Consider the following 57,671-nt stretch of genomic DNA (forward strand, 5'->3'; position numbering starts at 1 on the left):
AAATTAAGAATTACAATAGAACAATTAATAGTGTCCAAGAATACTATAATTTCAACCGTGATTTATTAAATCCAGATAAGTTAAATGAATTGTTCTTATCAGGAACAGATATTCTAACAAGAGTAGCAGATAGTGTGCCAACTACATATGGAGACGGAGCAATTGTTAAGAATTCTATATTAGGTGATGGTTGTGAAATTAATGGGATTGTAGAAAGTAGTATACTCTTTAGAGATGTTGTAGTTGAGGAAGGAGCAGTAATTAAAAACTCAATAGTACTGCCGAATTGTGTGATTAAAAAATCAGCATACTTAGATTGTGTAATTCTAGATAAATATGCAGTAGTTTCAGAGAAAGTTGAATTAAAAGGAACAGAAAACTGCCAAGTTATTGTAGAAAAAGGTAAAGTAGTAGAATAATAAAAAAAAAGGGTTAGATTAAAATGTAGGAGAGATTTGTAAAACTTTCGATTTTCAAAAGAAAAAAGAGTATAATATACAGATAGACTCCCTCTAAAACTAACCCTTTTAGTATGGAAGTAAATTACGAATAAGGAGAAATATAATGAAAATTTTATTCGTGGCAGCTGAAGCGGCACCATTTGTAAAAGTTGGTGGGCTAGGTGATGTTATAGGCTCATTGCCAAAAGCTCTTCAAGATGAAAATGTAGAAGCAAGGGTTGTACTGCCGTTGTATTCTTCAATAGACAGAGATAAGTACGATTTAAAATATAGACAACATATTTTTATTAATTTAGGCTGGAGAACAGTTTACTGTGGAATATTTGAGACTGTGGTAAACGGGGTAACTTATTACTTCATCGATAATGAACAATATTTCAATAGAGACAGTGTCTACGGTCAAGATGATGATGGAGAGAGATTCGCTTTCTTCTCCAAAGCAGCTTTAGAGATATTACCGCATATTGATTATAGACCAGATGTGGTTAATGCTAATGACTGGCATGCTGCATTATCGATTATTTATTTAGATGATCTTAAAGCTAGAGGAGAAGGATTCTATCAAGATATTAAAAGTGTAATTTCAATTCATAATATTGAATTCCAAGGTAAATTCAATCCTTATGAAATGGGTAACTTATTTGGGTTAGATAATAAGTATTTTGATGCCCTAATCTACAAAGGAGATTTAAATCTATTAAAAGGTGCTATTCAATTAGCTGATAGAATAAATACTGTAAGTGAAACATACGCTCATGAAATATTAGACCCATACTTCTCGTATGGCTTAGATGATATTTTAAGAGTAGAACAAGGGAAACTTCACGGTATAATTAATGGATTAGATACTGATAAATTTAATTCAAAAACTGATAAATTAATTTTCAAAAACTTCGATATTAAAACATTAAAAAATAAAGTAGAGAACAAATTAAAATTCCAAGAAGAATTAGCTTTAGAAGTGAATGAAAATATTCCTATGATTGGAATGGTCACAAGATTAACTCACCAAAAAGGTATAGACTTAGTTTTGCATGTAGCGGATGAGATTTTAAAAACTGGAGCACAGTTGGTTATTTTAGGAACAGGAGATCGTCATTATGAGGATGCACTACGTTCATTAGAATACCGTCGTCATGATAAAGTCAGAAGTTTAATTATGTTTTCATCAGAAGTATCTTCCAAAGTATATAGTTCATGCGATATGTTCTTAATGCCGTCTAAAACTGAACCATGTGGTTTATCTCAATTAATTTCAATGAGATATGCTACAGTGCCGATTGTTCATAGAGTAGGTGGTTTAAGAGATACGGTAGAACCATTTGATGGTAAGTCTGGAACAGGATTTACATTTGAAAGCTTTGATGCTTATGATATGCTGGATGCTGTTTATAGAGCTACATATTGCTACTATCAAGAACGTCATATTTGGAATAAAATTATGAAAAATGCAATAAAAGAAGATGTAAGTTGGAAAAAATCAGCTTTACAATATATAGATATGTATAATGAAATAGTCTAGTTAACTAGTTTGTAGGAGAGAATAATGAAAAATCAAGAATTTGAACAAAGAATAGAGAAGTATTTAAAAAGACAATTTGGGATTACTATAGCAGCAGCGAGTAAACGACAAGTTTACGAAGCATTAATGAGTACGGTAAGAGAAAAATTATCTGAGAAAAAATTTGCTTACGAACAAGAATTGAAAAAAACAAAGCAAAAACGTGCTTATTACATGTCGATGGAGTTTTTAGTAGGTAGAACTTTAAGAAATAACCTATTTAATCTAGGATTAGAGAAAGAAACTAAAGAGTATTTAGAAAAAAATAATTTTAATCTTGATGAAATCTATGATATAGAACCAGATCCAGGTTTAGGTAATGGAGGGCTTGGAAGATTAGCTTCGTGCTATTTAGATGCTTTAACTAGTAGTGATTACCCAGTAACAGGTTTTTCTATTCTTTATGAATATGGAATCTTCAAACAAGTTATCAATAATGGTTGGCAACAAGAATTTCCAGATTACTGGTTAGACTTAGGAAAATACGGTCTTGTTTATAGAAATGATGAAGAAATTGAAGTGAGATTCTACGGTCATGTAGAAGAAAAAATGACTGAAAATGGATTTAAAGTTGAGCACAAAGATTATACTTCAATCCAAGCGGAACCATATGATTTATTAATCTCTGGATATAAAACTAAAACTGTAAATACATTACGTCTTTGGGAAGCTAAAGCTAAAACAGGTTTTAATATGAAATTATTCGAGCGTGGAGAATATTCTAAGTCTTCAGAAGCAGAAGCAATTGCCTCATCAATTTCTAAATTATTATATCCAGCAGATAGCACAAATGAAGGTAAGGAATTACGTATAAAACAGCAGTATTTCTTTATTAGTGCATCTCTACAACAACTAGTAAAAAATCATTACAATGAATTTGGAACATTAGAAAACTTAAGTGAGCATGTTGCGTTACACATTAACGATACACACCCAGCGATGGGAGTTCCCGAATTAATGAGATTATTACTTGATGAATATGGATATTCTTGGGACAAAGCTTGGGAAATTACCACTAAGACTTTTGCCTACACAAACCATACAATCATGGCAGAAGCTTTAGAAAAATGGTCTGTTGATTTATTCAAACCATTATTACCACGTATTTACTCAATTATCGAAGAAATTAACAAACGATTCTGCCAGTGGGTAATCGATCAAGGTAAAGATTATTCATTAGCAGAGACTGCAATTATATATGATAATCAAATCAGAATGGCTAACTTATCAATAGTGGGAAGTCATAACGTTAATGGTGTATCAAAATTACACAGTGATATTCTAGTTGAATCAACATTTAGATCATTTAACGAATTATATCCAACAAAATTCGGTAATGTTACGAATGGTATAGCTCACCGTAGATGGTTAGGACAAGCAAACCCTGAGTTAGCAACTTATCTTAAAGATTTAATTGGTGATGATTTTGTTAAAGATTTATCTAAAATCAGTAAGTTAAATGACTATAAAAACGATAAGAAAGTTGTTGCAAAACTACAAGAAATTAAAAAAGTAAAAAAAGAACAACTTGCTACATATATTCAAAATACTACAGGTATAACTGTAAATCCAGACTCTGTCTTTGATGTTCAAGTTAAGAGACTACATGAATATAAACGTCAATTACTTAATGCTTTACACATTGTATACTTATACCGTGAAATTAAGTACAATGATTTACGTCCAGTGCCAAGAACATTTATCTTCGCTGCAAAAGCTTCATCTGGATATCAAATGGCTAAAAATATCATCAAATTTATCCACTCAATCTCTCAAATGATTGAATGTGATGAATTAGTTCGTCAATACATTAAAGTTGTATTTTTACCGGATTACAAAGTTACTCTTGCTGAAAAAATTATTCCTGCAGCTGATATTAGTGAACAAATTTCACAAGCTGGTAAGGAAGCAAGTGGAACAGGTAATATGAAACTAATGCTAAACGGTGCATTAACATTAGGAACACTTGATGGAGCAAATGTGGAAATTCATGAAGCGGTAGGAGATGACAATATTTTTATCTTCGGTTTAGAAACACCAGAAGTAGATGAGTTAAATGCACAAGGGTACAAACCATGGGAATACTACAATAGTTCAGTGAAGATTAAAGAAACACTAGATTTCATTAGAACAATGACTGTTGGTGGGATGAACTTCAACTTTATCGTAGATTATTTATTAACACAAGATAATTACATGTGTCTAGCAGACTTTGAAAGCTATGTTGCAGCTCAAGAAAAAGTAGCTCAAGCATATCAAGATAAAGAAAAATGGGGCCAAATGAGCTTAGTTAATACAGCTAACGCTGGAATCTTCTCTGCAGACAGATCAGTAGAAGAATATGCAAAAGACATTTGGAATATAAAAAAAGTAAAATAGAATAAAATTCATAAGGGCAACTTAGAAAGACTAGTTTCATAAGTTGCCCTTTTATGTTTAAAAAATGAATTTAAAAGTACTAATATAGATTACATCTTAAAACACTTCTAAGCATTAATATAAAAGCATTTTATTAAGTAAGTAGATTTCTATACGATATCAAATTTTAAGACTTTTCGGAGAGAGTTCGGAGAGTTTTCGGAGACAAAAACACATAAAATAAGTGCCAGTAGTTCTATAAATAAATGAGATAACAGGTAGTATTTTGCTATCTGTTTTTTTATTTTAAATTAAAGTAGCTTACAAGAATTTTGAATATTTCTAGTATATTGTTTTACTTGCTATGTATTGCTATGATATAATGATTGAAAAGGTTGGAGCGTGAGGAACACGCCCCTTTAATTTACAATATAAAGTTACTTTAGTTTAGTGTTGGTCGCACTAAACTTTTTTTATTTTGTGATTACATATTATTTTAAATTTACAACAGTATGTGATATAATGATTTTAAGAAAGATGGACGGTACAGGACGCCTATCTTTGCAGATATATGCTTATTTTTTACGCTTTGGGTCGCCCCCCTTAGCGTTTTTCTTTTTTTTAACTACATTTTTACTTTTATTTTATAAAAATATATTGTATAATATCTATATAGGTGGAGCATGGTTGCCATGCCCCAAGTAACTAAATTACTTTTTTAAACGTTTAGCATGCCCGTGCTTAACGTTTTTCTTTTTTTATTAAATTTATAGTAAGTATTTTTAGCTACATTTTTCTATATTTTTTTATGATGAATTTCAAGGAAAAATAACTATTGATTTTTTAATTTTAATGGTTTATAATTGCTGTAGAAATAAGTTTAGCAAAAATTAGAAGACTTCTCAAAATTAAATGAGAGCTTCTTTTTTTTGTCTTGATTTTTCCAATAATGGTTAACGAGTTCGTGCCATTGTGAATGAATGAGGGCAGGTTGGTCTTTAAGATTTTTTATTTTTTGAGATTTTTTATAGGGGGGGGCGGTCTTCTCAATTAAGGGAAGAATACCATGTACCTTATGTAGTAATATATCTTTATGCTATCTTAAAGTCTTATCTTGGCTCATGCCTTTGTATCTTTCTATCTTTCCATCTTCAAAGCTAATAACAATTAAATTAATTATATTTATTCTTTTGTTTAAATCATTTAATCTTTTATTTATTCTTTTCATAATCATATTACATTCATTGATAACATATTAATCTAATCTACTTCATACTATCTTTATATCTTAGTTCATTGTTACTACTTACTTGATATATCTATCACTTACAACAAACCTATTCAATCATGATACTTGTATTAGCTATATAGCCTTATGGTATAAGGTGATTAGGTAACTGGAATAAGCCCAACAGTATAGTACATATCAATCTACATTAGTTAGCTATCTATGAATATATAGTGATATGATATAACCGAATGAATATATATTAGTGTTGCTTATCCTCTAGTATCTGATACGATTAATCAACCTAACTTAGATATCTATACATAATCTTAATTACTTGTATATGATATTAGTATATATACTTAGCTATCTCTAGCAATAATGTAGTGTACACAATTACCACCATATAATATTACTTCCCTTGAATATCTGTACTTTTATAATTCTTAGTTAGATATTCTTTAAAGATAGATACCTTTTACTAAAACTACATAGAATAAGCAAGCTTTTGTATACTCCAGTATAATCAATGTACCTTGTATGATTACTAGTTTTATATGGAGAGTAGAGAGCATAAAAAAGATAAATGGGGGTTAAACATGTTATTTGTTTGTGATGAATACACCAACTTTAAAAATAAGGTTAGTGCAAAATGCACCAACCTATATTAGTTTAACTAAAATAAAAACAGTAGATTTATTCTACTGCTTTTTTTATCTTACTATATCTCTAAGTTACTTACTGCTTTATTTTCTTCTCTACGTCTAATAAAATCAGTATCAACACTAATTAATTGTAATTGTTGATTGTCATTTAATTTAGCTTGTAACTCTTGATATGTACTGGGTTTAGGTATACTCATTTTTTCATCTTCTAATACTAATAAATAACCCTCTAGAGCTTCTTTGCTCATGTGTAATGCTTGTTCTAAATTATCACCAAAAGTAATACAACCTTTTAAATCGGGAAATGTTATATCTATATAATCTTTTTCTTGTGTAAATACTGAATAATATCTATATTTCATGAAATAAACCTCCTTACAATAGATATTATAACATATCCTTTAAAATATATTATTTCATCTTAAATTATTTCTATTTTGCTTTTCAGTTCCTAAAATGATTTTCACCAAAAAATAGGTTTTTTCCTCTAACTTCGGAGAGTTTTCGGAGAGTATTTTTAAAAAGTCAAGTGTATCAAGGCTCTAGAGTACTTAGAAATTAAATTACGTATATAATCATAAATTATATTGACAAAGTATATATAAACACGCCGTTCTCATAGATAAAAAGTTATTATTATGGTAAAATTAAAAAGAAAGCCTGTGCTATTTTTGATATTAGTAAAAATATAGAAAATCACAGACTTAGTAAACAAAAAAGAGGTAATTATGGCAAAAGAGAGAGCTGATGTCCTTTGTGTAAGTCAAGGATTATTCGAATCACGTGAAAAAGCAAAACGAGCTATTATGGCTGGGATTGTTTATAACGATAATATTAGAATCGACAAAGCGGGAGAAAAAGTTGAATCAACTGCTGAACTTAGAATTAAAGGTAAACAGATGCCTTACGTAAGTCGTGGGGGACTTAAATTAGAAAAAGCAATAAATGAACTGAACTTCGATGTTAAGGATAAGGTGATGATTGATATTGGTTCTTCAACTGGTGGATTTACGGATTGTGCTTTGCAAAATGGAGCAAAATTCGTCTATGCATTAGATGTTGGGACAAATCAACTAGTTTGGAAATTACGTAATGATGAACGTGTAAAAGTAATGGAACAAACTAACTTTAGACATTCAGTAAAAGAAGACTTTGATGTATATGAAATAGATATAGCATCAATCGATGTTTCATTTATTTCATTATCATTAATACTACCGAATCTTGCAGAAATTATAAAAGATGGTGGAGAAGTTTGTGCTCTTGTAAAACCACAATTCGAAGCTGGAAAAGATAAGGTAGGAAAAGGTGGAATCGTTCGAGATAAAAAAGTTCAACTTGAAGTAGTTGAAAAAGTATTACTTTTAGCCAATAGTGTTGGTTTTAGTATGACAAACCTATCTTACTCTCCGATAACAGGAGGTGAAGGGAATATCGAATTCCTAATGACATTAAAATACAATGCAACTAAAGAAGTAGAAAATAAAAATATAAATATCGAGCATATCGTAAACAATGCTCATAATCACTTTAAATAGAGGAGGAGCCAATGTTAATTCAGTTAAATATTAAGCAATTTGGAATAATAGAAAAAGCTACAATAGAACTAAAAAATGGTTTAACTGTCTTAAGTGGAGAAACTGGTGCAGGGAAATCGATGATTCTAGCGGCAATTTCGCAATTGTCAGGTCAAAGGACCTCAACTTCTTATATTCGATATGGTGAAGATAAGGCTAGCGTAGAAGGGGTATTTGATTTTCCTAAAAGCAAAGAAGTTAAGGAAATTTTTAATGAATTAGACTTGGATTTAGAAGATGAGGTAATAGTAGTTCGTCGCGATATTTATAGTAGTGGAAAGAGTGTTTGTCGAATAAATGGAACTATAGTTAACCTATCAACATTAAAAAAAGTAGCTGCTCATTTATTAGATATTCATGAGCAACACGATAATCAAGTTCTATTAGTAGAGAAAAATCATCTTAATTTAGTAGATTCATTTAATCGTGAAAAAATACAACCTGTGTATTTAAAATACAAAGAAAAGTATAAAGAATATCAAATTATTAAAGAAAAAATTGATAACTTAAAACAACAGGAAAGTGATGTGCTTCAAAAAGTAGATTTCTTGAAATTCCAATATAAAGAATTAAGTCAGATGAAACTAAAAAAAGATGAAGACTTAGATCTTGAAAAAGATATTGACTATCTGGAGAACTTTGAGAAGGTAAATAACCTTGCTCATAGCATAACAGAAGGAATCGATGGAGAGTACGGGGTTATTTCTAAACTAGCAGAAATCAGATCCAATCTAGGAGAGTTAACTAGATATAACTCAAACTTTGAAGAAAAGTATGAAGAAATTACAAATTTATACTATATCTTAGATGATTTGAAATATGAAGTATCTAGTTATACTGATGTTATCGAATATGATGAAGAAAAATTAGATAGATTAATCTATAGATTAGATAAGATAAAAACTTTAGAGAAAAAATATTCAAAACCATTAAATGAACTAATAGTTTTCACAGAAACTATTAAAGAAGAATTAGATGAGTTAGAAAATTACGAAGAAAACTTCGAAAATTATCTCGAAGAAAGCAAGAAGATAGAAGAAGAATTGACAGTTTTAGCTGAAGAGTTAAGTTCTTTAAGAAAAGATACAGCTTTAAAATTAGAAAAACTTATCCAAGATGAGTTGAAATTCTTATATATGGAAAAAAGTACAATCAAAGTTGATTTTAAAGAAAAAGAATTTTCATCATCAGGGAAAGACGATGTTAAGATTTTGATTAGCGCTAACTTAGGAGAACCATTAAAATCATTATCTAAAGTTGCCTCAGGTGGAGAACTTTCTAGGGTGATGTTAGCACTAAAAATAATATTTTCAAGAAGTATAGAAGCTACTTCAATTATCTTTGATGAAATCGATACTGGAGTAAGTGGAAGAGTATCGCAACGAATGGCTGAAAAGATGTATCAATTAGGAGTAGGTTCACAAGTACTGTGTATTTCACACCTACCGCAAACAACAGCTTTGGCGGATACTAACTTACTAATCAGTAAAGAAATCATTGATAAGAGAACATTAACAGTTATTAGAGAGTTGACTGAAGAACAAAAGATTGCAGAGGTAGCAAGGATGGTATCTGGAGATACGATGACAAAACTTTCAGAAGAACACTCTATTGAAATGTTGAGATTAGCAGAAAAAACTAAAGCAGAGATAAAAGAAAAACTAAATAAATAGTTTATATTATTACCGTAGAGGTATAGGAGGAACATGACTAAAGAAGGAAAAATTTTAAAAGCACTTAGTGGATTTTATTATGTGGATTGTTCTGGCGAGGTGATTACTTGTCGTGCACGAGGAAATTTCAGAAATGAGAACATCACGCCGTTAGTAGGAGATGATGTGAAAATTCAATTAAGTGATAATAACACAGGATATGTTGTAGAAATATTAGAAAGAAAAAATGAATTACTACGACCTAAGGTAGCAAATATAGATTACAGTATTATTGTAGTATCGGTAAAAGATCCTGAGTTTTCTAGTAAGTTATTGAATAAAACGATTTGTTTAAATGAAAATAGTAATGTAGATATCATTATTATTTTTACAAAGCTGGATTTATTAAGTGATGAAGAGCTTAATAAAATGAAAGAAATAATGAACTATTACTATGAAATAGGATATCAAGTATTGACAAACTCCGATGAGGATATTGAAAAATTAAAACAAGTTATTTCAGGGAAGTATGTAGCTATTTCAGGCCAATCTGGAGCAGGAAAATCTACGTTTATTAATAAGCTTGCAGAACATTTAGATATTGAAACTGGGGAAATTTCTAAACATCTTGGACGAGGACGTCATACTACGAGACATACGGAATTTTATCAAATCGATGATTTCTATATCGCAGATACTCCAGGATTCTCTTCACTTGATATTACATTTATCGAAAAAGAAGATTTACAATATTTATTTAGAGAATTTAACGATTATGATTGTAAATTTAAACCGTGTAATCACATGGAAGAGATTCAATGTGGAGTTAAAGAAGCGGTAGAAAGTAAAGAAATACTTGAAAGTCGATATGACGACTACAAAGTATTATTTACGGAAAAACAAAATCAAAAGAGAAAATATATAAAGGAGAGATAAGATGAAAAAAATATTACCTTCAATTTTATCAGCAGATTTTGCTAATTTAGAAAAAGATATTAAAGAATTAGAAAGTATTGGTATTGATATGTTTCACATCGATGTAATGGATGGAAACTTTGTACCAAATATATCATTTGGATTCCCAATAATTGAATCAATCCGTCCTAAAACAGATAAAGTTTTTGATTGTCATCTTATGATTGCAAATCCAGAAAACTACGTTGAACAATTTTGTAAAGTAGGTTGTGATATGGTATCATTCCACATCGAAGCTACTAATCATGCAGATAGAGTTATTCAAGTAATTAAAAACAATGGTAAAAAAGCTGGTATTGTACTAAATCCGCAAACCCCAATCGAGAGTATTAAATACCTATTACCAAAATTAGATTATGTTTTAATTATGACTGTAAATCCAGGATTTGGTGGACAAAAATTCATTCCTGAGATGCTAGAAAAGATCGAAGAACTAGCAAAACTTAGAGAAGAAAAAAATTATAACTTCTTAATAGAAGTAGATGGTGGAATAAATACAGAAACATCAAAAGCTTGTAGAGATAAAGGTGCAGACTTATTAGTTTGTGGTTCATTCTTATTTGGAGCAAGCGACAAAGAAAAAACATTAGGTGAGTTGTTAAAATAATGAATATGAAAAAAATAAACATAATGTTAGGTGGAGTATTTCCAAAGGAAATCCCTTCATCTAACTTATGGTGTGGAGTAGATAAAGGCGCATTGTACTTACTTAATAATGGAGTTAATCCGATATTAAGTTGCGGAGATTTTGATTCAATTACTCTTGAGCAAAGAAGAGAGGTTGAAGAAAAATCAAAGTACTTTAAAGTGAAAAGTAGTGAAGATTTAACAGATGCAGAATTTGCGTTAGAAAATATATTGGAATTATTTGAAGAGATTGAAGTAATAGATATTTATGGTGCTACTGGAAGAAGACTTGACCACTTTTTTGGTAATATACTTTTACTAAATAATAAGAAATATCATCATATAAAAATTAGAATAATAGATGATAATAATATTATTACAGTAGCTAAAAAAGGTCTGAATATCTTTGAGAATATAGAAGGATACAAGTATTTCTCAATAGTACCTATTTATGAAGATACTTTAATGACAATAAAAAATTCTAAATATGAAGTTAATGATCTAATGCTGACATTAAATCGTCCGAATGCTACTAGTAACGAATTTAAAAGTAAAGAGGACATAAGATTAGAAGTTAATAATATTGTTCTAGTAATGTACTCAAAAGATTAAGGAGAAACAATGGTAGAAATATTACAATTTATGTTGATAGCTGTTCTTGCAGGTTTCTTAGGCTCTTTAGTAGGGTTAGGTGGTGGAATCATTATCACACCTGCATTAACAATATTATTTGGATTTGATATTAAATACGCTATTGGAGCAAGTATTGTTGCGGTTATCGCAACAAGTAGTGGATCAGCGATAGCATTCGTAAAAGATCATGTTAGTAATATGCGAGTAGGTATGCTTTTAGAAGTATTTACTACAGCAGGAGGTGTAGTAGGAGCACTTATGGCTGGAGTATTTTCATCTAAATTATTATATATCTTCTTCTCATTAATACTATTGAATTCTTTTTATGGTATGTTGAAAAAAACAGGACTAATAACAAAAGTTAAAAAAGAAGAAATAGTAGAGAATGATAAATATGCAGAAAAATATAAGCTTAATTCATCATATTACGATAAAGCGATAGACAAAACAATTGACTATAATGTTACAAATGTGCCACAAGGTTCGTTAGTAATGTTTGGAGCTGGATTTGCTAGTGGATTACTTGGAATTGGTAGTGGAGCATTTAAAGTAGTTGCCTTAGACACTTATATGAAACTTCCGATAAAAGTAAGTACTGCAACAAGTAACTTTATGATGGGAGTTACAGCAACAGCTAGTGCATTAATATATTTCTTTAACGGAACTATTAATCCAGCAGTAGCAGCACCAATAGCAATAGGAACGCTGATTGGATCAAGAACTGGAGCGAAAGTAATGCAAAGATTAGATGCAAAATATATTCGTTATATTTTCCTTCCAATTTTATTATTTACGATTGTCAATATGTTACTAAAAGGTCTGGGGGTACTTTAATATGAATGAAAAAAGAGATATAAATATAGTAATTGCAAATATTATAAAAACAGGAGTTTTTGTAAGCTCATTCTTTATTATAACAGGTATAATACTTAGCTTCATTCAAGGGGCAGATGGAGTATTAACGGTAGAGAGATATACTTTTAAAGAAATGCTAAGAGGTTTAGTATCATTTAATTATTATTCATATTTAATGTTTGGTATTTTTCTTTTAATATTGACACCTGTTCTACGTATATTAGGATTACTGTATGTCTATATTGAAGAAAAAGATTACAAATTTGTAAGGATTTGTATTTTAGTACTTGTGATTTTAATTGTTAGTCTATTGTTGGGAGTAACACACAGTTAAAATAAAAAAAAAATTAAAAAATAAAATGTTCTACTACGTGATAAAATACAATTTATCGCAAATTGTGAACAAATTGTGAACGAAAAATGGTAAAATGTAGGAAAAGTACTACTTTTTATCATTTTTGTTTTGCCATAATAAAAACTATGTTATACAATAATAATATAATATTTACAATTAAATATAAACTAACACATATAAGGAGGTATATCTATGTTGGATCCACTATTACTTGCAAGGATACAATTCGCAGCAACAACAGTGTTCCACTTCTTCTTTGTACCTATTACTATAGGTATGGTGTTCTTAATCGCAATTTTTGAAAGTATTTATGTTAAAACTGGCGATGAGCATTACAAAAGAATTACGAAGTTCTTTGGGCACTTATTCCTAATTAACTTTGCTGTTGGGGTTGTTACAGGTATTCTTCAAGAGTTCCAATTTGGTATGAACTGGTCTGAATATTCTTCATTCGTAGGGGATGTTTTTGGACCATCACTTGCGGTAGAAGCATTACTTGCATTCTATCTTGAGTCTACATTTATCGGTATTTGGATTTTCTCTTGGGAGAAAATCAACAAAAAATTACACGCAATGTGTATTTGGTTAGTAAGTATAGGAACACTTATGTCAGCGTTCTGGATTTTATCAGCTAACTCATTCATGCAACACCCAGTAGGTGTTAAATATGTTGAGAACAGCGTAATTGGTAAAAAAGCAGAAATGATTGACTTCTTTGCAATCATTAAAAACCCATATTTATGGAACCAATTCCCTCACGTAGTAACAATGGCGTTAACAGTTGGGGCATTCACAATTGCAGGTATTGCATCTTGGAAAATGGTTCGTAATCAATCAGTTCCAATGTTCAGAAAAGCATTTAGAGTTTCTATCATAGCTGCTTTAATCGGTTCATTAGGATTATTTTGGACAGGACACTCTCAAATGCAATATTTAGTAAGAGAATACCCTATGAAAGTTGCAGCTGCTGAAGCTCTATATGAAGATACTGGAAATTCAGCACCATTCTCAGTTTTAGCAACAATCGATCAAAAACAACAAAAAGCAGAACATTACCTTGAAGTTCCTGGTATGTTAAGTTTCTTAGCATACGACAAGTTTGAAGGAAGCCTAAAAGGTATGAAATCTCTTCAAAAAGAAATGGATGAAAAATACTATCCAGTAGTTGGAAAACACATCGATTATACACCGCATGTACCAACAATTTATTACTCATTCAGAGTTATGTCTGGTTCTGTAGGTATCTTAATCTTAATGGCATTACTTGGAACAATATATTCATTCAAGGGAACAGAAACTAAGAAACGTTGGTTCTTACAACTTATGCCATGGACTTTATTAGTAGCTGAAGTTGCTACTGCTTGTGGTTGGATTATGGCTGAGATGGGACGTCAACCGTTCTTAATCTTCGGAGTAATGGCTACTGAGTCAGGAGTTTCACCAAACTCTGGAGCATCAGTATTATTCTCACTATTAGTATTCTGTGTATTATATACTATCTTAGGTATTGCACAATTTATCGCATTTAGATATACAATGAATAAAAAAGAAACAACTGTGAAGGAGGTAGCATAGTATGGATTGGTCAGTAGCTTTACCAAATATTTGGTTCTTACTTATTACAATACTATTTACAGGATTCTTCGTATTAGAAGGATATGACTTCGGAGTTGGAGTACTAGCTCAAGTATTAGGTAAAAACGATGAAGAAAAACGTGTTTACTTCAATACAATCGGTCCTTTCTGGGATGCAAACGAAGTTTGGCTATTAACTGGTGGTGGAGCGATGTTCGCAGCTTTCCCTATCTGGTATGGTAAATTATTCAGTGGGTACTATATCGCATTTGTATTAATGTTAGTAGCGTTAATCTTACGAGGCGTATCATTTGAATTTAGAGGTAAATTAGGTAATAATAGAACTTGGATTAAATCATTCGATATAGCAATGTTTGTAGGTAGCTTACTTCCACCAGTATTATGGGGAGTTGCAGTAGCTAACTTCATGACAGGAGCAAACCTTGACGCTAAGAAAAACTTAGTTGATGGTTTCTTAGGATTATTATCTCCATTTACTATCCTTGGAGGAATAATGATGTTACTTCTAATGTTAGTTCACGGTGCTCAATTCTTAGCTCTTAAAACTACAGGAGAATTAAGAAATGCAGCTCGTGCAACATCTGCATTATTATTCCCATTTGCTGCAGTAGTAACATTAGTATTTGCTATTTGGGCATTATTTAAAACAGATATCTTTACAACAAACTACTATGTTGGTTTAGTATTAGCATTAGTAGCGGTAGCATTATTCGTGTTATCATTTGTTTTAAACTTTAAAGGTCGTGACTTAGGTGCGTTCTTAAGTACATCAGGAACATTAGCGTTCCTAACTCTAAGTGTCTTCGCAGGTATGTTCCCACGTGCTATAATAAACAGTAATGATGTTAGTCAATCACTATTTATTTATGATGCTGCGAGTGGAGTATACACTCTAAGACTTATGACAATAGTTGCATTATTCCTATTGCCATTCGTTTTAGGATACCAAGTTTGGTCATATTCTATTTTTAGAAAACGACTAACTAAAGAAGATGAATTGGAGTATTAGTCAATGAAAAAAAAGGAAGCAAAATTAAAACTTCCTGTTAAAAAAAGTCTTACATTGACACTATTAATATTATCAATATTCGAAGCAGCTTGTATAATTATACAAGCTGCTTTTTTAGCAAAAGCCATAGTGGGACTTTTTGATAAAAATTTTGATAACGTAGTAAGAGATAGTGTTCTTTTTTTAATAGGTTTTATTTTTAGAATAGTGTTCTTACACTTACAACAATATTTTACAGAAAATCATGCAATCAAGTTTGAAACAGAACTCAGAAGAAAATTACTTCAGAGTTACTTTGATTTAGGACCTGATTTCACATCAAGAGAAGGATCAGGGAAGTTAGTAACCCTAGCTATTGATGGAATAGGAAAAGTAAAACAGTATTTTGAATTAAACGTATCAAAACAAATCCGTGGAGCTATTATCCCAACCTTAGTAGTTATATTTATATTTTATACAGATTATGTCTCTGCCTTAATGATAATATCTGTAATTCCTGTTATAGTTATTTTTATGATACTACTTGGAATTAACGCTAGAGATATGGCGAATAGACAGTATAAAAAATATAGGGCATTATCTAACAACTTTATTGATACGATTCGAGGGGTGGAGACTCTTAAATTCTTAGGGGTAAGTAAAAACTACTTACCTATAATGGAAAAGAAAAATAAAGAATATCGTCAAAGTACTATGAAAACACTAAGTGTAGCATTTTTAAACAGCTTTGCACTAGATTTCTTAACAACAATCGCAATTGCACTTTTAGCAGTGAGATTAGGGATTCTATTATTAGATGGTGATACGGTATTATTACCATCGCTAACTGTATTGTTAATAGCACCAGAGTTTTTCCTTCCAATGAAACAAGCTGCGACAGACTATCATGCAACACTAGATGGTCAAATGGCTTATGAAGATATTAATCGAATGATAGTGGATAATGAGAAAAATAAATCTCAGAAATCATCTATCGAGAATGTAGAAAGTATAAAACTACAAAATGTAGGATTAATAAAAGATGATAAGAAAATTCTTGATAATATCACTTTATCGGTAAACAAAGGTGAAAAGATTTGTCTTGTAGGACAAAGTGGAAGTGGAAAAACTTCATTAATCTCATTGCTATCTGGTTTTAATGAACAGAGTGAAGGTGAGATATTAATTAATGATGAAGTTACAAATTTAAAAAATGTTCACTGGTCGAATAACATCTCATATATATCACAATTCCCTTATATTTTCCCGGATACAATTCGCAATAACATATTATTCTATTCTAACGAAAATATAAGTGATAATCACTTAAAAGAAATTAGTAAGTTAGTAGGTTTAGATAAATTTATCTCTACATTACCACAAGGTTATGACACTAATATTGGAGAAGGTGGTCAAGAATTAAGTGGAGGTCAAGCACAACGTATTGCTATTGCCAGAGCCTTAATTAGTAATAGAGAAGTAATCATTTTAGATGAACCAACAAGTCACCTGGATATAGAAACAGAGTTTGAAATTAAAGAAAAACTACTAGAATTATTTAAAGGTAGAACTGTAATTATAGCTACACATAGACTACACTGGTTGAATAATGTAGATTATGTATTAAATCTAGAACAAGGAAAGGTTAGTGATTTTGAGAAAGTTGCCGAATTTAAAAATTCACCACGTTTCGAAGAATTGAAAGCTAATCTAGTAGGAGGTAGCTATAGTGAACAATAATTCAATAATAAGAAAAGAACTTAAAAAGAATAAAGGTGTGATGAGCGGTGTAGTCTTTTTAGGATTAATGTCTGTTATTAGTGGAGCTGCGTTAATGTATGTTTCAGGATTCTTAATAAGTAAGGCATCATTACAAATAGGAAATATCCTAATGTTACAAGTACCTACAGTATTAACGAGAACCTTCTCTTTAGCGCAATCTACATTTGCTTATATTCAAAGGCTAGTTAGCCACAATTTAGTTTTAGGAATAATAGAAAAAATGCGTAGTAGGGTATATAAAATATTAGAACCTAAAGCATTAAAATTGAAAAAAGAATATAAATCTGGAGATTTACTAGGTATTATTTCTGAAGATATCGAAAATATGCAAAATATCTATCTAAAAACAATATTCCCAAGTATTATCTCACTAGTATTATATGTAATTTTCATTACAGTAATGTTTGGATATGATATGAATTATGCACTATTAGCAACACTATTTGGAATATTTATAATTTTTGTAGTACCATTCGCATCACTTACAATTACAAGAAAAAATTTCCAAATTATGAAAGAAGCTAAATATAACCTATATCGTGATTTTACTAGTGCTATTTTTGGATTAAGTGATTGGATTTCTTCTAATAAAGTAAATGAATTCATGGATGACTACCAAGTTAAAGAACAAAAACTTTTAAAACGTGAAAGAAAAATTAAAACATTCGTTCACTTAAGAGAAAACTTTGTTAACCTACTTGCAGGTGCCACAGCTTTCTTAATGATTTATAGTTGTTGGAATATGACAGTTAACAATGTAATCGAAAATGTCTATATTGCATCATTCTGTATGATGGTGTTATCGGTTCTTAGTGTGGCTGTAATGACGAGTGAAGCAGTAGCTCACATTCCAGGATATGAAGTTTCAATAAATAGAGTAAAAGAATTTTATGCTCAAGAAGATAATGAAAAAGTCGAAGTAACTGATGCAAAAAATTCTGAAGGAAATATTATTGATGTCAAAAACTTAACTTTTGAATATGAGAAAGGTAAAACTATTTTAAATAATTTATCACTTTCAATCAAGAAAGGTGAGAAAGTAGCAATATTAGGAAGAAGTGGTGTAGGGAAATCTACATTGGTGAAATTATTAACAGGTACATATACAGATTACCAAGGTGAGATTATTGTTCTTGATAAAAAACCAACAGAAACAATGTTAGGTACAGAGATTTCACTTTTAAACCAAAAACCATATCTATTTGATATGACGATTAGAGAAAATCTTAAACTTTCACTTTTAGATTCGGGAATAGAAGAAGATAAAATTGAAGATAAAATTAATGAAAGTTTAGAAAAATCTCAGTTGTCTAAACTATTACAAAGTCTTCCTGATGGAATAGATACAAATGTATTTGAAACAGGAAGTAGGTTCTCTGGAGGAGAGCGTCAACGTATAGCATTCGCTAGAAGTATTATTCAAAATAATGAATTGTTACTACTAGATGAACCAACTGTAGGGTTAGATCCAAAAACTGAACATGAATTATTAACTACAATTTTTGAATCTAGTAAAGATAAAACAATCGTATGGATTACCCATCATTTAAACTCTATCGAATATATGGATAGAATAATATTCATTAAAGATGGAGAAATAGAGATGGATGGAACACATAGTGAGCTATACGCAACAAATGATAAGTATAGAAAACTATATGATATGGATAATATAGCGTAATAGTATTTGCAAAACTTTACAAATATAGAGCAGTTACAGGAATAAGAAAAACGACTAACACAGGTAAAGAGAAACGAGTTAGACCTATAAATTTTGATTGAAAAATGCTATAATATAACTTGTTTAAAAGTATAAAGTATTTGGAGGTTTAGAATATGGAAGTAATTGCACTATTGAGAGGAGTAACACCGACAGGAAAAAATAGAATACCTAAAATGTCATTTTTGGTAGAGATACTTGAAAAAGTAGGACTAAAAAAAGTAAAGACTTATATTCAAAGTGGCAATGTTATTTTGGAAACAGAGTTGTCAAAAGGGAAAACAGCAAAGTTAATTCATGACACAATAGCTAAAGAAATAGGAGCAGATTTAAGTGTCATTATAAAAGAAAAAAATCAATTACAGATAGCTATTGAGGAAAATCCGTTTAATGAAAATTATGATTTTTCAAGAATACATTTAGTATTCACTAACGATAGTATGGGAGAAGATGAACTAAAAAAACTGGAAAATAAAGACTTTGGAGATGAAAAGTTTATTATTGGTTCTGAATGTTTATATTTGTATCTTCCAAGAGGTGCAAGTCCCAAAAGATTGAATACTAATTATCTTGAAAAACAGCTTTCAATAACTATGACAATGAGGAAATTAAATGTTGTTGAACATTTAGTCGAATTATGTAAGAAATAGGAATAAACACCAGCTTATTGAAGTAACAATTAAACATAACTAATACAAGAACAGTAAATCAAAAAAGGTTTACTGTTTTTTCTGGGTCTATAATAAATACGGTTGATAATAAATATTAGCCGTATTTATTATAGACCCAGAACCTTTGTGAGGGTGACTCGACAAAACTGATTTCTCAGAAATCACGATTTTTGAGTCACTCCATTTTTTCTTAATATTTAGTAAAAGTTTAAAATATGTATATAAACAAATAAGGATGTATGTTAGAATAATATGTAATAGTAATTATATCGACGTAGGAAGGATAAGGCAGTGTCAAGATTTTTGTGTAAACATAATCTGAGGTTTTAAATAAAGTTAACTATTTATAATTTTATTAGTTCTTATGGCTTTTATTTCTTAGAGTTTAATAAGATTTTTCGAGAGATTTTGTCAAGAATTCAAAGAAGGCTTGCCCTTGTTCTTGACAAAATCATAGAAAAATCTAAACTCTAGAAGGGAATAAAAGCTAGTATATATATATTTCTTCTATCATATTCTCTAATTCTTCTTTCGCCATACTAAAGCCATAGTGCGATATACCTACATATTTTACGTTATATTCACATGCTGATACACAAACATATCTGTTTAGAGATTGTTCATTAGGGAATTGTTCTTTTTTCTTAATTCCTTTTTTTAGATGTTTATTATAATTTTCTATTATATTTGTTGTATAAATACTTCTTCTTATTGATTTAGATATGCAACATAATGAGCTTATGGAAAAAGCAAATGTAAGTAGGAGTACATTTTATAAATTAAAGAATGGTGAGAATGTAACTACCGATATTTTGCTCAGAATTTGTGATGCATTGGATTGCGACATATCAGAAATTATGGAGTGTATTAAAAATGATTGAAATAATAAATGGAGAATGCATAGAAGAATTGAGGAAGTTAGACTCATCTACGGTTGATTTAATTATTACAGATCCTCCATATAATATTGCGAATTTCATGAACGGGAGAGATACAAATTTACAAAAAATGCGTTCTAATTTTTTTGGTGCTGCTGGTTGGGATGATTTAGATTTTAATGATTGGAAAGACCATATGAGATTGTTTTTAAAGAATCAAGTAGGATACTTAAGAATGGTGCTTCCATGATAGTTTTTATGTCAATATTAAGGGTTGAAACTCTTGTTGAAATAGCAAATAAATTTGGTTTTTATTATAAAACCACTGGAATTTGGCACAAAACAAATCCAATGCCTAGAAATATGAATTTACATTTTGTTAATTCAAATGAGTGCTGGATATATTTTACTTATAAAACAAAAACAAGAACATTCAATAATAAAGGTAAATTGGTTCTAGACTATATTGAAACATCTGTCACGACTGCTAGGGAAAAGAAATTAGGTAAACATCCAACACAAAAGCCAATTATATTATTCGAACATTTTATAAGATTGCTTTCAAATGAGGGCGATTTAGTAGTAGATCCATTTCTAGGAAGCGGTTCTTCTGCAATTGCAAGCTATAGATTAAATAGAAATTTTATCGGTGTTGAATTAGAAGAAAAATATGCTAAATTAGCGAATATGAGGGTAGAAGATGAAAAGACAAGTTATTGATTTGTTTTCTGGAGTTGGTGGACTATCTAAAGGATTTTTCGACTCAGGATTTGAAATTGTTTTAGCAAATGAAGTTGACTATTCTATAGCTAATTCTTATAAAAAAAATTATCCTAAAGTGAAAATGATTAATGAAGATATTTCAAAATTAGATATTGATGATGTTTTTAATGAGTATAAAAATATAGACGTAATTGTTGGGGGACCACCTTGTCAAGGATTTTCTCAAAAAGGGAAAAGAAAAATAATGGATGATCCACGTAATTATTTATTTAAATATTTTTTTGAGGTAGTTAGTGTTGTTAGACCGAAGTATTTTGTGCTAGAAAATGTACCCAACATATTAACTGCAAATAACGGACATTTTAAAGACGAAATTTATAGCTTATGTTCCAGTAATGGTTACACGCTATGATGATACCCTAGTAAGGAAGATTATCCAGAATGTTAGTGTTTATGATGACCACTTTGTAATATGCTTTAAATCTGGAATTGAAATGGAAGTATGATTTAATACTAATATAAACCGTCAATTAAGAGTTAGGTTCTCTTGATTGGCGGTTTTTTCATTGACTTTTACATGATTTATACATGTGATATTATCAAAAATGTTGTTTATAAGGTTATTGATAAGGAGTTGACCACATGAGTGATGTAATAAGCTGTTAGATGAAGCTATTAAAGAAACCGAAAACTTGTACGAAGGAGAAGTCTTTATTTTTAAGGAATTGTTTAAAGGATATGTATGGAACAGGATACCGAGAAAGGACTGTACTAATGTCTTAGTAGATGTTTTTGAGATATTTTAAATAATATAAAAACACTTGAATAAATGTTCATATAACTATTGACACAAGAGAAAAATAATAATATAATAAACATACAACGTATGAATGATTGTTCAAGTAATCAGATGAAATGATTTAAAAAGAGGTGATAATATGACTAAAAAATTTAATTCAATTGAAAGATGTGACTGCAATGTAATTCATGAGGATATTGTAAATCAAGTTAGAGATAAAATGCCTCAAGAAGAAAGCCTTTATGATCTAGCAGAATTATTTAAAGTATTTGGAGACTCAACACGAATCAGGATATTATGGGCTTTACATGAAGTTGAAATGTGTGTTTGTGATATCGCTGTATTACTTAACATGACACAATCAGCAATTTCCCATCAGCTGAGAGTCTTAAAACAAGCTAATTTAGTGAAAAACAGAAAAGAAGGCAAAGTAGTATATTATTCATTAGTTGATGATCATGTAAGAGAAATATTTGACCAAGGTCTAATTCATATCAACGAGAAGTAGTAATGCGGTAGAATAGAATATTTTTTGAAGATATTTGGGCATATATTTAAGTCTTCATTTCAAATGAGCAATGCTTCAAGAAAATTTGAAAAAGACTTGTAGTATTCAAAATAAAATTACAAATAATATTTAGGAGGATTTAATAATGAAAAAGAAATTTATACTTGAAGGTTTAGATTGTGCAAATTGCGCGGCAAAAATGGAAAAGGTTATTAATGAGCTTGATGGAGTGAAAGAAGCTACTGTTAACTTTATGACCACAAAACTCGTTATTGATGGTGAGGATGAAAAAATGCCAACAATAATAGCAGAGGCCGAAAAAATAGTTAAAAAAATCGAACCCGATACAACTATGAAAAAGGCTTAAAGGAGGCTATTTAGTATGACAAAACGACTATGGCGAATAATTATTGGTGCAGCCGTGTTAGCTACAGCAGTATTGCTTAGTTTAAATAACGAATGGTTACAGATTGCTCTCTTTATAATAAGTTACATTATTGTAGGTGGAGATGTTGTAAAAAGAGCTGTAAAAAATATTTTTAAAGGTCAAGTTTTCGATGAAAATTTTTTAATGAGTATTGCAACAATTGGTGCATTTTTTATTGGTGAGTATCCTGAAGGTGTTGCAGTTATGCTGTTTTATCAAGTTGGAGAACTGTTTCAAAGCTATGCAGTTGGCAAGTCGAGAAAGTCAATTGCAAGCCTTATGGATATTCGACCAGATTATGCAAATGTTAAAAAAGGTGATGAACTTGTCAAAGTTGACCCGGATGAAGTACAAATTGGAGATATTATTTTAATTAAAGCAGGAGAAAAAATTCCTCTTGATAGCAAGGTAATTGAGGGAAGTTCAATGATTGATACATCGGCGCTAACAGGCGAATCTGTTCCTCGTGAAGTAGAAGTTGGAAGTGATATCCTAAGTGGGTGCATCAACATTAATGGGGTTATTACAGCAGAGGTTACCAAGGAATTTGGAGAATCTACTGTAAGTAAAATTCTTGATTTAGTTGAAAATGCAAGTAGTAAAAAATCCAATTCAGAACAATTTATTACGAAGTTTGCGAGATATTATACACCGGTTGTGGTTATAATTGCAGTTTTTCTAGCTATTATACCACCTCTTGTTATAGACGGGGCGACTTTTAGTGATTGGATATATAGAGCACTAGCATTCCTTGTGGTATCCTGTCCGTGTGCTTTAGTTATTTCAATTCCTTTGAGTTTCTTCGGTGGAATAGGTGGAGCCTCAAAAAAAGGTGTTTTAGTCAAGGGTAGTAATTATTTAGAAGCATTAGCAGAAACTGAAATTGTTGTTTTTGATAAAACTGGAACACTAACGAAAGGTGTATTTAATGTACAGGAAATTCATCCAGAAGGAGTTTCCAAAGAAGAGCTATTAGAATTAACTGCACATGCGGAAAGCTATTCCAATCATCCGATTTCACTTTCACTGAAACGTGCATATAGCAAAGAAATAGACAATGGACGTATTTCAGATGTAGAAGAGATATCAGGTCATGGTGTTATTGCAACAGTAGATGGCAAAAAGGTTATGGTAGGAAACATCAAACTTATGAAAATGATGGATATCCCTTATTTCAAGGGAGAGCTGATCGGTACTATTGTACATGTTGCTGTTAATAACAAATATATAGGTTACATTGTAATTGCCGATGAGGTAAAGGAAGATTCAGCACAAGCAATCAAGGAACTTAAGGCAGCTAATATTAAACAAACAGTTATGTTGACAGGTGATAATAAAAGTATTGGTTCAAAAGTTGCTAAAGAGCTTGGTCTTGATAAGATTTATGCAGAACTGTTGCCAGCAGACAAAGTTGAAAAACTAGAAGAATTATTTTCGCAAAAATCTAAAAAAGGTAAACTTGCCTTTGTTGGTGACGGAATCAATGATGCACCTGTATTAGCTCGTGCAGACATTGGAATAGCAATGGGTGGTTTAGGTTCTGATGCGGCCATTGAAGCTGCTGATGTTGTAATTATGACTGATGAGCCATCGAAAATTGCTACTACAATGAAGATTTCTAAAAAGACACTAAAAATTGCACATCAAAACATAGTATTTGCAATTGGAATAAAAATAATTGTTCTTATTTTGAGTGCTTTTGGAATAACTACTATGTGGGCAGCTATATTTGCAGATGTAGGTGTAACTATCATCGCAGTATTAAATGCTTTTAGAGCTTTGAATGTAAAGAATCTATAAACTATTTTTCATATTCACCCCTTGAATGATACCGATAATTGACGATACAATCAAGGGGTATTTTTTAATTTAAAAACTATAAATGAAAATTGGTTGGGATTTACCTTGAATTAAATGGTTTTAAAGATATGGAGGTTATGTAATTGAAAGTTATTGATGAATGTTGCTGTGAATGTATCACACAAAATTTAAATAGAACAAAGGAGAGTTGCCCTGTCTGTAATAATGAAGGAGTAACAATTAGTAGGATAACAGTTGAACACTTGGTGACAGATGGTTATCGTAATGCCGTTGATGGAGATCAATATAAGATATGCATGAATGAGGACTGCGACGTTATTTACTATAACTTAGATAAAGAAATAAAATTCTTAAAAGACCAAGTTAGGGTTCCTATCTAGTTTAAGAAAGATGCAGATCCTAAGTATGCTTGTTATTGCAGCAAAGTCACAGAAGATCAGGTAATTGAAGCAGTTGTAAAGCATGGTGCGAAAACCGTTAAAGAAGTAAATGCCATAACTGGAGCAATGAAAAATTCGCTTTGTAAGGAAAACAATCCTTTGGGGGTATGTTGTCATAAGATTATTCAGGAAGCCATTGATAAGGGATTAACCATGAAATGATTTGAGTTGATATGTTCTCACGAACAGACAAAACCGTTGATATCTTCCCACAAACGAGAGCCAATGTTAGATATGTTTCCGGCTACAAGTATGGATATGTTCCCCTTAACCATAGGGGTTGAGAGGAGTAACACCAACAGGAAAAAATAGAATACCTAAAATGTCATTTTTGGTAGAGATACTTGAAAAAGTAGGACTAAAAAAAGTAAAGACTTATATTCAAAGTGGTAATGTTATTTTGGAAACAGAGTTGTCAAAAGGGGAAACAGCAAAGTTAATTCATGACACAATAGCTAAAGAAATAGGAGCAGATTTAAGTGTCATTATAAAAGAAAAAAATCAATTACAGATAGCTATTGAGGAAAATCCGTTTAATGAAAATTATGATTTTTCAAGAATACATTTAGTATTCACTAACGATAGTATGAGAGAAGATGAACTAAAAAACTGGAAAATAAAGACTTTGGAGATGAAAAGTTTATTATTGGTTCTGAATGTTTATATATGTATCTTTCAAGAGATGCAAGTCCCAAAAGATTGAATACTAATTATCTTGAAAAACAGCTTTCAATAACCATGACAATGAGGAAATTAAATGTTGTTGAACATTTAGTCGAATTATGTAAGAAATAAGAAATAGGAATAAACACCAGCTTATTGAAGTAACAATTAAACATAACTAATACAAGAACAGTAAATCAAAAAAGGTTTACTGTTTTTTCTGGGTCTATAATAAATACGGTTGATAATAAATATCAGCCGTATTATTATAGCAGTGTCAAGATTTTTGTGTAAACACAATCTGAGGTTTTAAATAAAGTTAACTATTTAAATTTTATTAGTTTTATGGCTTTTATTCCTTAGAGTTTAATAAGATTTTTCGAGAGATTTTGTCAAGAATTCAAAGAAGGCTTGCCCTTGTTCTTGACAAAATCATAGAAAAATCTAAACTCTAGAAGGGAATAAAAGCTAGTTTATATATATTTCTTCTATCATATTCTCTAATTCTTCTTTCGCTATACTAAAGCCGTAGTGCGATATACCTGCATATTTTACGTTATATTCACACGCGGATACACAAACATATCTGTTTAGGGATTGTTCATTGGGGAATTGCTCTTTTTTCTTTATCCCTTTTTTAAATGTTTATTATAATTTTCTATTATATTTGTTGTATAAATACTTCTTCTTATTGATTTTGGAAATAAATAATATGTAAATAGACAATCTCTAATATCTAATAGACTATTTGTTACTTTTGGGTATTTTTCTTTGTATTTATCTATAAATAATGCTAGATTCTTTTCTGCCTCGTCTTTTGCCGATGCTTGATATACTACTTTTAAATCTTCTGATATTTCCGCTTTATCTTTTGATCTTACTTTTAGTAAAATATTTCTTATTACATGCGTCCAACACGTTTGATACTTTGCTTTAGGAAATGCTTCTTCAAGCTTTTCTTTTATTCCTTTTAATCCATCTGTGACAAACAATAATACTCTATTTAAACCTCTTTTCTTAAAATCTTCTAACATATCTTTGTAGTTTTCTGGTGATTCTGTTGGAAATAATTCATATGATAGGATTTCTTTTTCTCCGCTTATTGTTATTCCTATTAATATATGTAGCGCTTCTTTTCCTACTGTTCCCCTTTTTACACTAATATATGTTGAATCTGCATATACTACCGCATAATCTTTTGTTATTTTTCTTGAATGATATTCTTTAACTTTTTCATCTAATTGTTTAGTTATAACGCTTATTGTTTGTGGTGAATAATAGTGTCCATACAATTGTTCTACAATTTTACCTATTTCTCTTGTAGTCATACCTCTTTTATACAGTAATATTATTGTTTCTTCTAAATTTTGTGTGTTTCTTTTATATGGTACTAGGGTTAGAGGTGTAAATTCACTATTTCTATCTCTTGGGACTTTTATTGACAGTTTCCCATACTCACTATATATTGTTTTTGAATAACTTCCATTCCTTGAATTTCCTGTATTATATCCTTCTACAGAATGTTTTTCATAATTTAGAAATCCCGTAAGTTCGGCTTCTAATACTGTGTTTATAGCTTTTTCTAATTCAGCTCTAAATATTTCTGAAATATCTTCTCCTTTTAGTAGTGCATTTACTAATTTTGTGTTATGAGAGATTCCTTTCGTAATGAGTTGTGGTTAACTTTATTTTACACCTAGGAGTCTCTTTTTTCTATGTCTTTTTTTTTCAACTTCTCTTGACTTTTCTGTTTACACAAAATATTATACACTATCAGTTATTCTTTTATTTTACATTGTATTATAATATTGACTTTAAAGTGGATATTTGATAAAATATGAATGAATAAAAATAAATATTCATTCGTTAAGCAGGAGGTGGTTATAATGGATAAAAAAAAGATTTTAAAAGAAGCGGCATATGAGGTATTTTCTAAAAAAGGGTACAAAGCAACGTCAATTTCAGAAATAACAAAACACGCAAAAATGGCAGTAGGTTCTTTCTATAACTTTTATGATAGTAAAGAAACAATTTTTTTAGATACCTATATAGAAGAAAATAATCGTATTCGACAACTGATGATAAACAATATCGATTGGGAAGGTGATGTAGTTAAGCTAACAGAACAACTTTTTTGTCAATCAAGAAGTTTAATATCAACTAATAAGATTTTATCAGAGTGGTACAATCCTGCTATTTCTACTGAATTACACAACTATTATTCATCAGAAGAAGGTAAGGCATCTAATCAATTCTATAAATTTTTAGTTGAAAATTTTACTAATCGATTGCAAACAGAAGGGTATTCTCAAGAAAAGATTCAAGAGATTTTGAAAATTTATACTCTTTTTAACTATATAGATATGAACGTTACGGAAAAAGATATTCCTAATGTTAGTGAAACAACAGAAAGATTAGCAATTTATTTTGTAAAAGGATTATTTAATGGGGAGCAACAAAAGTTCTAAATTCACATGAGAACACATAGATAGTGGCTTATTGATATTTATTTTCGCTTTATAAATGCTTTTAGATATCTAATAAACTAATGCGGCAAGTGACTCGACAAAATCGTGTTTCTTAAGAAATTTCGATATATGAGTCACTATCTTTTAAAACAAAAATGAATGAATTTTAGAAAATATTCATTATAAAAAATTGTATTTTAAATAGAGTTACAAATTTGGTTAATATTATTGTATCTTATGCTACATCATATTAACTATAGTTTTAAGAAAGAGGAAGAAAATGAAAAGAGGTAGAAAAATGTTAACTATTATTTTTATTATAGCGGCGATTCTGGTAGTAATAATGTCTGGAATATTCGTATTTCTTGGACGTAGTCAAACTATATCTGTGAAATCAATAGATAATGTAAGTGATAATCTTTATGTGTTTCGATTTGAAAAGCCACATAATATGAGTTGGAATGCAGGTTCATATATAAAAGTTACAGTTCCTAATATTGAAGATAAAAAGGAAAATAACCGTTGGCTTACTATTGCATCTAATCCAGATGAAAATGAGATTGTTCTCTTGACTCGAAATAGTGGAAGTAAGTTTAAACAAGAACTAACTAATTTAAAAATTGGTGAAAAAGTTGACGTTAGTTGGTTAGATAAAAACTTAGAGGTTGTAGATGGTCAAGAACCTATTGTGTGTTTTGCATCTGATGTTGGTATTGCAGCGATTAGACCAATTATTAAAGAATGGAGTTCTAAACGTTTGATTATACTAAATCATTTAGATAATGGGGTAAGGGTCTTTAATAAAGAGTTGACAGAGTTATCTAATAAAGGACAAGATTTTACTTATGAAACTAGTGGAAGTATAGAACAAAGTCAAGATAAACTTAAAAAGGTAGTAGATAAGTATGGAAATAGAGCAATATATCTTTTATCGGGCAAACCTGATGATGTTGAGACTATGAAAAATTTTCTAGAATCCGCTGGAATAAGTAAGGAAAAAATAAAAATGGATAGTTTTAAAGGATTAAAATAACGTTTTTGATATGAAGCTCTTTTATTGAACAAATCAGTAAAAGAGCTTCATATCTTTTGTATTATAAATTTAATATGTTTTGATATCTATTTATAAGATTAAAAGACTATTCCAAAATTTTTGTATTTTCATTGAAACTTTCTTTTTTAATATTCAATTACATTTATGTTATAATAAGGAGGTTAATGTAAAATTAAATGAGTCTAAAAAATAGGACACAAAATTGATTTTACAATGAATAATAAAATTTGATTGTATAGAATCATTTGAGGTAATTTATGCAAAAGAAAAATAAAATTGTAATACAAGGAGCAAGGGAAAATAACCTTAAAAATATAGATTTAGAAATCCCACGTGATCAGTTTGTTGTTATTACTGGGCTAAGTGGTAGTGGTAAAAGTTCACTGGCTTTTGATACTATCTATGCTGAAGGACAACGTCGTTATGTGGAAAGTTTAAGTGCATATGCTAGACAGTTCTTAGGTAATCTTGAAAAGCCAGATGTTGATCTTATCGAAGGATTATCGCCAGCAATATCAATAAATCAAAAAACGACATCAAAAAATCCTAGGTCAACTGTAGCAACAGTAACAGAAATTTACGATTATTTACGTCTACTTTATGCAAGAATCGGAGAAATCTATTGTCCAAATCATCATGAAAAAATTGAAAGTAGTTCAATAAGTCAAATTGTAGATGCTATTATGCTAATGCCAGAACGTAGTAGGATCCAAATAGTAGCACCTATAGTCAAAGATAAAAAAGGTACTCATAAAAAATTAATAGATAAACTAATAAAAGATGGATATATTCGATTCAAAATTGATGGTGAATTATACGAAGTTGGAGATATTCCAGAATTAGATAAAAATATAAAACATTCTATTAGTGTAATTATTGATAGGATAGTTATTAAAGAAGGAATTGAAACACGTTTAGCTGATTCATTAGAAACGTCACTAAACCTTTCTAATAATGATTTAGTAGAAATAGATGATGTTAAAGAAGAGACTACACAATTATTCTCAACTAAGTATAGTTGTAAACATTGTGATTTTACATTAGGAGATTTAGAGCCTCGTATCTTCTCTTTCAATAATCCACAAGGAGCTTGTCCTGAGTGTGATGGTTTAGGGATGCACGAAACAGTAGATGTTAACAAAATTATTCAAAAAGACTTAACGATAAATGAAGGTGCAATATTAGTTTATAATAATGCGACTTCGACATATTATCCAAGTTTAATTAAATGTGCATGTGAACACTTCGGAATTGATATGGATACGCCATTCAAAGACCTTAAAAATGAACAACAACAGATTATTTTATACGGTAATGATCAAGAAGAAATTACTCATAAATATATAAATGATGAAGGTGTGAAACGTTCACGTATTATATATTTTGAAGGTGTAGCGAATAATATTCTTAGACGTTATAAATCTGGAATGACTAGAGCAACTAGAGAAGCTATGGCTAAGTATATTAAAGAAGATTCATGCCGTAGTTGTAAAGGTCAAAGATTAAAACCAGAAATCTTATCAGTATATGTTGCAGATAAAAATATTGCGGAAGTTTGTGAAATGTCTATTAAAGACAGTTATGAATTTTTCAAAAATATAAAACTAAGTGAAAAAGACTATGCAATAGCTAAATTAGTACTTAAAGAAATTAAATCAAGATTACAGTTTTTAAATGATGTTGGTTTAGATTATTTAACACTAGATAGAGCATCTGGAACATTATCAGGAGGAGAAGCTCAGCGTATTCGATTAGCAACGCAAATTGGTTCGAAACTGATGGGGGTAACTTATATACTTGATGAACCTTCAATAGGTTTACACCAAAGAGATAATGAAAAACTTATAAATACTATGCTTTCTATGAGAGATTTAGGAAATACAGTATTAGTAGTAGAGCACGATGAGGATACGATGTTAGCTTGTGACTATATAGTTGATATAGGACCTAAAGCAGGTGAACACGGAGGACAAGTAGTTGCTGTTGGAACTCCTGATGAAATCATGGCGAATGAAAATTCTATTACAGGAGCGTATCTATCTGGTCGTAAAAAAATAGCCGTACCATCAGAAAGAAGAGAAGGTAACGGTGAAAATATCGTTATTAAGAAAGCGAGAAAAAATAATCTAAAGGACGTTAGTGTAAAATTTCCACTTGGAAAATTTATTGGAGTAACAGGCGTTTCAGGAAGTGGTAAATCAACACTTGTTAATGAAATCTTATTTAATTCAGTGAAAAATGTTCTAAATAAAGAAGAAATCGACACAACTGTAGTGAAATCGGTAGAGGGAATTGAAGGGAATATAGATAAGATTATCGATATAGACCAAAGCCCAATAGGAAGAACACCACGAAGCAACCCAGCTACCTATACAGGTGTGTTTGATGATATACGAGATTTATATGCAAGTACTAATGAAGCTAAATTACGTGGATACAAAAAAGGGCGCTTCAGCTTTAACGTAAAAGGTGGCCGTTGTGAAGCTTGTAGTGGGGATGGAATTCTAAAAATTGAAATGCACTTCTTACCTGACGTTTACGTACCTTGTGAAGTATGTAAAGGTAAACGATATAATAGAGAGACATTAGAAGTTAAATATAAAGGTAAGAGTATTAGTGATGTCTTAGACATGACGATTAAGGAAGCATATGAATTTTTTGAGAATATTCCTAAGATTAAAAACAAACTAGAGACACTTGTTCATGTGGGACTTGACTACATAAGACTAGGTCAAAGTGCAACTACACTTTCAGGAGGAGAAGCTCAAAGGGTTAAACTAGCGAGTGAACTTTATAAAAAATCTACAGGTAAGACACTGTATATTCTTGATGAACCTACGACAGGTTTACATATTGATGATATCAGTAGATTAATTAAAATTATCGATAAATTAGTTGATGGTGGAAATACTGTTGTTGTGATTGAACATAACTTAGATGTTATAAAATGCTGTGATCACTTGATAGATTTAGGTCCAGAAGGTGGAGTAGGTGGAGGAACAATTCTTGCAGAATGTACTCCAGAGAAGTTAACAGAAAATAATGAAAGTTACACAGGGAAGTTTCTGAAAAAACTTTTAAATTAGAATAAAATTAATAAATAAATAAGTATTAAAGAAGGGTATATTAAAAATATATTTTAAAAAATTTTTATTTTATGAAAACTATATATATTAAGCAATTTCACTAGATTAATATAAAAAAATAACATGATTATACAAATTTTGAGGTTGTTTTAGTAGTGTAAGTATGGTAAAATATAAATAACAACTAAAGCGCTTGTAAGACTTACCATATATTCGGGCCTAACACTTTTTAAAAGGGAACGAGAATCGCTTACTAGTATAAAATGCTTCCTAGAGAAGACTTTAGAACATAAGGCTATCGTACCCACCTGATATTATCAGGACCAATCTAGGTAAGGATCTACGGCGTTTTGGTTTTTTTTAGACTGGTTCAATAACTATCCAGTCTTTTTTAATTAAAATTATAGAATCAGAAATATGGAGATAAAAATGTTACATCAATTTTCGAGAAACGAATTATTAATAGGAACTGAAGGTTTAGAATTATTAAAAAATAAAAGAGTAGGTATTTTGGGAATCGGTGGAGTAGGATCATTTGCAGCTGAATCATTAGCTCGTTCAGGTGTTGGTTCACTAGTACTTATGGATAAAGATGATATAGATATTACTAATGTTAATAGACAAATTCATGCAACTACTAAAACTGTAGGATGTAGTAAAGTTCAAGAAATGAAAAAAAGAATTTTGGATATTAATCCAGAATGTGAAGTTATTGCTATTCAAGACTTTTACACTGAAGATACATATCCTATATTTTATGAGAAACCATTAGATTTTGTGATAGATGCTTGTGATACAGTGACATTTAAAATACATTTAATAAAATATTGTTTAGCAAACAACATTCCAGTAATTAGTGTAATGGGGGCTGCTAACAAGTTAGATCCAACAAAATTCCAAATAGCTGATATTAGCAAAACTACTGTTTGTCCGTTAGCAAAAGTAATCAGAACTAAATTTAAAAAAGAAAAAGTTCGAGGAAAAGTACCTGTAGTATTTTCTACAGAAAGTCCAACAATTGCTAATAAAGAATATTTAGAAAAAATTGGAAAACAAGACTCAGCTATACGAAAAGCGAAAATTCCACCAGCTTCAAACGCATTTTGTCCGTCAATAGCTGGCCTTATAGCAGCAAATTATGTTTATACAAATTTATTGAAAAATATAAAAATATTAACTGTTGAAAAACCTAATTAAAAAATGAAAACAACGCTAATTTAAGCGTTGTTTTATTTTTGCTCATGGTTGACATATCAAAGTTTATGGCAGTTTTTCTGTAAAAATTACACAGAATTTGAAAATAATATTCTATATTAGTATGAAAAAAAGGTTTAAAAATTTATAATTTAATTTGATTTTTTATAAAAAACAAGGTATAATGGTTATAGATGAGAAAGGAGGATTACTTTGAAGAATAAAGGAACATTACTGGCACAAAACTTGAAAAAACTTCGAAAAATGAACAATTACTCTATGTCAACTGTAGCAGATAAACTAGAGTTATCATCTCATGGTGTATATGCGAACTGGGAATACGGCCGCAACGAACCAAACGTTGCAACACTAGTATCAATAGCGAAACTATATAACGTATCTATTGATGAATTGGTCGGTTATAAAACTGAAAAAGGGGAACCAGAAGAGTTGGCGGATACTCACTTTGAAGTAATAGATATGATTAAATCGCTTGATAGTGAGGATTGTAAATTAGTAGAAGAAGTTTTGAGAAGATTTAGGGGATATTCTTTTTCTAGAAATATAAATCTATAACATACTCAAATACTTAGGCTATAGAGTTATAATGTAGTAAATTAAATTAATAGTTTTAAATATAGGCTAGGTAGTAATACTTAGCCTATATTTTCCTTTTCTTAAGGAATGGGGTGATAACTATTGATGTAAAAGATTTAATGAATAAAATTCTTAATGATGCAATAGAAAACAGAGCCAGTGATATCCATATATACCCACATACATCGGGTGAATCCTTTATAAAACTCAGAGTGAGAGGCCAACTGAGTGAATATGAAAAATTTTCAAATAGGGAGATAGAGGCGATAATCTCGTTATTAAAATTTAATTCTAACATTGATATTTCAAGGAATAAAGAACCACAAAGTGGGAGATTCGTTTATAAACATAATAACAAAGATTATTATTTACGAGTTTCTACCTTACCGCTTAGTGAGTTAAATGAAGGTTGTGTAGTTAGAATCTTCATAAATGAATTAGAAGATGTTGAATACAGTATCTTTGATGAAGACAGTCAGTATATAGATAATCTTTCTAAAAGAGCTTACGGACTAGTCTTATTTTCTGGGCCTACGGGTAGTGGGAAATCTACATCAATGTATAAGTTAGCAAGTATGCTTGCTAGTAAAAATAAACAGGTAATAACAGTCGAAGATCCAGTAGAAAAAAAGATTCCTAGTTTAATTCAAATGCAAGTAAATGAAAAGGCAGGAATTACTTATGATAATGCACTTAAATCAATTTTACGTTGTGATCCAGATGCGATGGTAATTGGAGAAATACGCGATTATAAAACAGCAAGTCAAGTAATTACATCATCGTTTTCAGGGCATTTAGTATTAAGTACAATTCATGCTGAAGATTCTATTGGAGTAATAAATCGATTAAGGGACCTGAACCTATCATTGGAAGATATCAAACAAACCATAATTTGCATAATTTCGCAAAGATTGGTAAATTTAACAAATGGAAAAAGGGGATTAGTAACTGAAATATTGAGAAGAGAAAATATCCACGAATATATAGATAACGATAAAATACACAATTACTCTTTAGAGAAAAAATTTGAATTAGCACATGAGAAAGGATTAATTTCTGCTGATGAAAAAGAAAAATGGGGATATTAAAAAAATCCTAGATAAAGAGAATAAAATATATTTTATAAAGCGTCTATATGAATTGATTAATCATGGATATATGTTGGAAGATTCATTAGAATTTCTTTTAATACAATATGATGTTACTGATGACGAAATTAAAAAGATAAAAGAAAAACTCTCTAACGGAAATAAATTATCCGATATATTGGCATATCTTGGTTATTCACAATTAATTATAAGCAAAATTAAATTTGCAGAAGATTACGGTAGGATAGAAGATATGTTGCTTGAAGTAGAAACATATCTTACGATACAAAAAATACAACAAGAAAAGGTAATTAAAACTTTAAGATATCCGCTATTTTTAACACTTACACTAATATGTCTCATTATGGTGTTTAATGCGCTAGTGATTCCACAATTTGAGAACATCTATACTTCATCTAATATTAAGATGGATCTCCAAACTATTATATTAATCAAATCATTATACTATATTCCAAAATTCATTTCTATTATTATTTTACTAACTATTTTATTTTTAAGTTACATTTTTTTTACAATTAAATATAAACAAAATCTATTTTTAAAATCACTTTTATATATTCCTAAAATTAGGAACTATTCAAAATTATATTTTTCTTACAGATTTTCTATGGAGTTAAGTTTATTTTTAATGAGTGGATTTTCACTGAAAACAGCCCTAGAAGTAATTGTTGAGGAAAACTATGATTATTACTTAACAGAATTTTCTACAGAAATATTACAAGAATTAGATAGAGGTATAAGTTTCGAAGATGCAATAGGGAAAATTAAATATTTTGACAAATCGATTAGAAAATTTGTAAGTCATGGGAAGAATAATGGTTTGATAGACAAAGAATTGAAATTATTTAGTGAATTGATGTTAGACACATTTTTAACATCATTAGATAGAAATTTGAAAAAATTGCAACCTATTTTATTCGGTATTTTAGCTATAGTAATAGTTGGATTGTATATGGTAATATTACTTCCAATTTTCAATATGGCTAGTTCGCTAAAATAAGGAGGAACATATGAAAAATATTATGAAAAAGTTTAAAAACAAAGACGGCTTCACTTTAATAGAGATGTTAATCGTTCTCTTTATAATCGCAATACTATTAATTCTTATAATCCCTAATATTACTAAGAATATAGACACTGCGAAAGATAAAAGTTCAGAAGCTTACGAAAAAACAGTACAGTCTCAAGTTACAGCTTATGAAATTAATGAAAAAGATAAAGATGTTACATTTGAAAAACTAGTTGAAAAACATTATTTAGATGGTCCAGCAGATAAAGCTAGTACAGCACCTAATGGTAAGAAAATAGTAATAGCAAATGGTAAGGCAACGCTTGAAAAATAGACGAGGATTCTCTTTGATTGAGCTAATAGCTGTGTTAATGATAGTTAGTATTATAGTAATAATCCTATCAAAAATCTCCATAAATACTTATGATAAATATCAAGAGAGATTAGCTGTTAACGAGCTAGTGTCAGAAATTTATACTATTCAAACTAAGAGTCTAGGTAAAGATAGATCCTATATTTGCTTTTTTTCAAGTGATAATGAATATGCTGTTTTATATGATGGACAGAAACATTGGAAAAAAATACGTAAAAATGGGCAGGCAAAGATTGGAGCAGCCTCTGTAAAATTCGAATATTGGAGAGGATATCTAACATCTAAGGCGAATACGGTTAATGTGCAATTTGCTAATAGTGCATATAAGATTATTATTCACCTTGATACTGGATATGTAACACTAGATGAAATACAATAAACAAGCTTTCACTTTTGTGGAATTGATAGGGGCTCTATTTATCTGCTCTCTATTATTCGTATTTTTAATTCCAAATATGGTTAGACAATATTCTAATCTATATAGGGTTGAAAAAGAGTTAGAAATGAGGGAAATATTGTATGAGGAGATTTGTAGTCACTATAAAGATAAAAGTTTTATTATAAGAAGAAATAATTATTACATAAGTGTAAATGAAAATTCAGCGAGGATTGAGGATGAAGAGACTGGTGAGAAAATTAGTTATAGCTAAATATAAACCAGGATTCACCTTGTTAGAATTGACAGTATCTTTATTTCTATTAGTAATTCTGACGCTACTACTTATGTTAATATTACAAACTACAATAAATACCTCTAAAAGATTTTTAGATTATTCTAATTATGAATATGCCTTAGCTCATAGAAAAATTTTGCAAACATATAACAATAGCGCAAAAGTCACTCAAGAAAAACATTATATTATAATGACAAGTAAAGATGGCTCAGAAGATATAAGAATAAATTTTAATGATAATCAGATTTATATGGATAAATTTAAAAATTCTAATGACTTTGCCGGCTATATTCTCCTACTTAAGCATATTAGTGGTTATTCATTATCAGTAGATGATGAAACTATTCATATTATTATTGTTGATAAAAATAATCATCATCGAGAAATGTTGCTAAAACTGAAAAATGAAAAAACTGAGAAAGAAAAAGCCGAAGAAGAAAAAGAAGAGAAAGCACGGAAAGAAAAAGAGAATCAAGATAATAAAAATGAAGAAATAGAAAAAATTAAACCAGTAGACGCTACCGAGGAGGGGAATTAGATTTATGAGAACTAAAAAGAAACATAAAAGTGCAAATGCTATAGTAGCCTCCTTACTGGTTACGTTACTAGTTATTACAGTTTTGTTTAGTATTGTAGGAATATATATAAATAAAATGTATACAATAAAAAACTTAAATGATTATTATGACAAACAAATAACACAGCAGTTAGAAGAAAATAATAAATCTAAATAATAATTAGGTCCATTCTATTTTCCATATTGGATTTTAGGATGGACTAAATTATTAAAAAAATAACTTATAATAAAAAAGAAATCATTATTAAAGTTTTAAAAGATATATTAATTGTTGCTTTGTTTTATTAAATGGTTTAAAATAGTATTATATTGACAAAAATTGAAACTAAATTAAAAGGAGATATTAATGGGTAAAAAATTATTATTAGGCCTTGTAGGAGTTGGAGCAATTGCAGCAGCTACTGTATTTCATAAAAAAGAAAATCTTAGTTCAGAAGAACGTACAAAAGTAGAAGAAGCAAAAAAATATTTAGAAGAAAAAGGGTATGTTGTTTCAGAAAAATCTAAGTTTCCTATAGGAGATTTAAATTTATTATCTGTTTCTTCATTACCGATGTACTATAAAGCAGCTAAAACAGTAGCTAAATTTATTTTATAGTTATGTTTATACCAGAAAAGAATTATTCATTTTATGAAGATAATCCAAAAGGTAAATTAACGATAAAGAAATTTGTTAAAGAAATGTATTATCGTCTTATGTATGATGAAATATCATTGCTCTCGGCAAATTTAAGTTATTATTTTATCTTATCTTTATTCCCAATGTTAATTGTAGCCTTGGCCTTGACGCCATATTTTAAAATTGATCAGCAATTTTTATTAGAGAAAATTCAAAGCTACGCACCAGGGGACCTAGGTGATTATCTTTTTGATATGATTTCAGAAGTATTAAATAATAAGAATAACACGATTATCACAGTGGGGATTGTATTCACACTGTGGTCAGCTTCTAGTGGTATTTATGGGATAATTATAGCATTTAACAATGCCTTCAGAGTTCGTGATGGAAGAATATGGATTGTTACTAAAATAATCAGTGTAATCTTAACAGCGTTATTCTTAGTAGGTATGTTTCTTGCATTGGCATTAATCGTATTTGGAAAACAACTTACATACATCCTTTTCCATAAATTTAATCTAGATGAAGGATTCTATAACTTATGGTCGGTAATAAATTACACACTGCCATTACTTTTTATATTCTTTGTTTTTGTGTTCTTATATACTATGGGACCCAACTTGAAACTAAAAGCTATTAGTATATTGCCAGGAGCGATATTCGCAACATTATCTTGGACAATAGTCAGTAAATTATTCGGATACTATATTGATCATTTTTCAAGTTATATTAAAACTTATGGAACAATCGGAGCATTTATGGCATTTATACTTTGGCTATATATTACAGGATATATACTAATTATCGGTGCGGAAATTAATGCTATCTTTCATAATTATAAAGTTGAACATAGGGTATTCGAAGAAACACATACAACAGAATAAAGGGTATATGAAATACGATACTTAGATAATAGATACTTTAAAATATTAATAGAATCAAATAAGAAACAAGTACAAAAATGTGCTTGTTTTTTTATTTTGCGTATGAAGAGAAAAAAGATGAATAATGATTATATAGCTTAATAATTTAAGCAGAATTATATAAAAAGAAAGTGTTTTATAGTATAATTGTAGGTACTTAATTAAGAAGATTGAATATAGATTGAGAGGTTAACACTATGGAAAAAGAAATTTATCTAGCAGGAGGATGTTTCTGGGGTGTGGAAGGTTATTTTGCACAACTTGATGGAGTAATTACTACAAAAGTTGGGTACAGTAATGGACAAACTGCAGAAACTACTTATCAACAAATTAAAGCAACAGACCATGCAGAGGTTATCTACTTAAAATATGATAATTCAGTACTCCCATTAAATGATGTACTACGTCACTACTTTAGAATCATCGATCCAGTAAGTATTAATAAACAAGGTGGAGATAGAGGTCGTCAATATAGAACGGGAATTTACTATGTCGACGAAGAAACAAGAGAAGAAGCAGTTAAATTTATAGAAGAACTTCAAAAAAATTACACTAAAAAAATTGCTGTAGAAGTAGAAGCGGTAAATAACTATATTGATGCAGAAGAATATCATCAAAAATACCTAGAGAAGAACCCTACGGGTTATTGCCATGTAGATTTAAGTCTAGCGAAAAAAAGCCTGTAATTTTCAAAATAAGTTTGAAATAATTACTAAAAAAAGGTAAAATAATAAGTAAGTATAAATAATCATAAGGAGTTAGAAAATGACAAACATTTTAATTTTCGGACACAAAAATCCAGATACTGATACAATTTGTTCAAGTATCGTATATAATAACTTAAAAAGAATTCAAGGAATGGATACAGAAGCTGTAAGACTTGGTGAAATCAATGATGAAACTAAATACGCTTTAGAGTACTTTAACGTAAGTTTACCACGTTTAGTAGAAGAAGTAGAAGAAGGACAACACGTAATCTTAGTTGACCACAATGAATTCCAACAATCAGCTAATGGAATCGAAAAAGCTGTTATTCGTGAAGTAATCGATCACCACCGTATTGCTAACTTTGAAACAGCAGCACCATTATACTACCGTGCTGAGCCACTAGGATGTACAGCTACAATCCTAAAAAAAATCTATGAAGAACAAAATGTTAATATTGATAAAAAAATAGCAGGATTAATGTTATCAGCAATTATCTCTGATTCATTATTATTTAAATCACCAACTTGCACTTTACAAGATAAAGTAGCAGCTGAAGAATTAGCTAAAATTGCTGAAGTTAACTTAGAAGAATATGGTCTTGCTATGCTTAAAGCTGGAGCATCAACAACTGATAAAACAGCTGAGACTCTAATTTCTTTAGATGCTAAAGAATTCGTTTTAGGAGCAGATAAACTTGTAGTTGCTCAAATTAACACAGTAGACGCTAATGAAGTAGCTGACAGAAAAGAAGAATTAGAAGCAGCAATCAATGCAGAACTTTCTTCAAAAGGATTAGCAGCATATGTATTTGTAATCACTAATATCTTAACTTCGGATTCAGAAGTACTAGTATTAGGTGAAAAACAAGATAAAGTAGCAGCGGCATTCGGAAAAACTCTAGAAAATGACTTTATGACACTAGAAGGTGTTGTATCTCGTAAAAAACAAGTAGTTCCTCAAATTACAGAAGAGTTTTCTAAATAATTACAAAAAATATGTTTTGAGAAAGTGAGGACAATTGTTTCTCACTTTCTAATTTATATAAAATAGCAATCGAAAGGAAATATATGAATACATTTAAAGCAATATATTGGCCCTTTTTGAAAAAGATTATTATAAATACCTTAGTCGTAATAGCATTTGCAGGATTGACACAAGGAAGATTAAAAATTGATCACCCAATATATGGTTTCTTTGGAGCTTTGCTTATTACAATATTATTCACACTAATTCGACCATTATTATTAGTAACTGTAATAATAACAATATTTAGTTTCGGACTATTTTCATTATTAGTAAGGGCGTTATTAGTATACTTAGTCTCATATTTATTATCACCACATTTTGAATTAGTCTCATTTTGGACAGCAATTGGTTTGGTGATAGCAATAAAACTTTTTAATTTTATATTTAATACTAATGAGAGAACAATAATAATTAAAACATTTAAAAATAAATAAAAGGAAAAATAAATATGCCAAAAATTACAACAAGAGAGCTTGCTGAAAAGTTAAACTTAGAAGTAGTAAGCGGAGAAAAAGGTCTAGATAGGATAATAACAACAGACGAATTATCTCGTCCAGCACTGCAACTTGCAGGGTACTTCTCTCACTATTCACCAAAAAGAATCCAAATTCTAGGGACAAGTGAATTATCGTTTTTTAAATTAATACCAGATATTGAGAAAAAGTCAAGAATGCGTATGTTATGTACACGTGTGACTCCTTGTGTCATAGTGTCTCGACATTTAGAAGTCCCAAAAGAATTGAAAGAGGCAGCAGATAAATATGATACACCTGTATTAAGATGTAATCAAGATACTACTAAACTTATGGGAAATATTTCTAACTATCTTCGAAAAGTATTCGCACCTACAACGTCAGTACATGGTGTGTTTATTGAGGTATATGGAATTGGTGTATTAATAACTGGAGAAAGTGGTATCGGTAAGAGTGAGATAGCGCTAGAATTAATAAAACGTGGGCACCGTCTTATAGCTGATGATAGGGTAGATATTAGAGAATTAGAAAAAGGCTTCTTAATTGGAAGCTGTGAATCTACTTTAATCAAACATTTATTAGAAATTCGTGGATTAGGAATTATTAATGTAATGACATTGTTTGGTACAGGAGCAGTACGTAGCGATAAAAGATTACAATTAAATATACATCTGGAAACATGGAATGAACAGAAACAATATGATCGAATTGGTCTTGGAAATGAAAGTAAAGAAATTTTAAATTCGAAGATTGAAAAGAAAACTATTCCTGTTAGACCTGGACGAAATGTTGCGATTATTATAGAATCAGCAGCAATGAATTATAGGTTAAATCAAATGGGAATAAACACAGCTAAGGAATTTACAACAAAATTAGCTGATGAAATTAAAAGAAAAAATATGAATAATGGGGTGGAGTAATATGATATTAGGTTACTTAGATCCAATTGCCTTTCATTTGTTTACAAAACCGGTATATTGGTATGGAATTATTATAGCAACTACTGTTTTTTGTGCTTATTACCTTGCTGATAAGGAGGCTACAAAACGTGGCTTAAAGAAAGACACTATGCTAGATTTATTACTTATTGCATTGCCAATCGCATTTATCTTTGCACGTGCATATTATGTAATATTTAGATGGGATTATTACAAAGGTGATTTTGCAAGCATGATAGCCATCTGGGATGGTGGAATAGCAATTTACGGTGGTTTAATCGGTGGATTTATAGTCTTATACTTCTTTGCTAGAAGAAGGGGAATAAAAATAATTAAACTATTAGATATAATTGCTCCGAGTTTACTAGTAGGACAAATGTTAGGGCGTTGGGGAAACTTTTTCAACCATGAAGCATACGGAGAAATAGTTACAAAACAATATTTACATGATAGATTCATTCCAGATTTTATTGTAGAAAATATGTATATTGATGGAGCGTATCGTCAACCTACATTCTTATATGAAAGTTTATGGTGTTTTATCGCACTAGTAATCCTGCTACTAATAAGAAATAAATTAGCACAAAGTGAAGTTTTTGCTGCATACTTAATCTTATACGGTGTAGAGAGATTCATCGTAGAAGGAATGAGAACAGATTCACTATATCTTGGAAGCTTAAGAGTTTCTCAAGTCCTTTCGCTAGTATTTGTTATAGGAAGTTTGATATACTTAGTAGTGCTTAATACAAAGTTCAAAAATAAAAAGATTTTGTATAGAGAATCATAAAAGAGAAGGTGGAAAATATGTCAGAAAAAATTTATGACTTAATTATCGTTGGAGCTGGTCCAGCAGGTATGACAGCTTCAATCTACGCATCACGTGCAAATATGTCAGTATTGATGTTAGAAAGAAAATATCCAGGTGGTCAAATGTTATCAACTGAAGAAATTGAAAACTATACTGGATACGAAATGGTTACAGGACCTGAACTATCAGAGAAAATGTTCGAACACTCTAAAAAATTCGGTACAGAATTCGGTTTTGGAAATATTACAGAAGTAGGAGTAAGAGATAATCTTAAATATGTAGTAGCGGGTGAAAAAGAATATTTAGCTAAATCAATTATTATCGCAACAGGTTCAGAACACAAAAACTTAGATGTTCCAGGAGAAGAACAATTTTCAGGAAAAGGTGTAAGTTACTGTGCAGTTTGTGACGGAGCATTCTTTAGAAATAAAGAAGTAGTAGTAATAGGTGGAGGAGATTCAGCTGTAGAAGAAGCTTTATACTTATCTAACTTAGCTGCTAAGGTAACTATCGTTCACAGACGTGATGAACTACGTGCCCAAAAAATTCTACAAGATAGAGCCTTTGCAAAAGAAAATATCGAATTTGTTTGGGATAGTGTTGCTTATGAAATTAAAGGTGAAAGAAAAGTTTCTTCAATAGAAATCAGAAATGTAAAAACTGGTGAAGAAAGTTCAATCCCTGCTGATGGGGTATTCATTTATGTAGGAATGTTACCACAAACACAAGATTTTAGAGATTTAGGAATTACCAATGAAGCAGGATATATTCCAACTAATGAAAAATTAGCAACATCAGTACCAGGTATTTTTGCTGCTGGAGATGTACGTGAAAAAGAAATCCGTCAAGTAATAACAGCGGCGTCTGATGGAGCTATAGCTGCGCAAAGTGCATATAGCTATGTAGAAGGCTTAGAATAACATAAGAGAAGAGAAACACAATAGAGAGTTTCTCTTCTTTATTTTATAGTATAAACTTGAGATTTTTATTTTAATAATTTAAATCAAAATATCAGATTAATATGGTACTAAGAACGTTTATTAGCAATAAGAAACCTACTGAGTATTTATAAAAAACTCAGTAGGAAAAGCTTATATAATTATTTGTTATATTTTTTAGCCAAGTAAGGCATGATTAATCCTAATGAAAGTAGAACAATTGGTGTAGCAATGTTCATAACTGTTTGGAAAGTACTTTCTGGAGTGTACATACCAGAAATACAAGCAAAGGCAGTTAAGAAGAAACACCAAGCTCCAAGTCCCATACCTACATATTTATTCTTAACAAATTTGTATTCAGATTGGAATTTTTCAGCCGATTTTTTCAAGAAGATATATGCAGCGAATACCCATAGATAACGTAATGGCATAGTAACAGCGTTAAGTTTAACTAACCATCTAAATAGCTCATTTACTTCTTTAATTCCAAACATTGGGATAATTAGTAAGATGGAAACGATAATACCAACAAGTTTTAATCCATTCACGTATACGTCGTTTTCGTTCTTAACTAATAATTTCTTAGGAATGTATTTTTCATCAGCACTACTTAATAACATACGTAGTGGAGCATCGATAGAAATAATAACAACTGAAACTTGTCCGATTAAATCAACGATTGCATAGATAACTAAGAATAAGTTACCAACACCGTAGTAATTACCTAAAGTTTGGAAAGCGTAGTAAGTTCCGTTTGTAAGTAAGTCTTTAGGAATATTGTTTGTATCGAACATTAATGCTAGAGCAAAAGTCCCAAGAATCGCAGTTGTACAAACCATAACTACTAGAGCAATCATTCCACGAGGAAAGTCTTTAGAAGGATTTTTCATCTTATTAACGTAAGGTGAAATTTTCTCGCAACCACCAACCGCAAATACCAAAATTGCGATTGATGTAATATACTTAACATCAAATGTAGGCATGAAAGTATCTAAAGACCAATTGATGTCGAAAGTTTTAGCACCAGTAATAGATGGCGCGGTAATAGCCATAACTACAAATAATAATGACATAATAAACATTGAAGATCCGGCTAACATCGCCATTTTCTTAATTAAGTTTACTCCACGAGTCGCTAAGAATAAAGCGACTAAGAAGATAACTAAAGAAGCGATTTGTAAGTATGTGATATCCATTTTGCTAATACGGTTATCACGAAATACAGTCCAACTAAATGCCGCGATAATACGTGATGGTTTTTGAGAAATATAAGGCATGTGAACTATCCACATTGTCCATCCAGTATAATAAGCAAGTAGTTTTCCATGTGTAGAACTAATCCAAGAACTCACACCCCCACCGGCATCTTTAAAAGTAGATCCTAGCTCACCAACGATTAATGAATACGGAATAAAGTAAATTACAAAAATTAGAATCCAAGAAACTATTGATTTTAATCCACCAAATTCAGAGTATCCATTAACAACATTCCCGAACGCCCAAACAGTTGAGAATGCCATGAAGGCTAGGGTGTACCAAAATATTTTTTTTGCATCCCTCTCCATTGAGAACCTCCTAAAATATAAAATATACTAATAACTGCAAAATTGCATTAATAAAATACTAGCATAGTCTACGTAAATATTCAAGTAAAAATAAAATAAATTAAGCTAAAATTTTTTTATTTAAAAATAAAATATTATATAATAAATTTAATAACGTATGGTAATAAATAATGTTAAGCTAATAACAAGCGTCAAACACACCTATGAAAAAACTAAATGTAAATTTACATTGTAAAATATATTCGTATAATATTGATATTTTAATGTGGTCGCAAAGAATTTATAAATTAGAATTGCTTGAAATACAAGATAATTTGCTATATAATGAACATTGGCAAGAAAAGTCTATTTAGATTTAGGAGTGATAAAAAATTGAGGAAAAAGCAGAGGACTTTAACTAGGTTAGTGTTAATAATGACAAGTCTAGTTGTAATTTGTTTATTAGTTACTTCCTTTTTTGTAAGAGAATATATAAAAAAACGAGAAGATGAGGTAATTCGTCAAAAAATATATTCGACTGCTAAGTTGATTTCTAATGATAAAGGTGTTATAGATGATGTAAAGCATCACCGAATGACAAAAGGAATCCAAGAATTTGCTAATAGAGTAATGGACGAAACAGGAACAGACTTTATTGTTATTATGGATGATACTTTTACGAGATATTCACATCCGCAAAATGAACTTATTGGAGAAAAATTTTCAAATATTGAAGATGTAAGCTCAACATTTACCGTAGGTGATCATTTTAGTAGACAGAGTGGTCATTTAGGAGAAGGTCTAAGATTTTTTACAGCAATAAAAAATGAAAATGGCGATGATATTGGGGTAGTGTGTGTTGGATATACTAAAGAGACCGTAAAAAAACAAATACAGCATTCACAAGAAAAAATATTGTTAGCTTTAATGATAGGGGTTATAGTTGCGATTACACTAGCAATACTATATAATAGACAATTAAAGAGAATCTTATTAAATTACGAACCAGAAGAAATTGCACATAATTACGTTGAAAAAAATCTAATTTCTGATCATGTTTCAGAAGGTATTATCGGTATTAATATCGATAAAAAGATTATTGTTAAAAATAGTAGTGCAAATCAGATTCTAGATAAAGCGGGATACTCTAAAATTACAAAAGGTGAGATTATTCCAGATGAAATGTATGAAATTTTCTTCAAGAGTGTATTAGAAGAGAATAAATGTAGTCGAGATGAATTAATAGTTTTAAACCATATTGAGGTATTAGTTAATAGGAATGCGATTTATCAAAATGATAAATTATATGGAGCTGTAATCACATTACGTGATCAAAGTGAAATGAAAAAATTAATTACGGAATTAAGTGGTACAGAAAAATACAATGATAGCCTTCGTGAACAAAGCCATCATTTTATGAACAAACTACATGTTCTACATGGACTTATTGAGATGAAAGCCCATGATGAAGTAACAAAATTTATTACATATCTAAAAGATGATTATCATGAAAAAATTGGACATATATCAGAAAATATAAAAGTGCCATCAATAGCAGGTTTTTTACTTGCCAAAGTAAGAGAAGCTAAACAAAAGAATATATCGTTATCAATAGATTCGGATTCAATGATTTTAAATAAAGAAGGTTTAGATGAACTCTTTAATGAGCTTTTGATTATACTCGGTGTACTAATTGATAACTCTATGGAATCTATAGGAAACAAAAAAGATGGAAAGATTACTGTTTATCTATACATGAACACTGAAGAAAACATACTTCTTTGTAAAGTATATGATAATGGTTCTGGGATTAGTAAGGAAATAGTGGAGAATATATTTGAAAGAGGATATTCAACTAAAGGAGAAAATAGAGGTTACGGACTAAATGCCGTTGATACAATAGTGAAGAAATATAACGGTTTAATAGACGTAGAAAGTGAAGTAGGGAAAACTCAATTTACAATAGAGATACCAATCGAGGAGGAATAATAATTGAGAGTACTAATAATAGAAGATGATCCAATGGTAGCAATGATACACAAAGAATATTTCAAAAGAAAAGAGTTATCATGTGATCTAAACCATGTTGCAACAATAGAAGATGCAAGAAAATTTTTAGAAGAATCTAAAGTGGATTTAATAGTTTTAGATAATTATCTAACAGATGGTCAAGGAGTAGGTTTCTTACCAGAGTTAAAAGGTTACCCTATAATAATGATAACTGCAGCAAATGACATTCAAACTGTTGAAGCTGCGCTATCAAATGGGGTAGTAGACTATCTAGTAAAACCATTTACGTACGAAAGGTTTTCACAAGCTATTGAGAAAGTTCAAGACTACGTGAAATTATTATCAAAAGAGAAAATTAATCAAGATTTAATAGATGACTACTTAAATTCAGGTAGAGTAGATGAAGAAGAAGATAGTTTACCAAAAGGGTTATCAAGAATAACTCTAAAAAAAGTATTAGAAACTATCTTACAACAGAAATCAGGATTCACTACACAGCAAATAGCAGATGAATTAGATATTTCTAGAATTACAATTAGAAAATATTTAAATCACTTAGTGAACATCGAGATCTTAAGTGAAGATGCTGAATACTATACATCAGGAAGACCGGTATCAGTATTTACAGTTGAATCTGAAAGTAGATTAGAAAAATTATTATAAAAAATAGCAAAGAAGAGTTTATGAATTTAAACTCTTCTTTGCTTTCATATAAAAAACCTCTAATTACAAATAGGAAACTATAAGTAATTAAGAGGTTTTCGTATTATTTAGTTACTACGAATGAGTACCATCCGTTATCAGAAGTTTCTTCAACAAGTTTGAAGCCACGTTCTAACATTTTTTCAAGAAGTTCATCTTTCTTCTCTTCGATAATACCAGAAGTGATATAGTAACCACCATCTTCTAATAAGTTATACGCATCATCAATCATAAGTTCGATGATGTGAGCAAGAATATTTGCTACAATAATGTTGTACTTTTTAGTTTCTTTTGTTAGAAGACTAGCTTGGTCGACTTCGATTCTTTTCTCAAGATTGTTTAACGCGAAGTTCTCATAAGAAACATCAACTGCAAGCTTATCTAAGTCAACAGCCTTAATATTACCATCAGTTAAATAACTAGCAGCAATACTTAAAATCCCACTACCACAACCAACGTCGATAACATTATCATTTCTTTTAACATATTTCTCAAGGTTTTTAATACATAAAGAAGTAGTCTCGTGACCACCAGTACCAAAAGCCATACCTGGGTCAATATTTATAATATATTTATCTTCAGTGTTTTCATATTCGCGCCATGTAGGTACAATAACGAATTTTTCACCGATATTAAGAATATCGAAATAATCTTTCCAAGAATTTTCCCAGTCACTATCTTGAATAATAGTAGTTTCAATCTTGAAGAAATCTCCAATGTTGATATTTTCACCTAAAGCAAGAAGCTCAGCTTCGAAACGCTTGAAAGTTTCTTCATCAAAATTAAGTTCATTAATGTATCCTTTAACGATAACCCCAACTTCAGGATAATCAGCAGGACTAAGTTCAACGATAGTACCGAAATCATCGTGTAAGTTCTCCTCAAGAGTAGTAGGATCTTCGATAGCAACCCCAGTTGAACCATAATCAAGAAGAATAGACTCAACTATTTCACTAGCTTCATTAGTAGTATGAATTGTAATTTCAACCCAATTTTCCATTTTATACCTCACAAATATTTTAGATTTTTACATTATACAATTGATCAAAAGACCAAAACAAAAGACTAACATAACAAGTTAATCTCTTTAACATACCTACACATATTATACTATTTTTAACATTTAAGCAAATAAAAAGTATGCGGTAGTCGTTTATATTTCAAGTGTAGAATACACGAAGAAATATTTACGAATAGCGTACGCAACAGAAACACTAATCTTAACGAACAGAGAGAGGAAAAGATTAGATGTTTCCACTGCGAACGTCCAAATAGGAATATTGAGAGCATCCAGAAATGGGTGCTTTTTTTATAAAGTATTAGTGTAGAAAATATTTGAAATATTGAGATATTATTTGAGATAATCAGTTTTCATACAAATAAAAAGGAGTTGATCCAAAAGATTTAAATTTTTACTAAGTGTATATGAAAACTCATAGACGCAGTGGTTTATTGATATCTAAATTCGCTTTGTAAAAGCTTTTTAGATATCTAATAAACTTTGCGGGGGTGACTCGACAAAATCGATTTCTTTGAAATCACGATTTTTGAGTCACTCCCAAATTATACAAAATCCTTGACAATAATGGTAGTTTAGTATAATATAGACTAAGTAAACCGTAATATAAAATATTAGTAAAGAGACTTTTATTTCATGTTTTTTTAGAAGAGAGTTTAATCCATAGGCTGAAAGATTAAATAATAATGATTGAAATAAGCAACACTCTTTATAAAACCGAATATAAATTGAAAGGTATCAGGAAGCTGATATGAATTCGGGTGGCACCACGAAACTAGTAATCGTCCCATGTAGTTAAGTAACTATATGGGGCGTTTTTTTATTTCAAATTATAAGAGGTTTGCTAATATTAGAAGTTAAAATTGATAAAAATATGGAGGCACTTATGACAACAATTACGAAAGAACAAGTAGCTCACATCGCTCATCTTTCTAGATTAGAAATCCAAGAAAGTGAAGTAGATGGGTACATCGAAAAATTAGAAAAAGTTGTAGATTTATTTGACACAATCAACAACGCACCAACTGAAAATGTAAAACCGACTTATCACGTTCTAGACTTAGTTAATGTATTTAGAGAAGACGTAGCTCATGACGGAATGGATAGAGAAGAAGTTCTTAAAAACTCTAAAGAAACTGAAGCAGGACAATTTAAAGTACCTACTATTATTGAATAAAATAAGGAGATAATTTAATGAGTTTATTACATGAATCAATTGAAAGTTTAGAACTTAAACTTAAAAATAAAGAAATTAAACCAAGTGATTTAGTAAAAGAATCACTAGACAGAATTAAAGCTACTGATGAAAAAGTAGGTTCATTCATTACAGTAACTGAAGAAGTAGCATTAAAACAAGCTGAAGCTTTAGACCGTGCTCAAGAAGAAGGACGTGCTGAAGGTAAATTATTCGGTATTCCAATGGGAATCAAGGATAACATTGTTACAAAAGATATTCAAACAACTTGTGCATCAAAAATCTTAGAAGGATTTAATCCAATTTATGATGCAACAGTAATGAACAAACTTAACAAAGAAAATCCAATCCTTTTAGGAAAATTAAACATGGACGAGTTCGCAATGGGTGGTTCTACTGAAACATCTTACTACAAACTTACTCGTAACCCTCATGACTTAGACGCAGTACCAGGAGGATCAAGTGGTGGTTCAGCTACAGCGGTAGCAGCAGGACAAGTTAGCTTCACTTTAGGAAGTGACACTGGTGGTTCTGTACGTCAACCAGCTTCTTACTGTGGTGTAGTTGGATTAAAACCAACTTATGGACGTGTATCTCGTTTTGGATTAGTAGCATTCGCTTCATCATTAGACCAAATCGGACCAATGACTCGTACAGTAAAAGATAACGCTCGTGTATTAGAAATCATCTCAGGATTAGATGCTAACGACATGACTAGTGCACCTGTAGAAGTACCAGAATTCAGCAAAATCATTACTGGAGACATCAAAGGTAAGAAAATCGCTCTTCCTAAAGAATACTTCGGTGCTGGAATTGATGAAGAAGTTAAACAAGCAGTACTTGAAGGTGTTAAATACTTAGAAAGCCAAGGAGCTATCGTAGAAGAAGTAAGTCTTCCAAACACAGACTACGCTATCTCAACTTACTACATTATCGCTTCTGCTGAAGCAAGTTCAAACCTTTCTCGTTTCGACGGTATTCGTTACGGATTTAGAAGTCCAAACGCAACAAACCTTGAAGAAATCTACAAAAAAACACGTGGAGAAGGATTTGGAGCCGAGGTTAAACGCCGTATCATGTTAGGAACATACGTATTATCTTCAGGATACTACGATGCATACTACAAAAAAGCACAACAAGTTCGTACATTAATTAAACAAGACTTTGATAAAGTATTCGAAGAATACGATGTAATCATTGGACCAACTGCTCCAACAGTAGCATTCAACATTGGAGAAGAAGTAGGAGATCCAATTAAAATCTACGCTAACGATATCTTAACAATCCCAGTAAACATGGCTGGATTACCAGGTATCAGTATTCCATGTGGATTCAAAGGTAACCGTCCAATCGGTATGCAAATTATTGCTAAACCATTCGCAGAATCTACACTATACGATGTAGCGTACAACTTCGAACAACACTACAACTTACACGATAAAAAAATAGAATTATAATAGGAGAAACAAGATGCATTTTGAAACAGTAATTGGACTAGAAGTCCATGTAGAATTAAAAACAGATTCAAAAATATTCTCACCATCTCCAGCTCACTTTGGTGCAGAACCAAACACTAACACAAACGTTATCGACTTAGGATACCCAGGGGTACTTCCAGTAGTAAACAAAAGAGCGGTAGAATGGGGAATGAAAGCAGCAATGGCGCTTAACATGACAGTAGCTCGTGAGTCAAAATTCGATAGAAAAAACTACTTCTATCCAGATAACCCGAAAGCATACCAAATCTCACAATTTGACCAACCAATCGGGGAAAATGGATGGATCGATATCGAAGTAAACGGAGAAACTAAACGTATCGGTATTACACGTGCTCACCTTGAAGAGGATGCTGGTAAATTAACTCACAAAAATGGTTACTCACTAGTTGACCTTAACCGCCAAGGTACACCACTTATCGAGATCGTATCTGAGCCAGATATCAGAACTCCAGAAGAAGCATATGCTTACTTAGAAAAATTACGTTCAATCATTCAATATATCGAAGTATCTGACGTTAAGATGGAAGAAGGATCAATGCGTTGTGACGCGAACATCTCTATCCGTCCTTACGGTCAAGATGAATTCGGTACAAAAACTGAGCTTAAAAACTTAAACTCATTCACTTTCGTTAAAAAAGGTTTAGAGTACGAAGAAAAACGTCAAGAACAAGTTATTCTTTCAGGTGGAGTAATCAACCAAGAAACTCGTCGTTTCGATGAAACTACAGGAACTACTAAACTTATGCGTGTTAAAGAAGGTTCAGACGATTACCGTTACTTCCCAGAACCAGATATCGTGCCTATGATTATCTCTGATGAATGGATGGAAGAAGTAAGAAAAACTATTCCAGAACTTCCAGATGCTCGTCAAAGAAGATACCAAGAAGAACTTGGATTACCAGCATACGATGCACACGTTCTTACATTAACTAAAGAAATGTCAGACATGTTCGAACAAACTGTAGCCTTAGGAGCAGATCCAAAATTAGCTTCTAACTACTTAATGGTAGATGTGAATGCATACTTAAACAAAGTTCAACAAGAACTTAAAGACACAGCATTAACTGCAGAAGGTTTAGCAGGAATGATTAAATTAATCACTGATGGAACAATCTCAAGTAAAATCGCTAAAAAAGTATTCGCAGAACTTATCGAACACGGTGGAGATGCTGCACAAATCGTTAAAGAAAAAGGTCTTGTACAAGTATCAGATAGTGGACAATTATTAGCTTGGGTAAACGAAGCATTAGATAACAATCCAAAATCTATCGAAGATTACAAAAATGGTCGTGACCGTGCTATTGGTTTCTTAGTAGGTCAAATCATGAAAGCCTCAAAAGGACAAGCCAACCCACAAATGATCAACAAAATGTTATTAGAAGAAATCGAAAAACGATAATAACGAAAATAAAAAATGAACTCGAAGCAAGGAGAAATCTTTGTTTCGAGTTTTTGTTGTATTTGGCAAGCGACTTAAATATAAATAGAGCAGGAATTAGTTGGAAAATTAGATTTTAATATAAAAAAAGAGCGAATGTCGGGAAATAAAACTGGACATTTCCCAAGAAAAGTGGACATTGAAGAGTAAGACTGGACATTCATAGTTAAAAAAGTGGACATTGGGGAACAAAATTGGACTTTAATGGTTAAAGGAGCGGACATTGGTTAGTGAGATTGGATTTTCGTGATTAAAAAAGTGGATATTAGGGAATGAAAATGGACATTCGTAGTTAAAAAAGTAGATATTATAGCTTAAGAGTAGACTTTAGTAGTTATAAGATTAGATAATTGAGAATATTAATTTAATACAGAATATATTTTGAGAAATGGAAGTAATATTATTGACATACGTATAAATACGTAGTATAGTTAAAATGTCAGGAGGTTTAATATAATGCCGATGACACAAGAAGATATGGTTAAACTGTTGAAAAAGTACGGTTTTACTTTATGTAAAGGCGGAAAGGGATCTCATATAAAAATGAAAAAACCTGGACAGAAGAGACCTATCATTATCCCAAAAGGTGAATTAAATAAATTCACAGAGAAGGGAATATTAAAGGATGCTGTATTATTATAATCCAGCTCCCAATTAATGAGGTGATATAATGTTAGTAAGTTATCCAGCAATTTTTTATTTTAATAAAGAAAGTGAAGAAAAAGAGATTTATAATGTTTATTTTCCGGATTTAAAAGGAAGTGGGACACAGGGGATAGGTATAGGAGAATCAATGAGTATGGCATCAGATTATTTAGGATTAGTACTTAGTGACTATTTGGAAGATGGAGAAAGATTACCTAAGTCGAGTAATATAAATGAGTTATCAATAGAAGATGATTTTCCTTTTAAAGATGATCCTGAGATGAAGGATTACTATGTTCTTAATAAATCCTTTGTTTCAATGGTTGTTGTAGATTTGAGAGAATATTTAGATAGTAGTACTTTAATAAAAAAGACATTGTCTATTCCTAAATGGGCAAATGATGTTGCAGTAAAATATAATATTAATTTTTCACAATTATTAACTAATGCAATTGCAGAGGAAACTATAAAGTATAAATAGAAAATATGTAGTGCTTATTTGTGAATAAAAATATTTTAGAAGTCAAACTTATAAAGGGCTTTGAAATATATATATAATTATTAAATAAAGATGTACCAAAAAATAGATTATCTAATCATAATTTTGAGTACATCTTTTTTATATTCAATATTAATTATTTACTCTTCACAAACTCAGCAATTTTAGAGATAGCCTCAGTTACTTCAGGGATTGGGAAAGCGGGGTATACATGGTTTAAGTTTTTGCCGATTTCGAATTCAGTTTTAACATTTGCTTCACGAAGTTTTTCAGCTAATAAAGCTATATCAGGATATAATAATTCACGCGTTCCTGAGAATAACAATACCTCAGGTAAACCTCTCATCTCACCGTATAATGGAGAAACTTTCCAATCAGCTAAATCTGTATCTCCAGCCCAAGATTTAGCATCAGCTAGTAAAGTATCTACATGTAGTAAAGGATCTTTTTTGATATATTTTTTAATATCAGGATTCGTCATAGTTAGATCAACCCAAGGACTTAGAAGAATCAATCCTTTAGGTAGTTTAATATTATTTTGAACAAAATCTTGAACTAATCCTAGAGCTAAGCCACCACCAGCACTATCTCCCATAATATAGACGTCTTTGTCCGGATTCTCAGCAACGTAGTCTGTATATAATTTTGTTAGTAGTTCATAGCTGTCTTTATAAGTATAGAATGGAGCTAGACCGTAATCAGGAATAATAATTTCAGCATCAGCTTCTTGAGCTATCTTATCAGCCATCTCCCATTGAATATCCACAAACTCATGAACGTAAGAACCACCGTGAATATAGAAAATAGTAGAGTTAGAACCATTAACACTATTTAAATGCCACACCTGTCTATCGGAAACGATTCTAGTATAGAATTTAGACTTAGTATCGAATTCATATACATTTACAGTTTCTTCGATCTTATCTTCTTTTTGTTTTTCTAATCTTTTAGTTTCATCTATATCTCTTAGTTTCTTATATTTATTACCAAGGTATAACTCGATTAGACCAGCTTTAGCACTACGGTTATAACGCAATTTTTGATACCCAGCATAGCTACCTATTAATGCAGGTAATGTTGCGGCTATTGAAGCTACTGAAACAACTTTTTTATTAAATTTTCCCATTTTAATCTCCTCTTATTTACATAAATGTAAATGTTTTATTTATTTAGAGTTATAGTTTATCAGAAAATAAAGTGATTGTAAAAATAAAAATCTGAAGAAATGGAGTAAAGAAAAAAGCCTAGTGCTGACGACACTAAGCGAAAATAAGATCATTGTTTAAGCGAGCATGTTCCCGCATGCTCCACCTTTTAAAATTATTATAACATAATTTTTTAAAAAAGAAAGTTTTTTTAAAATTGAGTGAAAGCGAAATGTTTAATCAATGGTTAAATGAAAACTTATATTGAAAATGTCAATACTTCTTAAAGAATACTTATATGATAAAATGAATTTCTCTTTAGATGATGAACCTATTAATATATCACCTTGAGTATTTTCATTTACTTTAATTGTAATTCCATAATTTTCCTCCTGATAATTTTATATTTCAAACCTGTTAAATCTTATTAATTTAAAAAGAAATATATATAGTATCAGAAAAATTTATATAAAGTATGTTATAATAATACTTAGTATAATAGTATTGAGAGGCTCTTTATGAAATTAGAATTATTACAAAAAGCGATAGAAGAAGAGAAAAATGTATTTTCAGAAGTTAATAATGCAGCATATAGTTTAGAACCTGTATCAGAAGAAAGATTGGTAGAAATCGCAAAAGAGGTAAATGAACAGTTAGGATATGAACTATACGATAAACTAGATAGAGAAAGTTTAGTAGCAAACTTTTCAACTACATCAAAAGAACTATATAAATACGCTTTAGAAAAGTCTAAATTTCTAAATGATAGACTAGAAAAAGCATTAGTCGAACATTGTGACGATATATTAGTAGATGTAGTAAAAGCACATGAAAACTTCGACTCGATGGAAACATATGAACTATACACACTAGCATTCGAAGTAAATGAAAAACTAGGATATAGATTATTCAGAGATATCTATTCATACAGCTTAAGACGTGACTTCGAAAGAGTAGCAAAAGCAGTAGAAACATACAAAAAAGAAGGAAAAATAACGAAGTTTATTAAGTAGGAAGTTTGGTAGGGATACCAAGCTTTTTTTATTTAATGGCTTTAGCCAGTTGAGGAGGCGAAGTCTCCGAAACAAAAAACCACCCGCTATGCGGGTGCGAGATAAAAGTTAAACAATTGAAAAATCATCCTTTCTTGATAAAATAAGAGTAGTTCAAGCTCTAAAATAAAGAAAGGATGATTTTAATTATGGCAAATAAACATAATAGTTTATCGCATACAAAGTGGTTGTGTAAATACCATATTGTATTTACACCTAAGTATAGACGAAAAATAGAATTTAATCAATACAAACGAGATATAGTAGATATAATAAAAAGGTTATGTAAGTATAAAGGAGTGGAAATAATAGAAGGACATATAATGCCAGATCATATACATTTGCTGTTATCAATACCACCAAAATATAGTGTATCAAGTTTTATGG

Annotated in this window: 56 protein-coding genes, 1 other RNA gene and 3 pseudogenes (2 of these 60 running past the window's edge); 54 read left to right on the forward strand and 6 right to left on the reverse strand. The window is 30.4% G+C overall.

The window, feature by feature from the left end; genetic code table 11:
- The 3 genes from glgD to ACWOBP_RS00520 form a co-directional block, all read left to right on the forward strand.
- A protein-coding gene (gene glgD / locus ACWOBP_RS00510) for a glucose-1-phosphate adenylyltransferase subunit GlgD (protein ID WP_455336995.1) crosses the window boundary here: on the forward strand, positions 1-419 show its end. The gene continues 697 nt to the left of window position 1, outside the view; 419 of the gene's 1,116 nt are visible here — the last part of the coding sequence; its start codon lies beyond the left edge, outside the window; it ends in the stop codon at positions 417-419.
- 145 nt (positions 420-564) lie between these two features.
- Positions 565-1,983 (forward strand): glycogen synthase GlgA, encoded by a 1,419-nt coding sequence (gene glgA, locus ACWOBP_RS00515; RefSeq protein ID WP_455336996.1) that lies wholly within the window; start codon positions 565-567, stop codon positions 1,981-1,983.
- A 24-nt stretch (positions 1,984-2,007) separates the two neighbouring features.
- The gene (locus ACWOBP_RS00520) at positions 2,008-4,401 is read left to right on the forward strand and encodes a glycogen/starch/alpha-glucan phosphorylase (protein ID WP_455336997.1); all 2,394 of its coding nucleotides are present in this window, start codon (positions 2,008-2,010) and stop codon (positions 4,399-4,401) included.
- Between the two features lie 1,928 nt (positions 4,402-6,329).
- Here the strand turns inward: ACWOBP_RS00520 and ACWOBP_RS00525 are convergent.
- Positions 6,330-6,635, reverse strand: coding sequence for a type II toxin-antitoxin system HicB family antitoxin (locus ACWOBP_RS00525; protein WP_455336998.1), 306 nt, complete (start codon positions 6,633-6,635; stop codon positions 6,330-6,332).
- A gap of 366 nt (positions 6,636-7,001) precedes the next feature.
- On the opposite strand from ACWOBP_RS00525, the gene ACWOBP_RS00530 reads away from it, so the two are divergent.
- From ACWOBP_RS00530 to ACWOBP_RS00585, 12 genes are all read left to right on the forward strand, one after another.
- A complete protein-coding gene (locus tag ACWOBP_RS00530) occupies positions 7,002-7,811 on the forward strand; it encodes a TlyA family RNA methyltransferase (RefSeq protein WP_455336999.1) in 810 nt (269 codons plus the stop codon).
- Between the two features lie 11 nt (positions 7,812-7,822).
- On the forward strand, positions 7,823-9,523 hold the full coding sequence (gene recN, locus ACWOBP_RS00535; RefSeq protein WP_455337000.1) for a DNA repair protein RecN: 1,701 nt from the start codon (positions 7,823-7,825) through the stop codon (positions 9,521-9,523).
- A 33-nt stretch (positions 9,524-9,556) separates the two neighbouring features.
- Positions 9,557-10,438: a ribosome small subunit-dependent GTPase A gene (gene rsgA, locus ACWOBP_RS00540; RefSeq protein ID WP_455337001.1), complete on the forward strand. Its 882-nt coding sequence runs from the start codon at positions 9,557-9,559 to the stop codon at positions 10,436-10,438.
- A 1-nt stretch (position 10,439) separates the two neighbouring features.
- Positions 10,440-11,084: a ribulose-phosphate 3-epimerase gene (gene rpe / locus ACWOBP_RS00545; protein WP_455337002.1), complete on the forward strand. Its 645-nt coding sequence runs from the start codon at positions 10,440-10,442 to the stop codon at positions 11,082-11,084.
- Positions 11,084-11,716, forward strand: a complete 633-nt coding sequence (locus ACWOBP_RS00550; protein WP_455337003.1) for a thiamine diphosphokinase — start codon at positions 11,084-11,086, stop codon at positions 11,714-11,716. The genes rpe and ACWOBP_RS00550 overlap by 1 nt, the downstream gene beginning before the upstream one ends.
- Positions 11,717-11,725: 9 nt before the next feature.
- On the forward strand, positions 11,726-12,571 hold the full coding sequence (locus tag ACWOBP_RS00555; RefSeq protein WP_455337004.1) for a sulfite exporter TauE/SafE family protein: 846 nt from the start codon (positions 11,726-11,728) through the stop codon (positions 12,569-12,571).
- Between the two features lies 1 nt (position 12,572).
- Positions 12,573-12,926 carry a DUF1634 domain-containing protein gene (locus ACWOBP_RS00560; protein ID WP_455337005.1) on the forward strand — a complete coding sequence of 118 codons (354 nt, stop codon included), beginning with the start codon at positions 12,573-12,575 and terminating at the stop codon, positions 12,924-12,926.
- Positions 12,927-13,139: 213 nt separating this feature from the next.
- On the forward strand, positions 13,140-14,522 hold the full coding sequence (locus tag ACWOBP_RS00565; RefSeq protein WP_455337006.1) for a cytochrome ubiquinol oxidase subunit I: 1,383 nt from the start codon (positions 13,140-13,142) through the stop codon (positions 14,520-14,522).
- Between the two features lies 1 nt (position 14,523).
- Positions 14,524-15,552, forward strand: coding sequence for a cytochrome d ubiquinol oxidase subunit II (gene cydB, locus ACWOBP_RS00570; protein ID WP_455337007.1), 1,029 nt, complete (start codon positions 14,524-14,526; stop codon positions 15,550-15,552).
- Positions 15,553-15,555: 3 nt separating this feature from the next.
- Positions 15,556-17,271 (forward strand): thiol reductant ABC exporter subunit CydD, encoded by a 1,716-nt coding sequence (gene cydD / locus ACWOBP_RS00575; protein ID WP_455337008.1) that lies wholly within the window; start codon positions 15,556-15,558, stop codon positions 17,269-17,271.
- On the forward strand, positions 17,261-18,994 hold the full coding sequence (cydC, locus tag ACWOBP_RS00580) for a thiol reductant ABC exporter subunit CydC (protein WP_455337009.1): 1,734 nt from the start codon (positions 17,261-17,263) through the stop codon (positions 18,992-18,994). The genes cydD and cydC overlap by 11 nt, the downstream gene beginning before the upstream one ends.
- A gap of 155 nt (positions 18,995-19,149) precedes the next feature.
- Complete coding sequence (locus tag ACWOBP_RS00585) at positions 19,150-19,683, forward strand: DUF1697 domain-containing protein (RefSeq protein ID WP_371451469.1); 534 nt, start codon at positions 19,150-19,152, stop codon at positions 19,681-19,683.
- 508 nt (positions 19,684-20,191) lie between these two features.
- Here ACWOBP_RS00585 and ACWOBP_RS00590 read toward each other — a convergent pair.
- Positions 20,192-20,446 (reverse strand): transposase, encoded by a 255-nt coding sequence (locus ACWOBP_RS00590; RefSeq protein WP_156438975.1) that lies wholly within the window; start codon positions 20,444-20,446, stop codon positions 20,192-20,194.
- Here ACWOBP_RS00590 and ACWOBP_RS00595 point away from each other — a divergent pair.
- The 9 genes and pseudogenes from ACWOBP_RS00595 (at position 20,445) to ACWOBP_RS00635 (ending at position 26,003) form a co-directional block, all read left to right on the forward strand.
- Positions 20,445-20,585 carry a helix-turn-helix domain-containing protein gene (locus ACWOBP_RS00595; protein ID WP_428829627.1) on the forward strand — a complete coding sequence of 47 codons (141 nt, stop codon included), beginning with the start codon at positions 20,445-20,447 and terminating at the stop codon, positions 20,583-20,585. The genes ACWOBP_RS00590 and ACWOBP_RS00595 overlap by 2 nt on opposite strands.
- The gene (locus ACWOBP_RS00600) at positions 20,533-20,832 is read left to right on the forward strand and encodes a class I SAM-dependent methyltransferase (RefSeq protein ID WP_233445898.1); all 300 of its coding nucleotides are present in this window, start codon (positions 20,533-20,535) and stop codon (positions 20,830-20,832) included. The genes ACWOBP_RS00595 and ACWOBP_RS00600 overlap by 53 nt, the downstream gene beginning before the upstream one ends.
- A complete protein-coding gene (locus ACWOBP_RS00605) occupies positions 20,829-21,302 on the forward strand; it encodes a DNA-methyltransferase (protein ID WP_455337010.1) in 474 nt (157 codons plus the stop codon). The genes ACWOBP_RS00600 and ACWOBP_RS00605 overlap by 4 nt, the downstream gene beginning before the upstream one ends.
- Positions 21,283-21,717 carry a DNA cytosine methyltransferase gene (locus tag ACWOBP_RS00610; protein WP_455337011.1) on the forward strand — a complete coding sequence of 145 codons (435 nt, stop codon included), beginning with the start codon at positions 21,283-21,285 and terminating at the stop codon, positions 21,715-21,717. The genes ACWOBP_RS00605 and ACWOBP_RS00610 overlap by 20 nt, the downstream gene beginning before the upstream one ends.
- A 262-nt stretch (positions 21,718-21,979) precedes the next feature.
- Positions 21,980-22,111 (forward strand): DUF1413 domain-containing protein, encoded by a 132-nt coding sequence (locus ACWOBP_RS00615; protein WP_438590710.1) that lies wholly within the window; start codon positions 21,980-21,982, stop codon positions 22,109-22,111.
- Between the two features lie 132 nt (positions 22,112-22,243).
- Positions 22,244-22,612 carry an ArsR/SmtB family transcription factor gene (locus tag ACWOBP_RS00620; protein ID WP_314091001.1) on the forward strand — a complete coding sequence of 123 codons (369 nt, stop codon included), beginning with the start codon at positions 22,244-22,246 and terminating at the stop codon, positions 22,610-22,612.
- Positions 22,613-22,757: 145 nt separating this feature from the next.
- A pseudogene (locus ACWOBP_RS00625) lies at positions 22,758-24,839 on the forward strand (heavy metal translocating P-type ATPase).
- A 143-nt stretch (positions 24,840-24,982) separates the two neighbouring features.
- Positions 24,983-25,462, forward strand: a pseudogene (locus ACWOBP_RS00630) (Csac_0668 family 2Fe-2S cluster-binding (seleno)protein).
- Between the two features lie 118 nt (positions 25,463-25,580).
- On the forward strand, positions 25,581-26,003 hold the full coding sequence (locus tag ACWOBP_RS00635) for a DUF1697 domain-containing protein (protein WP_455337012.1): 423 nt from the start codon (positions 25,581-25,583) through the stop codon (positions 26,001-26,003).
- 428 nt (positions 26,004-26,431) lie between these two features.
- Here ACWOBP_RS00635 and ACWOBP_RS00640 read toward each other — a convergent pair.
- Positions 26,432-27,621: pseudogene (locus ACWOBP_RS00640) on the reverse strand (IS256 family transposase).
- Positions 27,622-27,849: 228 nt separating this feature from the next.
- Here ACWOBP_RS00640 and ACWOBP_RS00645 point away from each other — a divergent pair.
- From ACWOBP_RS00645 to trxB, 21 genes are all read left to right on the forward strand, one after another.
- Positions 27,850-28,431 carry a TetR/AcrR family transcriptional regulator gene (locus tag ACWOBP_RS00645; RefSeq protein WP_455337013.1) on the forward strand — a complete coding sequence of 194 codons (582 nt, stop codon included), beginning with the start codon at positions 27,850-27,852 and terminating at the stop codon, positions 28,429-28,431.
- Between the two features lie 280 nt (positions 28,432-28,711).
- On the forward strand, positions 28,712-29,464 hold the full coding sequence (locus tag ACWOBP_RS00650) for an FAD-dependent oxidoreductase (protein ID WP_455337014.1): 753 nt from the start codon (positions 28,712-28,714) through the stop codon (positions 29,462-29,464).
- A 278-nt stretch (positions 29,465-29,742) separates the two neighbouring features.
- On the forward strand, positions 29,743-32,571 hold the full coding sequence (gene uvrA / locus ACWOBP_RS00655; protein WP_455337015.1) for an excinuclease ABC subunit UvrA: 2,829 nt from the start codon (positions 29,743-29,745) through the stop codon (positions 32,569-32,571).
- 178 nt (positions 32,572-32,749) lie between these two features.
- Positions 32,750-32,932: non-coding RNA, 6S RNA (gene ssrS, locus ACWOBP_RS00660), on the forward strand.
- A gap of 68 nt (positions 32,933-33,000) precedes the next feature.
- Positions 33,001-33,768: a tRNA threonylcarbamoyladenosine dehydratase gene (locus ACWOBP_RS00665; protein WP_455337016.1), complete on the forward strand. Its 768-nt coding sequence runs from the start codon at positions 33,001-33,003 to the stop codon at positions 33,766-33,768.
- A gap of 210 nt (positions 33,769-33,978) precedes the next feature.
- Positions 33,979-34,341, forward strand: coding sequence for a helix-turn-helix domain-containing protein (locus ACWOBP_RS00670; RefSeq protein ID WP_084812676.1), 363 nt, complete (start codon positions 33,979-33,981; stop codon positions 34,339-34,341).
- A gap of 140 nt (positions 34,342-34,481) precedes the next feature.
- A complete protein-coding gene (gene comGA / locus ACWOBP_RS00675) occupies positions 34,482-35,450 on the forward strand; it encodes a competence type IV pilus ATPase ComGA (protein WP_455337205.1) in 969 nt (322 codons plus the stop codon).
- Entirely contained in the window at positions 35,425-36,471 is a 1,047-nt protein-coding gene (comGB, locus tag ACWOBP_RS00680) for a competence type IV pilus assembly protein ComGB (protein ID WP_455337017.1), read from the forward strand. The genes comGA and comGB overlap by 26 nt, the downstream gene beginning before the upstream one ends.
- 10 nt (positions 36,472-36,481) lie before the next feature.
- Positions 36,482-36,814, forward strand: a complete 333-nt coding sequence (gene comGC, locus ACWOBP_RS00685) for a competence type IV pilus major pilin ComGC (RefSeq protein ID WP_455337018.1) — start codon at positions 36,482-36,484, stop codon at positions 36,812-36,814.
- Positions 36,789-37,232: a prepilin-type N-terminal cleavage/methylation domain-containing protein gene (locus ACWOBP_RS00690; RefSeq protein ID WP_455337019.1), complete on the forward strand. Its 444-nt coding sequence runs from the start codon at positions 36,789-36,791 to the stop codon at positions 37,230-37,232. Before comGC ends, ACWOBP_RS00690 begins: the two co-directional genes overlap by 26 nt.
- Positions 37,219-37,503 carry a type II secretion system protein gene (locus ACWOBP_RS00695; protein ID WP_455337020.1) on the forward strand — a complete coding sequence of 95 codons (285 nt, stop codon included), beginning with the start codon at positions 37,219-37,221 and terminating at the stop codon, positions 37,501-37,503. Before ACWOBP_RS00690 ends, ACWOBP_RS00695 begins: the two co-directional genes overlap by 14 nt.
- Complete coding sequence (locus ACWOBP_RS00700) at positions 37,481-38,065, forward strand: prepilin-type N-terminal cleavage/methylation domain-containing protein (RefSeq protein ID WP_455337021.1); 585 nt, start codon at positions 37,481-37,483, stop codon at positions 38,063-38,065. Before ACWOBP_RS00695 ends, ACWOBP_RS00700 begins: the two co-directional genes overlap by 23 nt.
- A gap of 4 nt (positions 38,066-38,069) precedes the next feature.
- Positions 38,070-38,261, forward strand: coding sequence for a hypothetical protein (locus tag ACWOBP_RS00705; RefSeq protein ID WP_455337022.1), 192 nt, complete (start codon positions 38,070-38,072; stop codon positions 38,259-38,261).
- Between the two features lie 189 nt (positions 38,262-38,450).
- Positions 38,451-38,702 (forward strand): hypothetical protein, encoded by a 252-nt coding sequence (locus tag ACWOBP_RS00710; RefSeq protein ID WP_455337023.1) that lies wholly within the window; start codon positions 38,451-38,453, stop codon positions 38,700-38,702.
- 2 nt (positions 38,703-38,704) lie between these two features.
- The gene (locus tag ACWOBP_RS00715) at positions 38,705-39,607 is read left to right on the forward strand and encodes a YihY/virulence factor BrkB family protein (protein WP_455337024.1); all 903 of its coding nucleotides are present in this window, start codon (positions 38,705-38,707) and stop codon (positions 39,605-39,607) included.
- A gap of 236 nt (positions 39,608-39,843) precedes the next feature.
- Positions 39,844-40,332: a peptide-methionine (S)-S-oxide reductase MsrA gene (gene msrA / locus ACWOBP_RS00720; protein ID WP_455337025.1), complete on the forward strand. Its 489-nt coding sequence runs from the start codon at positions 39,844-39,846 to the stop codon at positions 40,330-40,332.
- A 79-nt stretch (positions 40,333-40,411) separates the two neighbouring features.
- A complete protein-coding gene (locus ACWOBP_RS00725; protein ID WP_455337026.1) occupies positions 40,412-41,338 on the forward strand; it encodes a manganese-dependent inorganic pyrophosphatase in 927 nt (308 codons plus the stop codon).
- 83 nt (positions 41,339-41,421) lie between these two features.
- Positions 41,422-41,814 carry a phage holin family protein gene (locus tag ACWOBP_RS00730; RefSeq protein WP_455337027.1) on the forward strand — a complete coding sequence of 131 codons (393 nt, stop codon included), beginning with the start codon at positions 41,422-41,424 and terminating at the stop codon, positions 41,812-41,814.
- A 14-nt stretch (positions 41,815-41,828) separates the two neighbouring features.
- A complete protein-coding gene (gene hprK, locus ACWOBP_RS00735; protein WP_455337028.1) occupies positions 41,829-42,773 on the forward strand; it encodes an HPr(Ser) kinase/phosphatase in 945 nt (314 codons plus the stop codon).
- 1 nt (position 42,774) lies between these two features.
- Entirely contained in the window at positions 42,775-43,578 is an 804-nt protein-coding gene (lgt, locus tag ACWOBP_RS00740) for a prolipoprotein diacylglyceryl transferase (protein WP_455337029.1), read from the forward strand.
- 17 nt (positions 43,579-43,595) lie between these two features.
- Positions 43,596-44,519, forward strand: coding sequence for a thioredoxin-disulfide reductase (gene trxB, locus ACWOBP_RS00745; RefSeq protein ID WP_455337030.1), 924 nt, complete (start codon positions 43,596-43,598; stop codon positions 44,517-44,519).
- A gap of 179 nt (positions 44,520-44,698) precedes the next feature.
- On the opposite strand, the gene ACWOBP_RS00750 is transcribed toward trxB, so the two are convergent.
- Entirely contained in the window at positions 44,699-46,102 is a 1,404-nt protein-coding gene (locus ACWOBP_RS00750; RefSeq protein ID WP_455337031.1) for an APC family permease, read from the reverse strand.
- Positions 46,103-46,516: 414 nt separating this feature from the next.
- On the opposite strand from ACWOBP_RS00750, the gene ACWOBP_RS00755 reads away from it, so the two are divergent.
- On the forward strand, positions 46,517-48,070 hold the full coding sequence (locus ACWOBP_RS00755) for an ATP-binding protein (protein WP_455337032.1): 1,554 nt from the start codon (positions 46,517-46,519) through the stop codon (positions 48,068-48,070).
- A gap of 3 nt (positions 48,071-48,073) precedes the next feature.
- Positions 48,074-48,754 (forward strand): response regulator, encoded by a 681-nt coding sequence (locus ACWOBP_RS00760; protein ID WP_455337033.1) that lies wholly within the window; start codon positions 48,074-48,076, stop codon positions 48,752-48,754.
- Between the two features lie 103 nt (positions 48,755-48,857).
- Here ACWOBP_RS00760 and prmA read toward each other — a convergent pair whose 3' ends face one another.
- A complete protein-coding gene (gene prmA / locus ACWOBP_RS00765) occupies positions 48,858-49,793 on the reverse strand; it encodes a 50S ribosomal protein L11 methyltransferase (RefSeq protein WP_455337034.1) in 936 nt (311 codons plus the stop codon).
- A 904-nt stretch (positions 49,794-50,697) separates the two neighbouring features.
- Here prmA and gatC point away from each other — a divergent pair.
- The 5 genes from gatC to ACWOBP_RS00790 all read left to right on the forward strand — a co-directional run bounded on the left by gatC (position 50,698) and on the right by ACWOBP_RS00790 (position 55,069).
- Entirely contained in the window at positions 50,698-50,988 is a 291-nt protein-coding gene (gatC, locus tag ACWOBP_RS00770) for an Asp-tRNA(Asn)/Glu-tRNA(Gln) amidotransferase subunit GatC (protein ID WP_455337035.1), read from the forward strand.
- A 17-nt stretch (positions 50,989-51,005) separates the two neighbouring features.
- Complete coding sequence (gatA, locus tag ACWOBP_RS00775; protein ID WP_455337036.1) at positions 51,006-52,463, forward strand: Asp-tRNA(Asn)/Glu-tRNA(Gln) amidotransferase subunit GatA; 1,458 nt, start codon at positions 51,006-51,008, stop codon at positions 52,461-52,463.
- Positions 52,464-52,476: 13 nt separating this feature from the next.
- Positions 52,477-53,904 carry an Asp-tRNA(Asn)/Glu-tRNA(Gln) amidotransferase subunit GatB gene (gene gatB / locus ACWOBP_RS00780; RefSeq protein WP_455337037.1) on the forward strand — a complete coding sequence of 476 codons (1,428 nt, stop codon included), beginning with the start codon at positions 52,477-52,479 and terminating at the stop codon, positions 53,902-53,904.
- 495 nt (positions 53,905-54,399) lie between these two features.
- Positions 54,400-54,585, forward strand: a complete 186-nt coding sequence (locus ACWOBP_RS00785) for a type II toxin-antitoxin system HicA family toxin (RefSeq protein WP_455337038.1) — start codon at positions 54,400-54,402, stop codon at positions 54,583-54,585.
- Positions 54,586-54,613: 28 nt separating this feature from the next.
- Positions 54,614-55,069, forward strand: a complete 456-nt coding sequence (locus tag ACWOBP_RS00790) for a type II toxin-antitoxin system HicB family antitoxin (RefSeq protein ID WP_455337039.1) — start codon at positions 54,614-54,616, stop codon at positions 55,067-55,069.
- Between the two features lie 154 nt (positions 55,070-55,223).
- Here the strand turns inward: ACWOBP_RS00790 and ACWOBP_RS00795 are convergent, their stop codons facing one another.
- Positions 55,224-56,213: an alpha/beta hydrolase fold domain-containing protein gene (locus ACWOBP_RS00795; RefSeq protein WP_455337040.1), complete on the reverse strand. Its 990-nt coding sequence runs from the start codon at positions 56,211-56,213 to the stop codon at positions 55,224-55,226.
- 537 nt (positions 56,214-56,750) lie between these two features.
- Here ACWOBP_RS00795 and ACWOBP_RS00800 point away from each other — a divergent pair.
- Both ACWOBP_RS00800 and tnpA read left to right on the forward strand, forming a co-directional pair.
- Positions 56,751-57,245 (forward strand): hypothetical protein, encoded by a 495-nt coding sequence (locus tag ACWOBP_RS00800; protein WP_455337041.1) that lies wholly within the window; start codon positions 56,751-56,753, stop codon positions 57,243-57,245.
- A 188-nt stretch (positions 57,246-57,433) separates the two neighbouring features.
- Positions 57,434-57,671, forward strand: partial view of an IS200/IS605 family transposase gene (gene tnpA / locus ACWOBP_RS00805; protein WP_371454677.1) — the 5' portion only. It continues 227 nt past the right edge of the window; 238 of the gene's 465 nt are visible here — the first part of the coding sequence; its start codon is at positions 57,434-57,436; the stop codon falls past the right edge of the window.

Source organism: Gemella parahaemolysans, assembly GCF_053758945.1.

Excerpts from the sequence above, each read along its gene's own strand:
- comGC (WP_455337018.1), top strand. The coding sequence starts at position 36,482 with ATGAAAAATATTATGAAAAAGTTTAAAAACAAAGACGGCTTCACTTTA.
- uvrA (WP_455337015.1), top strand. The coding sequence starts at position 29,743 with ATGCAAAAGAAAAATAAAATTGTAATACAAGGAGCAAGGGAAAATAAC.
- cydD (WP_455337008.1), top strand. The coding sequence starts at position 15,556 with ATGAAAAAAAAGGAAGCAAAATTAAAACTTCCTGTTAAAAAAAGTCTT.
- rsgA (WP_455337001.1), top strand. The coding sequence starts at position 9,557 with ATGACTAAAGAAGGAAAAATTTTAAAAGCACTTAGTGGATTTTATTAT.
- gatB (WP_455337037.1), top strand. The coding sequence starts at position 52,477 with ATGCATTTTGAAACAGTAATTGGACTAGAAGTCCATGTAGAATTAAAA.
- ACWOBP_RS00525 (WP_455336998.1), bottom strand. The coding sequence starts at position 6,635 with ATGAAATATAGATATTATTCAGTATTTACACAAGAAAAAGATTATATA.
- ACWOBP_RS00750 (WP_455337031.1), bottom strand. The coding sequence starts at position 46,102 with ATGGAGAGGGATGCAAAAAAAATATTTTGGTACACCCTAGCCTTCATG.
- rpe (WP_455337002.1), top strand. The coding sequence starts at position 10,440 with ATGAAAAAAATATTACCTTCAATTTTATCAGCAGATTTTGCTAATTTA.
- gatC (WP_455337035.1), top strand. The coding sequence starts at position 50,698 with ATGACAACAATTACGAAAGAACAAGTAGCTCACATCGCTCATCTTTCT.
- gatA (WP_455337036.1), top strand. The coding sequence starts at position 51,006 with ATGAGTTTATTACATGAATCAATTGAAAGTTTAGAACTTAAACTTAAA.
- recN (WP_455337000.1), top strand. The coding sequence starts at position 7,823 with ATGTTAATTCAGTTAAATATTAAGCAATTTGGAATAATAGAAAAAGCT.
- trxB (WP_455337030.1), top strand. The coding sequence starts at position 43,596 with ATGTCAGAAAAAATTTATGACTTAATTATCGTTGGAGCTGGTCCAGCA.
- ACWOBP_RS00620 (WP_314091001.1), top strand. The coding sequence starts at position 22,244 with ATGACTAAAAAATTTAATTCAATTGAAAGATGTGACTGCAATGTAATT.
- ACWOBP_RS00730 (WP_455337027.1), top strand. The coding sequence starts at position 41,422 with ATGAATACATTTAAAGCAATATATTGGCCCTTTTTGAAAAAGATTATT.
- ACWOBP_RS00650 (WP_455337014.1), top strand. The coding sequence starts at position 28,712 with ATGAAAAGAGGTAGAAAAATGTTAACTATTATTTTTATTATAGCGGCG.
- ACWOBP_RS00595 (WP_428829627.1), top strand. The coding sequence starts at position 20,445 with ATGGAAAAAGCAAATGTAAGTAGGAGTACATTTTATAAATTAAAGAAT.
- glgA (WP_455336996.1), top strand. The coding sequence starts at position 565 with ATGAAAATTTTATTCGTGGCAGCTGAAGCGGCACCATTTGTAAAAGTT.
- ACWOBP_RS00605 (WP_455337010.1), top strand. The coding sequence starts at position 20,829 with ATGATAGTTTTTATGTCAATATTAAGGGTTGAAACTCTTGTTGAAATA.
- ACWOBP_RS00645 (WP_455337013.1), top strand. The coding sequence starts at position 27,850 with ATGGATAAAAAAAAGATTTTAAAAGAAGCGGCATATGAGGTATTTTCT.
- ACWOBP_RS00725 (WP_455337026.1), top strand. The coding sequence starts at position 40,412 with ATGACAAACATTTTAATTTTCGGACACAAAAATCCAGATACTGATACA.
- comGB (WP_455337017.1), top strand. The coding sequence starts at position 35,425 with ATGAAAAAGAAAAATGGGGATATTAAAAAAATCCTAGATAAAGAGAAT.
- ACWOBP_RS00755 (WP_455337032.1), top strand. The coding sequence starts at position 46,517 with ATGACAAGTCTAGTTGTAATTTGTTTATTAGTTACTTCCTTTTTTGTA.
- ACWOBP_RS00715 (WP_455337024.1), top strand. The coding sequence starts at position 38,705 with ATGTTTATACCAGAAAAGAATTATTCATTTTATGAAGATAATCCAAAA.
- ACWOBP_RS00710 (WP_455337023.1), top strand. The coding sequence starts at position 38,451 with ATGGGTAAAAAATTATTATTAGGCCTTGTAGGAGTTGGAGCAATTGCA.
- hprK (WP_455337028.1), top strand. The coding sequence starts at position 41,829 with ATGCCAAAAATTACAACAAGAGAGCTTGCTGAAAAGTTAAACTTAGAA.
- ACWOBP_RS00795 (WP_455337040.1), bottom strand. The coding sequence starts at position 56,213 with ATGGGAAAATTTAATAAAAAAGTTGTTTCAGTAGCTTCAATAGCCGCA.
- msrA (WP_455337025.1), top strand. The coding sequence starts at position 39,844 with ATGGAAAAAGAAATTTATCTAGCAGGAGGATGTTTCTGGGGTGTGGAA.
- lgt (WP_455337029.1), top strand. The coding sequence starts at position 42,775 with ATGATATTAGGTTACTTAGATCCAATTGCCTTTCATTTGTTTACAAAA.
- cydB (WP_455337007.1), top strand. The coding sequence starts at position 14,524 with ATGGATTGGTCAGTAGCTTTACCAAATATTTGGTTCTTACTTATTACA.
- ACWOBP_RS00555 (WP_455337004.1), top strand. The coding sequence starts at position 11,726 with ATGGTAGAAATATTACAATTTATGTTGATAGCTGTTCTTGCAGGTTTC.
- ACWOBP_RS00695 (WP_455337020.1), top strand. The coding sequence starts at position 37,219 with ATGAAATACAATAAACAAGCTTTCACTTTTGTGGAATTGATAGGGGCT.
- prmA (WP_455337034.1), bottom strand. The coding sequence starts at position 49,793 with ATGGAAAATTGGGTTGAAATTACAATTCATACTACTAATGAAGCTAGT.
- comGA (WP_455337205.1), top strand. The coding sequence starts at position 34,482 with ATGAATAAAATTCTTAATGATGCAATAGAAAACAGAGCCAGTGATATC.
- ACWOBP_RS00560 (WP_455337005.1), top strand. The coding sequence starts at position 12,573 with ATGAATGAAAAAAGAGATATAAATATAGTAATTGCAAATATTATAAAA.
- ACWOBP_RS00610 (WP_455337011.1), top strand. The coding sequence starts at position 21,283 with ATGAAAAGACAAGTTATTGATTTGTTTTCTGGAGTTGGTGGACTATCT.
- ACWOBP_RS00785 (WP_455337038.1), top strand. The coding sequence starts at position 54,400 with ATGCCGATGACACAAGAAGATATGGTTAAACTGTTGAAAAAGTACGGT.
- ACWOBP_RS00520 (WP_455336997.1), top strand. The coding sequence starts at position 2,008 with ATGAAAAATCAAGAATTTGAACAAAGAATAGAGAAGTATTTAAAAAGA.
- ACWOBP_RS00530 (WP_455336999.1), top strand. The coding sequence starts at position 7,002 with ATGGCAAAAGAGAGAGCTGATGTCCTTTGTGTAAGTCAAGGATTATTC.
- ACWOBP_RS00705 (WP_455337022.1), top strand. The coding sequence starts at position 38,070 with ATGAGAACTAAAAAGAAACATAAAAGTGCAAATGCTATAGTAGCCTCC.
- ACWOBP_RS00585 (WP_371451469.1), top strand. The coding sequence starts at position 19,150 with ATGGAAGTAATTGCACTATTGAGAGGAGTAACACCGACAGGAAAAAAT.
- ACWOBP_RS00600 (WP_233445898.1), top strand. The coding sequence starts at position 20,533 with ATGCATTGGATTGCGACATATCAGAAATTATGGAGTGTATTAAAAATG.
- ACWOBP_RS00790 (WP_455337039.1), top strand. The coding sequence starts at position 54,614 with ATGTTAGTAAGTTATCCAGCAATTTTTTATTTTAATAAAGAAAGTGAA.
- ACWOBP_RS00665 (WP_455337016.1), top strand. The coding sequence starts at position 33,001 with ATGTTACATCAATTTTCGAGAAACGAATTATTAATAGGAACTGAAGGT.
- ACWOBP_RS00565 (WP_455337006.1), top strand. The coding sequence starts at position 13,140 with ATGTTGGATCCACTATTACTTGCAAGGATACAATTCGCAGCAACAACA.
- ACWOBP_RS00550 (WP_455337003.1), top strand. The coding sequence starts at position 11,084 with ATGAATATGAAAAAAATAAACATAATGTTAGGTGGAGTATTTCCAAAG.
- ACWOBP_RS00690 (WP_455337019.1), top strand. The coding sequence starts at position 36,789 with ATGGTAAGGCAACGCTTGAAAAATAGACGAGGATTCTCTTTGATTGAG.
- ACWOBP_RS00800 (WP_455337041.1), top strand. The coding sequence starts at position 56,751 with ATGAAATTAGAATTATTACAAAAAGCGATAGAAGAAGAGAAAAATGTA.